Source organism: Tsukamurella paurometabola DSM 20162, from assembly GCF_000092225.1.
GTDB classification, from domain to species: domain Bacteria; phylum Actinomycetota; class Actinomycetes; order Mycobacteriales; family Mycobacteriaceae; genus Tsukamurella; species Tsukamurella paurometabola.
This window is the reverse complement of sequence record NC_014158.1, coordinates 1-56,564: the sequence shown is the minus strand read 5'-3', so window position 1 is coordinate 56,564 and position 56,564 is coordinate 1. Positions and strand designations below refer to the sequence as shown.

Below are 56,564 nucleotides of genomic sequence, written 5' to 3'. Positions count from 1 at the left end.
TGCACCGCGTAGCTGATCGCGATACCGAACTGGCTGCCGTCGCCCAGCAACCGGGAGAAGGCCTCCCGGTCGTGCGGGGTCGTGATGACCAGTACGTCCGAGATCCCGGCAAGGATCAGCGTGGACAGCGGGTAGTAGATCATCGGCTTGTCGTAGACCGGGACCAGCTGCTTGCTCACCCCCAGCGTGATCGGGTGCAACCGGCTGCCGGTACCGCCCGCAAGAATGATTCCGCGCACTCAGCTGATCCTCTCCACGCCGTCGGTGACCGGCTCCGGGCCGGCTCCGCGGTGGGCCAGCTCGTCGATCCGGGTCAGATACTCGTCCATGGTGCCCCCGCGGGCCCGCGCAGCGCTGCGCAACCCCTCCCGGCGCGCCGGATCGTCGAGCAGCGCGTCCACGGCGGCGCGCAGCGCGGCGGGATCCCCGGGCGGCACCAGAACCGCCACCTCCTGGTCGAGGTAGCCCGCGAATCCCGAGACATCGGAGGCCACCACGGGCACACCCGCCTGACCGGCGTTCATCACGCGGATCTGCCCGATACTCGCGCCCGTCTCCGGTACCGGAATCACGTACACGGTGGCCTGGTTCACGACGGCCTGGTTCTCATCCGCCGAAATATCGTGCAGCACAGTGGCTGACGGTGGCGCAAGGCTCTGCACTGCGGCGAGGTCGGCTCCGGTGCACACCACCCGGACGTCCCAGTCGGCGCCGTCGGCCGCCCGCAGGAAGGTGTCCCAGTCGGTTCTGCGGCCCGAGGCCACGACCACCCGGCCCGCACGCAGCGCAGGCGCCGGCGTCTCGTCGAACCGGGCGGGCCACCGGACCACCTCGAAGCGGTCCGGGCCGACACCGTGCAGAGCGGCGTAGGCCGGAACCTCGGCATCGGTGAGGACCTGGGCCCGCAGCAGCGCACGCCGCAGCAGCAGCTTGCGCAACACGGTGAATCGCAGACGGCCGAACCGTCCCGAAGGCGGATGCACGATGTATTCGAGCAGCACCACACGCCGCCGCCCGAGCAGTCCGTACAGGGCCAGGCAGATCGCTGCGCCGGGGCTCGGATTCGTCGTCACGACCGCGTCGGCACGTAGTCCGGCCGCCGCCAGCAGCAGCCCGCGCAGCAGCCCACTGCGGGCTGCGGCGCTCCGCACCGGCCGCGGGAGCAGATCGTCGAGCGCGACCGCGCCGCGCAGGTGCGGTGCGTACCAGGAATCGGCGACGATCCGGTACACGGTGTCGCCCGGCGAGGAAGCGGTCATGCCACCATGTTTGCATGCGCATCGAGGCGACCGATCTTTCCGACGTGGTGTTGCTCGTCCCCGAGCCCCACCGCGACCAGCGCGGCCTGTTCACCCGGACCTTCGATGCCGAGGAGTTCGACGCGCACCTCGGCGTGCCGGGGGCGTCGGCGTCGTTCGTCCAGGATTCGCAATCGCGCTCGCACGGCGGTGTGGTGCGCGGTCTGCACGGCCGGTCCGGCCGGGGCGAAGCCAAGCTGGTGCGATGTGCGCACGGTGCCGTCCTCGACGTGCTCGTCGACATCCGGCCCGATTCACCGACGTTCGGGCGGCACGCCAGCTTCCGCTTGGACGACGAGAACTTCCACCACCTGTACGTGCCGCCCGGGTTCCTGCACGGGTTCCAGGCACTGACGCCCGTCGCCGACGTCTGCTACCGGATCGACCGCCCGCACGATCCGAATGAGGACCTCGGGGTTGTTTACAACGACCCCGATTTGGCTATTTCATGGCCGCTGCCTGTGACGGTCGTCTCATCTCGGGAAGCAGCGGCCGGGTCCTGGTCCGAGCTCCAGCACGGTCTGCGCTGATCAGAGATTCCCGTCCGGGAACGGACCCCTCCGGGCGCCTCACAATCCACTCTTATGCACAACGTAAGAGTATTCTCCTACGCGATTGCACACGGTATCGTGACGCGGGTATTCGAGCGGCCCACCCTGAGAGTCGGATAGGAGGTGCGCGCACGTATGACCGAACTGTCGTCCGAGACGTCCGGACCCCACGCTCATCGGGGTGTCACCACACACCCGACCCTGCCGCCTCATCCGCCCCGCACGAGCCCCACGGCACCGGCTTCCGATGTGCCCGCCGCACCCCCCGTGTCACCCGATACCGCGAGCCTGGCGGACACCGGCGCGGCGCCGGAACCGCCCGCCACGACCGGCTCCAGGAGCGTGCCGCGCGGCGCCGTCCTCACCGATGACATCGTCGTCGCCACCGTCGCCGCTGCCTCGGGTTCCGTCGCCGCGATCGCCGCCGGTGTACCCGCGGCCACGGCCGTCGCCGTGATCATCGCGATCCACGCCGTCTGGGTGGGGGCGCTGAGCTCGTCGCGCACCCTCGCCGTGCCACTACTGCGGCTCGGCTCGGCCGAGTTCCGGCACGTCCTCCGCGCGACCGCCGTGGTCTTCGGTATCACCGGCATCGTCGAGGCGTACCTGCACGTGCCGCTGCTACAGGCGGTCATCCGCGCATCGCTTCCCGTCGCGCTCGGCGGAGTACTGCTGTGCCGGATGCTGTGGGGCCGCCGCGTGCGCACCCAGACCGACCAGGAGTTCCGGACACCGACGCTCGTGGTGGGCAGCTTCTTCGCGACGCGGGCCACCGCGGCCGCCCTGCTGCGCGAGGGGCGGTCGGGCGCCGAGGTGGTGGGCGCGTGCCTGCCGGAGGGCGAATCCGAACTCTACGAGTCGATTCCGCTCGACGACGGGACCGCGATACCCGTGGTCGGGTCCGACCAGACCCTGCTCGCCGCGATCGACCGGACGGGGGCTCGCGCCGTCGCGCTCACCCCGACCGACACCCTGGGCCCCGGCGATCTGCGCAAGCTCATCTGGGAACTCGATGAGAAGCAGGTCGAGCTGGTCCTCGTGCCCGGCGTCGTCGACGTGGCCGGACATCGCGTGGTGTACCAATCCGTGAGCGGTATGCCGATGCTGTCGATCGCGCGGCCCCAGCACCGCCGGGCCGACAGCATGGCCAAGCGCACCTTCGACATCGTCTTCGCCACGATCGCCCTCCTGTTCACCTTTCCGGTCACCCTGGCCGTGGCGATCGCCGTCAAGATCGATTCCCGGGGCCCGCTGTTCTACAGCGCCGAGCGGGTGGGCGCCGGCGGGAAGACCTTCCACATGGTGAAGTTCCGCAGCATGGTCGACGGTGCCGACAGCTACCGGGACGCACTCGCCGACAAGGACATCGGTGCCGGCGTGCTGTTCAAGATCCCGGACGATCCCCGGGTCACGCGGATCGGTCGCATCGTGCGCCGCTACAGCATCGACGAGCTTCCACAGTTCATCAACGTCCTCAAGGGCGAGATGTCCGTGGTCGGACCGCGACCGGCACTCCCCGCCGAGGTCGCCCAGTATCCGCCCGTGATGCGGCGGCGGCACCTGGTCAAACCCGGAATCACCGGAGCCTGGCAGGTCAGCGGTCGCTCGGACCTGTCCTGGGACGAATCGGTCCGGCTCGACGTGGGTTACGTCGAGAACTGGTCGCTGTTCACCGACCTGTCGATCGTGGCTCGCACCGTGGGCACCGTGGTCGGATCGAGTGGCGCATACTGAACGGAATGTCGGCAACGCACTCCACCGGTCCCACTCGCCCTGAGCTCACCGCCGTCGCCGTCGGCGGCGCCGTGGGAGCGGCCGTCACCTATTCCGTTCAGCTGCATGGCGATGACACCGGTGCGGGCGCCGCGGCCGTGCCCCTGTTGACCATCGTTCTGGCCGGCGTGGGGTGCCTGCTGATGGGTGCACTCCTGGGCGGCGTGGGCGATCTCCTCCCCCGCACCGTCCGAGCCCTGCTCATCGGCACCGCGGGGGGAATCACTCCGCTGGCCACGTATGCGGCGGTGGGCCTCACGGTGCGTTCGGGTACCGCCAGCGCGGTGTTTCTCATCGGCACTCCGCTCGTCGCACTGGTCGCCGGGACGGGTGGATACTTCGCGGCTTCCCTGGTGACCCGTCGCGGCGCGGCCCAGCACTCGGAGCCCGGGGAGACGCCCGCATGATCAATCCCCTCCTCGCCGCGCTCGGCGGCGCCTTCGGTGCTGCGATCGGCTACCGGACCGCGCGGCTCGCGCCGGAGAATCGCGCCACCGCATTGCTGCTGGTGACCGCCGCGGCGTCCCTGGTACTCGGGGCGATCGCCCGCGCCGGGGCGATCGCGCACGGGTCGCCGGCGGGCGCCTTCCTCATCGGACTGTGCGGAACAGCGGTGTCCTTCGCCGCGCTGGCGTGGTGCCTGGTGCGGGCCGAGCGCCCCGTGCGGGCCGTCCTGGCGGTCGCGATCATCGTCGGCATGTCGGTGGCCGCGGCCATGCTCGGCTATCTGGCATCCGATCTGCTCGGACTCGCCTCCGTGAAGCTGCCCAAGGTCGGTTAGCAGCCGCCCTGGACCATCGCCTTCGCCATGGCGAAGCTCTGGTAGAGGTAAATCAGCTCCCAGTCGGCGGGGCCGAAGGCGTACTCGCGGGGGACGGCGCGCATCACCGTCTCGCCCGCGAAGCAGTTGCCGAAGATGTACCGCGACCGCGGCAGGTGGTAGCGCCAGCTGACCACGATCACCTTCTTCCACCCGCGCTCTCGCGCCAGCCGTTCGGTGAACAGGGCCTCGCCGCGGGTGGTGGACGGGTCGGGCACCTCGCAGAGCACCTCGATGCCGTCGACCCGCCGGTCGCACAGCGGGGCCATCACGTGGTCGTCCGGCTCGTAGGGGTTGGAGAGTACGAGGGTCGGGGCGTAGCCCTCCTTGGCCAGCTGCAGCCCGTACTGCTCGCGGCCGTCGTGCTCACCGCCGAGCACGACCACGGCATCGACCCGCTCCAGCGGATCCTGCTTCGCCTGGCCGAAGACGGGGTAGCCGACCGCGGCGACGGCACCCAGGAACACGACCACGAGCACGGCCGTGCTCCAGATCGCTATCTTGACCTTCGACACGGCCGCAAGACTACCGGCCGATCATTGCGAAGCTGCAAATCAGAAGCGGCCGCCGGCGGCGACCCGCGCCGCGGTGCCCACCAGCCGCAGGGTGCGGCCGATCTGCCTCGGCGAGGCCATGATCGAGCGGCTGTGCCGATGCCCGGCGGCGCCGACCGGCTTACCGTCGAGCCGGTCCGTCAGCCAGCCGAGCAGCATCGGCGCCGACATGAAGTGCATCGAGAAGTGGTCGCTCCATTGGTCGGTGCGGTATTCGACGTGAGTGCCGCCGGCCGCGTACCGCTGCACGTGCGCGGTGGCATCGTCGGCGGGCGATATCTGATCCTTGGTGGACTGCACCACCAGCATCGGTACCGCGGGCGCCGACTGGCCGGGGCGGATGTCGTCGAAGATCTCGAGCAGCTTGGGCAGCCGGGCGATCTCCTCGAACGGGAGGTCGCAGTAGTAGCCGAAGTCCTTGTGCGCCATCTTCCGGATGGCCCGCTCGGGCGACCATTCGAGGGCGTCCTCGTAGAACAGCTTGCGGCCCTTGTCGTCCACGTGCTCGGCCAGCACCTCGCGCAGCGTCGGATACTCCCGGGCCAGCGCGGCGATCACGAGCGTGGGGAGGCCGGTGAACAGGGTGTTGTTGAGGTAGACGAAGACATTGCCGGGATCGGAGACGGGAGCGCCCACGGCGCCGGCGATCAGGTTCAGTTCGGGCGCGTACGACGGTGCCGTCTCCGCGGCCCAGACGGTGGCGAGGCCTCCGCCGGAGTAGCCCCAGACACCGATCCGGGTGTCGGGTGCCAGATCGAAGGGCGCATGCGCGAGGCAGGCACGCAGACCGTCGAGCACCATGTGGCCGGGTTCGCGAGGAATGCCCCAGCGGCCGGTCTGGCCACCGTGGTCGGGGACCGAGACCGTCCAGCCCTTGGCGACGGCGGCCGCGATGAAGAGGTACTCGATCTGCGGGAACGAGGCGTCCTCGGTGCGCACGCCGTGCTGGAGCACGTACGACGGGAAGGTCTTGGGGTGCAGCGAATCGATCGCGCACTGGTAGGACACCAGCGGGGCGCCGGGCTTCGCGCCGCGGCGCGGGCGCAGCACGGTGGTGGTGGTGACCTCGGGGTCACCGTGCATGTTCACGGTGCGGTACAGCAGCTGGGTGGCACGCACCCGCTGCTTGATCCGGCCGAGGAAGCCGACGGTGACGTCGCGGTACCGCAGCACGGTGCCCGCGGGGACGTCCGCGAATCCTTCGGGGGCGTCGAAGAACGGGTCGATGCCCACCTGCTGCGGCTCCGCGGGTGCGGGCCACTGCTCGGCGGTCTCGAGGCGCGTGGTCACGGCCGTCATGGACAGTCCTCCTGATTCGGCGGTCCGTGCGACCATACACGGCTTTGGGACAAATCTGAATAATCTGTCCCATTCAACGATGGTGAACATCCGATGAACCGGCCTCAAGAACTGCTTCGGCGGGCTACCTTTGCTGCTTCCAGAAGCAGATAGAGGTGAACGCCGTGACCCCTGGCGATCGAGTGCAACTCCGCGACGAGGCCCTGTCCTACGGGACGGTGCTCCGCACGGACGAGGAAGCGGTGTCGGTGAAGCTCGATGACGGCCGCGCCGTCGCGGTCGCGCGGGAAGACCTCCTGCTGCTGTAGCCGCGGTCAGCGGGCGCCGACGGCGAGCAGCGTGAGCGTGCTGCGCATGGTGTCGATCACCGGCTCCGCCGAGATCGTGGGGTCGACAGCACGCTGGATGCCGAGGCCGATACCGGCGCTGAGCAGCAAGTCGGCGGTGGATTCGAGTTCGTACAGCTCCGCCTCGGCGGCGGCCACGTCGGCATCGTCACCGTCGACACCGAGGAGCCCGCGCAGCATGTCGACGACGGTGCAGTGCGCCGCGGTCCGCAGTTCCACCACCATCTCGCGCAGCTTCGGATCGGTGCGGGAGACGATGACGAACTCGAGCTCGAGCATGGTCCAGCCGACGTCGCCCACGGTGCGCTCGACCCACTCGGCCAGGCCGTCGATCCGGTCTTGCAGTTCGCCGGGTCCGGTGATGAGCGCGGCCATCTCCGCCATCTTGTCGGCATGCAGCGCATGCAGGACCTCGCGGCACAGATTCGGCTTGTCGACGAAGTTCGAATACACCGCGCCCTTGGAGTAGCCGGCCCGGTCGGCGATGTCGTCGAGGCTCGCGGCCGCGTACCCCACGGCCAGGAAACGCTCGCGCGCCGCGATCAACAGGTCGGCACGCGTCTGGGCGCGTTGTTCCGCCCGCGTCAGCCTCGCCATGGAGAGAAGGATAGCGGTACCGGGTATTCAAAAACTATCGGTATTCAGATACCGTGAGTTTCACTTGGTCCTCGCGGACCCGACGGAAGGACATTCGATGACGCTTCTCGACCGGCTACTCCCGATCGGCGGCAGGCGCCGCCCCGACCTGAACGGGGCGGTGGTCGTCGTCACAGGTGGTGCGCGCGGCATCGGAGCGGCGACGGCCCGGCTGTTCGCGCAGCAGGGCGCACGGGTCTGGATCGGCGATATCGACCCGGACGTGGCGCACACGACCGCTCAGACGATCCCCGGCGCCCGCGCCGGGTACCTCGACGTGACCGACCGGGCCTCGTGGGACACCCTCCTCACCGAGGTCACCGCCGCAGCGGGACCGGTGGACGTGCTCGTCAACAACGCCGGTGTGATGCCTCTCGGCCACTTCGAATCCGAGGCCGAGGCCACCACCGATCTGATCCTGGACGTGAACGTGCGCGGCATGCTCAACGGCATGCGCGCGACGATCCCGGCGATGGTGCACCGCGGACACGGACACGTGGTGAACGTCGCGTCGATGGCGGGCATGATCCCGCTCCCCGGAATGGTCACCTACAACGCGAGCAAGTTCGCCGCACTCGGCGCCTCCCTCGGCGCACGCCGCGAGTACGACGGCACCGGCGTCGCAGTGTGCGCGATCCTGCCCGCCGCCGTCCGCACCGAGCTCTCATCGGGCGCCGAGCTCGGCGGCGCACTCCCCACCGTCGATCCGGAGGACGTCGCCGCCGCCGTGGTCGACACGATGCGCACCCGGGCCGCCCGGACATCGGTGCCGAAATGGGTCGCCCCCGGCTGGAGCCTGGTGGATGCCTTCGTGCCCGAGCCGGTGGAACGACTCGCGCGGCGCCTCGCCGGCGATCGGCGCGGCCTCGACCTCGACGCGGACGCCCGCCGGGCGTACACCGACCGGCTCGACCGGCACGCCAGCGCGCACGCCGAGGGCGTCGCCCAGTGAGCCGCGCACTCGTCATCGGCTGCGGCGGCACCATCGGCGGCGCCTGGACCATGGCCGCGCTCGCGGCGCTCGCCGATCAGCTGGACTGGGACCCTCGCGAGGCCGCTGTGCTCCAGGGCACCTCGGCCGGCGCCGAGATCGTAACCCTGCTCTCCGGCGGGTATTCGCCGCACGAGCTGGTCTCGATGCAAGAGGAGCGCAGTGCCGATCCCGTGCTCACCCGGCATCTGGCGGCGACACCCGGTTCGTTGCCCCGGATCCCGATCTCACTGCCGTCGCAGCCCTCCACCCTGTGGAGCCGCACCGGCGGGCACGCTCCGCTGACCGGTGTGGCACCACGCGGACGCGGTGACGCACGCTGGCTGCAGGAACTCGCGGATTCCGTTCTGGGCGTAAGTGCCCCGGTACCCGAGCGCGCGCGGCTCGTGGCCTACGAACCCGCCACCGGTGAGCGGGTGGCCTTCGGCGCGGCGGGCGCACCGTCGGCCACGGCGGGCGAGGCACTGCGCGCCTCGTGGGCCATTCCGGCCTGGATGCCACCCGTCACGATCAGCGGGCGCACCTTCGTCGACGGCGGCGCGGCCTCGACGGCCTCGCTCGATCTGATCGCTCCCGACGATGCGGACGAGATCTACGCGATCGTCTCCATGGCCTCGGCTCCGGGCGTCCGCGGTCCGGGTATCGGCGGCCTGATGGAGCAGGCACTGCTGCGCCGGCCGATGTCTTCGGTGTTCTGGCGTGAGGTGGCCGTGGCACGGGCCCGGGGACAGAAGGTTACTGTGATCGCGCCCGACGCTGCCGATCTCGCCGGGCTCGGCGCGAACTTCATGGCCCGTGGCAAGCGGGCCGCGGCCTTCGCCGCGGCGCAGCGGACCGCACCGCAGACGGTACGCCGGGCCCTATCCGGGGAGGCGGTGCCGCGATGACCGAACCCCGCGTGGTGATCATCGGGGCCGGCGTCGCCGGCATATCGACCGCGTACGTACTGCAACAGCAGGGATTCACCGACTGGGTGGTGCTGGAGAAAGGCGCCGATGTGGGCGGCGTCTGGTACTGGAACCACTACCCGGGTCTCACCTGCGACGTCCCCTCGCAGATCTACCAATTCGCGTTTGCACCGAAACCGGATTGGGAGCGGATCTGGGCCACCGGCCCCGACATCCAGCGATACCACCGCGACGTGGTGGACGAGCTCGGTCTGGCGGACCGGATCCGCTGCGACACAGAAGTCCTCGCAGCCGAATTCGACGACGCCTCGCACACCTGGACGCTCACACTGAACACTGGCGAGACACTGGTGGCGGACTTCGTGGTGTGCGCGACCGGAGTGCTGCAGAACCCCGCGATACCCGACCTCCCCGGTCTGGCAAAGTTCGACGGCCCCGTGGTGCACACCGCTCGCTGGGACGACGCCCTGGTGACCGACGGTAAGCGGATCGCCGTGATCGGCACGGGCTCCACCGGGGTGCAGGTGGTTTCCGCCCTGCACTCCGGCGCGCGGTCGGTGACACACTTCGTCCGCTCGCCGCAGTGGGTGCTGTGGGCACCCATGCGCATACCCCAGTTCAGCGCCGTCACGACCCTGTTCGAGCGGGTCCCCGGGCTGCTGGACTCGGTGCATCGAGGGTTGCTGTGGGGCTCGGGCATCCTCGCCGACATCGTGACCACACCCTCGTGGCGGCGACGGGCGGTCCAGGCCTACGCTCGCGCATCGCTGCGTCTGCAGGTGCGCGATAAGCAATTGCGCACCCGACTGACCCCGGACTACGAACCGCTGTGCAAGCGGCAGGTGGTCTCCGGCAGTTACTACCGCGCACTGCAGAGCGACACCGTGGAGCTGGTCACCGACGACATCGCGGAGATCACCGCCGAAGGCCTGCGCACCGCGGATGGCACGCTGCACGAGGCCGATGTACTCGTGCTGGCCACGGGTTTCCGCGCGCACGACTACATGCGCCCGATGCAGGTGACCGGCCGGGAGGGCATCAAGCTCGACGATGCCTGGGCCGACGGGCCCCGTGCCTACCGGATGACCGCGATCCCGGGCTTCCCCAATCTGTTCACGGTGCTGGGCCCGAACTCCCCCACCGGCTCAATCTCGCTGCAATTCTCCGCCGAACTCACCGCGCGGTACATCGCGCAGTGGCTCGAGCGGTTCCGGCGCGGCGAACTGACGGCCGTCGAGGTCACCGAGGAAGCGACCGCGGCGTTCACCGAGAAGGTGGCCGCAGCGATGGGCCCGACGGTGTGGAACACCGGCTGTAACTCGTGGTACTTCACCGATGGCGGCACCATCGATCTGTGGCCGTTCGACCGGAAGACCATGGTGGACATGTTGTCCGCACCGGACGATCGGGACTTCGTGGTGACCGCGCCGAGGCGCTGATCGGTCCCCGTACACGCCGCGCGCAGTGCTACTTCTCGCGGGCGAACTGCACCGGCAACCACGGATCGGTGTTGTGGGTGTCCGGCCGCGGGAATCCGTGTGAGGGCGTGGGGATCTCGCTGATGGCGCGGGCCAGGTCGGCCAACGGCGCCGGGGACTGGGCGGCCGGAACCCGGCGCACCCGCTGATGGACGACCAGCGCGAGGAGATAGGCGAGAACACCCGCGATACCGGCGGCGAACAGCGCCCAGCCGATACGCGCGGAACCGTCCATCGCCGGTGCCGCTGCGGCCACCGGCTCCACCTGATCGCGCGTCTCGTCGCGAAGCCGGGTCTGGATGAGCGCGAGCTGATCGTCGATGGATTTGAGCGCGATGCCGAGCTGCTTCATACCGGTGGACAGGTTGCCCACCGCCGATTCGGCGTTCGGCCGGGCTCGCGAGATGGTGGTGAGGCCGTCGCGGAGCTGCCGCGCCGAGCTGCGCGCCGATTCCAGTGCCGTCGCGGACCGGTCCGAGAGCGACGTCAGCGAGCGTAGCGATCCCTTGAGCTGGTCGACGGATTCCAAGGTCTTCAAGCCATCGGTGGCCGCGAGCACCTGATCGAGCTGCGCCACCGTGTCTTCGGACCCGGGAGTCGGATTGTCGATCAGTTGTTTGCGCAGTTGGACTGAGCTGGAGCGCACCGCGACCGACAGTCCCGAGATGCCCTCGACTTGGTCGAGGGTGTTCGCCCAGGCGCCGGCCGATTGCGAGACCTCATTGAGTGCATTCTGGGTGGTGGCCGTTTCCTCCAGCCCCGCGGCCACCTGCTCGGCGCCCGCCCGGGCCGTGTCGACGCTGTCGAAGATCTGTGGAACCCCGGACATCGCGGCCGACAGACCGGACGACGACGAGGTGACCGCGTTGGACAGCAGCCCGAAGATGGTGCGCGAATCATCGGCCGCCTTGAGCGCCACCCGGACGTTCTCGTCGTTGCTCGTCCCCGTGGTGGTAGCCGGCGCGGCAGCGGGCGCCGGTGACGGTGCGGTGAGTGCGTAGGTGGCACCGCCGGCTGCGATCGCAATGAGCACGGCGATGAGTGCGGTCCCGGATACCGCCCACGCCGCACCGACGGTCGCAGCGACCGCGGTACGCACTCGGGAGGTTCCTTCGCCTGGCACGGAGGCGATCATACGGAAGAACGATATCGCTTGCTGCACTGCATTTTTGCGCAGTTTGCTTACGTGTACGTAGTGAATCTGAGGTGCACTTTCGAACGCGATCACGAAGGTGAGCGAACTAGTCGGAGCGGTCGACCCGCACGACGGCCTTCCCCCCGATGACACCGGCCTCCATATCGCGATGCGCTTGCACGATGTCCTCCAGGCGATACACCTTTCCGACGGGGATCCGGACCGCGCCCGTCTCCGCTGCCGCGAGGAAGTCCTGCAGGATCGACGGTGGCAGATCCGACGACTCGCCCGAATAGGAGGTCAGTCGTACGCCATTGGGAAGCCAGTCCATCGGATAGAAATCCGGTATCGTCCAGCGGCCCGACACCATGCCGGTGAAGCACACCGTTCCACCGCTTTTGACAGCACGCAACGTGTCTTTCAGAACGTTCACACCGACGAGTTCGACCGCTCCGTCGACCCCGTCGACCGCGACGTGACGAACCGCGGGCGCCACCTCGCCGTCGTCGACGAAGACCTCGTCGGCACCGATGTCCAGGAGGAGCTCGCGCGCCCCGGCTCGTCTCGTCGTGGCGTACACCGTCATCCCCTCCGTCTTGGCCAGGACGATCAGTGCCATTCCCACGGACGAGGTCCCCCCTCGCACCAAGAGCGACTGCCCGGGTCGAGCCCGTACCCCTGTGTGCAGGGAACCGTAGGCCGTCTGCACCATCTCGGGCACGGCACCGATCTGCTCCCACGGAAGATCGCTGACGAACGCAATGACCTGGCCCGCAGGCACGCACACGTACTCGGCGTAGCCCCCGTCGAACTCCCGGCCCATTCCGCCCATCATGGTGACCACCTGGGTGCCCACGGCGAATTCCCCGCCCGGCGCGAGGACGACGATTCCCGCCGCCTCGATGCCCGGGATCCGCGGAAACGATCCACTCGTGGCCACACCGCTTCGGAAGTGCACCTCCGACCGATTGAGGCCGAACGCCTCCACCTGGATCAGCACCTCGCCCGCGGCCGGGACCGGCACCGCACGACGACGAAGTCGCAGCACTTCGGGCGGACCGGGCTCGTCCACCACGATCGCCCGCATCTCGTCACCCATCGGATCCACCCTCCCTTTCGCCCGCCCCGATGCTACGTCCAGCTCACGCCCGGAGCACGCCACCGACGTACGACGGTCTGCCGGCGGCTTCGTCGCGAGCGCGACCGAACACATCTCCTCCCATCCATCGCCGCTTCGGCACCGAATACAGGGTGATAGCGGATCCGCGACCAGGAGGCGATGCGGGCGATGGAGACGACGACGGGCCGACCAGGCCGGCCGCCTCGGCTGAACCGGGACAAGATCGTCGCGACGGCGATCGAGATCGTGACGCGCGAGGGATACACCAAGCTCTCCATGCGGCGCCTCGCCGACCGACTGGGCACCAGCCCCATGGGGATCTACTACTACTTCGAATCGAAGAACGAGCTGCTCGGCTTCATCGCCAGCGAGCACGACAGCGTGGCGGCCTACCTGCAGGGGGCACCGTCGAACGATCCCTACGAGCGCACCGTGCAGACCTCCGAGGCGATGGTCCGGTTCCTCTGCGCCCACGCCTGGGCGCTGTCGGGCATCCTCGACGGCCACATCCGGGTCGAAGAGTTCATGGCGAACCACCTGGACGGTCTGGCCCGCAGTATCGGCGAGCTCGGTTTCGACGAGGAAGGGACGGCGGAGACCGTGCGCTGGATCTGGCGGATCGTCGTCGGCGAGGCCATGACCCGGTCTCGGGCTGCCCCGACCGGCGGGCTCACGGACACGATCGAGAGCTATCTCGCCGGCAGGCTCGTCCGTGTGCGGCCGCGGCGCGTGGGTCGGGAGATCGGGTCGGAGTAGATCCGCCGCCGTGAACCGTTCGCCCCATTCCGGCGAACGGGTCACAGCACGCGTCTCCGATCCGCGGTCACGACGCCACAGGACCCCAGCACCGTGGCCGCCGTCAGTGACCAGCCTAAAGGCCCGCCCGCGGGCCCGGACACACGTTCTGTGTGCTCTCCGGATCCTGCTCGTTCTGCGTGCCCCGTCCGCTCCGGGGAAGATGGCCTCGACGGCACGACACGCGCGCGGGGGACGATGAGCGAGAGGGGGCGGCGATGACGGTCGACACTCTCGGTGAACGCATCAAAGCCTGGCGTTTACGACGGGGCATGTCGCAGCAGGATCTGGCGGACCGGATGTCCCGGTCGAAGTCGTGGATCCAGAAACTGGAGGGAAGCGAACGCCACAGCGACCCACGGTTGAGCGTCCTCCGCGAGGTCTCCGAGGCCTTGGGCGTTCCCCTCTCGATCCTGATACGCAACGATCAGGAACCGGACCGGTCCGCCGGTCGGAACCTCGAACAGATCGAGGAAAGCATTGCGTGCGCGCCGCTGTCGACACCGGAGGATTCCGATGTGACACCGATTCGCAAACAACTGCGGTGGTCGCACCACGCCTACGCGAACGCGCAGTACGTACAGCTGGCCGATGCGCTGCCCGGACTGATCCGCGACGTGCACCGAACCAGCGGTGCATCGGCGTTGAAGTCCGAGGTGTATCGCCTCGTCACGTACACGGCCTTCAAGCACGGTGCGATCCATCTCGCCGGAAGGGCGGCGGACAGATCATTGGAATCGGCCACCGATCGGCACTCCCAGCTTCTCGCGGTCGAGGCCTACGCCCTTGCGTTCTCCCGGATCCCCGAATCGGCGGCCGCGGCCGCCACCCTGGTCACCACGGTCAGCGAGCAGTGGCGCGACCTGGATTCCAGCTCCGTATACGGCGCGGCTCTTTTGCAGGGTGCGGTGGCGGCGGCGGCCGCCGCCGACGGCGACCGCGCCCTCTCGCTTCTGGCCCGGGCCGATGCGACGGCGCAACGGCTTCCCCGCGACGACACCGCCGGCACCGGATTCTGCACCGCCAATGTGGGACTGCACTACATGGATGTCTACTCCCGGCTGGGGAGGTACGGAAAGAGCCGGGACCTGGCCCAGCGGCTGCTCGACTCACCCGCCCTCGGTGAGCTGTCGCGGGAACGGCAGGCCCACTTCCGTCTCGACCTGGCACTCCTCGTCGCGAACGAGCAGCCGGCGGCTGCGTGCTCGCACCTGATCGAGGTATCGCGTATCGCTCCGGCGCAGCTGCTGCATCCGGATGCGCAGGCCCTGATGCGCACACTCATGAACGGGGGCTCCGTACCCGCCGACTTCGAACGCCTCTGCCGCAACCTTTTAGGATCCCTCACATGAGTCGCCCCACGCTGTATCTGATCGGCTGTGCCTCACCTCCGGTACTGCAGATGCACGAGTGGGTCGATCGCGCACAGGAGGCCGGGTGGGCGGCCTGTGTCATCCTCAGCGAAGCGGCGGCGACGTGGCTGACCTCCGACCAACTGCGGCATCTGGAGGAGAGCACCGGACACCCGGTCCGGTCCGGTCCACGCTCACCGTTCGAGCCCGATCCCCTGCCGCCTGCGCACGCGGCGGTCGGCGTTCCAGTGACGTTCGCGACGCTGAACAAGATCGCGACCGGAGTCACCGACACGATCCCCGTCGGCAAGGTTTGTGAATTGGCCGGATCCGGACTCCCCGTCGCACTCGTGCCCCGATTCCACGAGGCGAACATGACACACCCCCAACTACCGCTCAGCATGACGGCGCTCTCCACCATGGGGATACGGGTAGCACCGACGGGCGACGCCGACGATGAGACCTTCGACCGCGAATTCGACAAGGCACTGGCATGGTTGCGCGAATCGCTCTGATCGTCGCTCTGGGCTCGTTCACCTTCGGATACGACCTGGGCTCGACCGCTACTGCGCTGGGGCACCTGGCTAGGCAATGGAACCTCACCGCCACGGAATTCGGCTTCACCACGGCCGCACTACCGGCCGCGGCCACTGTCTCCGCACTGGTGGCGGGCGAGTTGTCGGACCGGGTCACCCCGATCACGGCGCTCACGGTGTCGAACCTGGCACTGATCACCGGCTCCGTCGCCTCCGCCTGCGCACCGAACTATCAGGTCATGATCGGGGCGCGCCTGCTTCTGGGCGCCGGTATCGGGGCGATGGCCGCCCTCACACCGCTGTTCCTCCGACTCCTGGCTCCGCCCGGGGCCACCGGGCGCTACACCGCACTGCACCAAGCGATGATCGCCGCCGGTTACGCGGGCGCGACCGCTGCGACGATCGCCTTCGGCGCCGACGCCACCGTGATCGTTCTGCTACTGGGGTCCATCGCCCCGGCGATCGTGCTGTTCAACGCCAAGGCGATCGCCGCCCGGATCCCGACCAGGCCGGTGGGCGTGCCCACGGGGCGTGGGGGCACGATCAGGTGGCCCGCGGTCGCCATCGCGGTCCTGCAGCAGCTCACCGGTATCAGCGTGCTGGTCTACTACGCTCCGACCGTCCTCCAGCAGGTGGGTGCCTCGGAGACGACGGCAACCGCCCTGCTGCTGGGCATCAGCATGGTGAGCATCGCGTCGTGTGTCGCGGCCGGCCACCTCGCGGATCGATACGGACGGGTGCCGCTGCTCCAGGCCGGCGCGATCTCTCTCGCGGTCTCGATGACCGCGATCGGATTAGCCTTCCAGTTCCAATCGCTGGCGAGCCTCGCGGCGGCTACCGCGGTGGTCCTGATCGTCTTTCCGGCCACGTGGGGCGCGCTCGCCTGGACCGCGATCACCGACCTGGCTCCGCCGGAACGGCCCGGGCGGACGATCGGCGCCGCGACCACGGCGAACTGGGTGGCAACGGCGGTATTGTCCTGGGCCGCACCGTTGCTCATCTCCGGACGCTCCCCGGTGCCCACCGTGGCGTTCGTATCCTTCGGGAGCATGTCCGTCTGCGCGGGGCTCTGGGTCAGGCGGGCGCTCGCGTCCGTGCCGGGACCGGGCGCGGCGGCTCCTAGCGCGAGGGGATGAACCGCGCCGCGGTGGTACCCGCGGCCGCGTCGACCTCCGGATGCATGGCCAGCACCTCGTCGAGGGTCCTGTGCCGGGCATCGTGCTCCGGCTTGACCAAGGTGTGCTGACGCACGTCGATGAGGCCGCGCCGGAACGCATCGGCGCATCCGGTCAGGTACTTGATGTACGTGTCGTACACGGACTGCGGGTGGATGTGCAGTGCCTGCTCGCGTGCCGCCTCGAGGTTCGCCGCCCAGATGTCCAAGGTCTTCGCGTAGTGCGGCTGCAGGCTCTGAATCCGGGTCACGTCGAACCCACCCATCTCCGCGAGGAGCGGGAAGTACTTGGTGATCGGCAGTTCCCCGCCGGGGAAGATCTCGGTCCGGATGAACCGGAAGAAGTCGAAATCCGCACGGGTCACCCGACTCTCGCCCCGGAAGGTGTCCATACCGAAGGTCATGATCGTGTGGATCATGGCCCGGCCTCCGGCCGGGAGGATGTCGAAGGCGCGGTCGAAGAATGCGAGGTGCCGCTCGTGGGTGAAATGCTCGAACGCGCCGATGCTGACGATCGCGTCCACGGCACCGTCGAACTCCTCCCAGCCCTGCAAGCGGACTTCCGCCGAACGCTCGGACTGCACCTCGCCGAGCCTGCGGCTGACCGCCTCGTACTGGTTCTTCGACAGCGTCAGGCCGATCACGTTGACGTCGTACTTCTCGAGGGCGCGGATCAGTGTGGTTCCCCAGCCGCACCCCACGTCCAGCAGCGTCATGCCGGGCTTGAGATCCAGTTTGCCGAGGGAGAGATCCACCTTGGCGAGCTGCGCCTCCTCCAGCGTCATATCGTCGCGCTCGAAGTACGCGCACGAGTACGTCTGCGTCGGGTCCAGGAATAGGCGGAAGAAGTCGTCGGACAAATCGTAGTGCGCTTGGACGTCGTCGAAGTGCGGATCGAGGTTCGGCATGGCCACGTCCTTAGGGCGTCGAAACGATACGGGTTTGTCGCTCATCGGCGTCTCGCCGATACGATCGTGGCCCACGGTAAACGACGCGAACACCGTTCGCGCCGTGAGTTATTAGATTTCTGTGTACGACAATTCTTCGGGGTGCCATCGTCGCTCGAATCGGCTAGAAACATGGTGTGACCGCGCCGCAGATACGATCGGAAACCGTCGATTGGGACATCTGGTATCCCGATGCCTACGAGATCAGCGCGGAGGGCGTGCGCGGGTTCGCCCGGGCCGTTCGCGATCCCCACGTCCCGTTCGGAGCCCGCGGAATCCTGGCCACCGACACCCCGGTCCCCATCACACTGCTCGCGGGCCCCATGTTCGACGCGGCCGCCATCCTCGTGAGCCGGGCGATCCCGAACTGCAATCTGTCCCGCATCGTCCACGCCGCGCAGCAGTTCACCACGGTCCGGCCCCTGCGGATCGGCCAGCGGATCAGCTTCGGCGCACGACTGACATCGCACATCGTCAAGGCGAACACCGATGTGATCGCCATCGAGGTGACCGCCTATGCCGACGATGCTGCCCACCTGGCCGCCCTGATCACGATCGCCCATTCCGCCACCGCGGGACCAGGAGTGGATCTCGACGCGGTGGCGGACCAGATCATGCTGACCGGGACGGGACCGTCCGACAGCGACGCCTACACGGCCACCGCCGGTTGACCGGGCTGATCATGCAACCGTGTGGCAACCGGCATCAATAGGGCGGCAACCACGTCGGCTCGGATGCTCCGAGTGGGACGACCACGGGGTGGTCCGGAATACGCCAACCTCCCGGTGTCGTGGCGTAGGTGATTCCCGGCGCCAGACGATGTTGCCGCCCGTACGCGCCGGTGAAGTCGTAGGTCTGCGGCGGTACGGGCTGGTGATCGGGATGCTGCGTCATCTCGTCAACGTAGGACTGGTCGAAGACCCCGAGTTGCGAGTACCACATGGAGAAGCGGGACAGTGACGTACGAACGTGGTAGCTGCCTCCGCGCTCGGCTCGGAGCTTGAGCGCGGCCAACACACCGAGCGCCGTGAGGTACCCGGCGAGGTAGTCGTTGAGGATCACCGTCGGCGGAAGCTTCGGCGGCCCATCGCCGCCTTCGAGAGTTGCATATCCGGTGCAGCAATTGGCATCCATATCGAATCCACCGCGATCCGACCATGGTCCGTCCCAACCGAATCCGCGCACCGACGCGTAAACGATTCCGGGCCGGGATTGGGCGATCGCTTCGGCCGAGAGACCGAAGTCTGCGATCTTGCGGCCGCGGTAGTTCTCGATGACGACATCGGCGTCATCGATCAGCCTGCGCGTCTGATCGAGATACCTCTGCTGGCGGAGATCGCTGTAGGTGGAGCGGAATCCGAGGTGGGTATCGAGGAGGATCAGGTCGATCTCGGGGTCCGGACGGGCGAGATCGAGTACCTGGGCGCCCTGTTCGGCGAGCGTGCGTGCGGCGACGGGACCGGCGATCACGTGGGTCATGGTGGCGACCTTGATGCCGGAGAGAGGGCGAGCCGGATCGGCGAGGAGCGGTAGCTCGGGCGCGCTGTCACCGATCTTGATGATCTCGATGAGCGGGACATCGCTGAGGTAGGCGCCGTGCGGATGGGCGAGCCATTCCTCGGGAGTACGGATCATGGTGCCGACCATGCCGCGCTCGGCGGCAGCGTCCTCCAGGTCTTGGGCGTTCCATCCGGAGATGGCCCGGGCGACGGACTCGGCGTCGACACCGGTCTGCAGGAGCGCGACCCAGTCGCGGAACATGTGGGGATAGACCGCGGTGGGGAGGTACCAGCGATCGTCCTTGGTGGGATAGATGCCGAAGCCCAGAGCCTTGCCGATGGTGGCGACCGGTGAGTAGTAGGGGTATCCACCGGCGGTGGGAGTGAAGTTGTACATCGGGTTGATGTGAGCGACGGCCTGTCTGAGGTCGACGGAAAGATCTTGCGCCGATCCGCCGCGCATGCGGTAGAGGATTTGCGTCGCGACCGCGGGGGCCATCATTCCCATGGCCATGATGGCGCCCAATCGGTGCCGGCTGGGGACGATGGGGTCGGCGCCGGTGAAGGAGACCCTGCCGCCGGTATCGGCGGCGTTCAGGCCGACTCCGGCCAGAAGTGCCGCGAAATCGGTGTGGATATCGGGGGGTGCGGTCAATCGGTTCGGAGTCATGGACTGAGCACACGCCGGATACATGGGTTGTCAATGGGAGTACCCGCACATCGCGTTCGAACTGCGACGATCAGTGACAGTAGTCTGGTGTGTCCGGCCGGATTCCGAGAACCGAGGAGACACGGAGACCGCGGGCGACCGGAAACGAAAGAACCCGGGGCCGCGAACTCTTCTGCGTTCGTGACCCCGGGTCCGGCAGTTCGTGGAACTGCTCGTGGTGGGCGAAGGGGGACTTGAACCCCCACGTCCCGAAGGACACTGGCACCTGAAGCCAGCGCGTCTGCCATTCCGCCACTCGCCCGAGCGACCGAAGAAGACTAACACGAGGATTCTCACGGCGCGAAATCGGTTCGCTACCAGCGGGGACATCCCTTGCCCCCACCCTCGCGGCCGTGCTACCAAAGGGACGGTTGGGACGAATGGGGTTACGCTGACTCCGTCGTGCCGTCTGCGCCGCTATCATCGATTGGTCAGAACCGGCACACGACACGCTGAGGAAGGGAGGAAGTCGTATGGGAATCCTGCAACGGTTCGAGCGCAAGCTCGAAGGCGCCGTCGGAGACGGCTTCGCTCGCGTCTTCGGCGGGAAGGTCGTCCCCCAAGAAGTTGAGGCGGCCCTCCAGCGGGAGGCGGAAGACGCGCTGCAGCCACTCGGCGACGGTGCCTACTTGGTCCCGAACAAGTACGTCATCGCGGTCTCACCCACCGACCAACAGACCTTCGAAGCGGACCGCGATCTCGCCATCCGGGCGTTCTCGAAGCACCTGGACGAATACATCCATGACAACGGCTGGCAGACTTATGGTGACGTGGTCGTTCACTTCGAGCAGTCACCACAACTGCATACCGGACAATTTCGGGCGCGCGGCACCGTCGATCCCGATGCGGTCCCACAGAACCTTGTACCCCAGCGACCACCTGCAGAATCAGGAGCCGATTCGATGACCAACAACCCCGGATACGACCAGGGTCGGCACGGCGGACAGCAGTACGACGACCAGGGCGGCTACCAACAGCAGGGCTACGACCAGCAGGGATACGGTCAGCAGCCTCCGCAGGGCGGCTACGACCAGAACTACGCCCAGCAGGGCTACGACCAGAACTACGGTCAGGGCGGCTACCAGCAGCCCGCGTACGACCAGGGCGGCTACCAGCAGCAGCCCGCGTACGACCAGGGCGGCTACCAGCAGCAGCCCGGGTACGACCAGGGTTACCAGCAGCCCGGCTACGACCAGGGCTACCAGCAGCCCGCGTACGACCAGGGCGGCTACCAGCAGCAGCCCGGCTACGACCAGGGCTACCAGCAGCCCGCGTACGACCAGAACTACGGTCAGAACTACGCCCAGCCCGGCTACGACCAGGGTTACCAGCAGCAGCCCGGGTACGACCAGGGCTACCAGCAGCCCGCGTACGACCAGGGCGGCTACCAGCAGCAGCCCGGCTACGACCAGAACTACGCCCAGCCCGGCTACGACCAGGGTGGCTACGGCCAGCAGGGCGGCTACCAGCAGCCGCAGAGCGTGACCCTGTACCTGGAGGACGGCTCCAACCGCACCTTCGCGCTGCGCGAGGGGGCGAATGTGATCGGCCGCGGCCAGGACGCACAGTTCCGGCTCCCCGACACCGGCGTCTCCCGCCGGCACGTGGAGATCCGCTGGGACGGCTACGCGGCCGTGCTCAACGACCTCGGCTCCACCAACGGCACCTCCGTCAACGACGTTCCGGTGTCCAACTGGGAGCTCGCCGACGGTGACCGCATCCGAGTCGGGCACTCCGACATCGTGGTGCGATTCCAGTAGATTTCACCTCGGGTTCGCCTCAGCCGACCCGTCCACGCGCCGCTCGACCGGGCGGCGCCAGCCGAATATGCGCATCATTGCCCGGAGGGAGGCACCGTGCAAGGACTCGTCCTACAGCTCACTCGCGCGGGCTTCCTACTACTGCTGTGGCTGTGCGTCTGGCTGGTGATCAACGCCTTGCGGTCGGACGCCCGGCTCGCCTCCGGCCTGCGGCCGAAGCAGAAGGAAGCGAAGCCGCCGCGGGGCAGCCTCTTCCAGCGCGGAAGCAAGACCGCCAAATACCTGGTGGTCACGCACGGACCTCTGGCCAACACCCGGATCACACTCGGCCAGCAGCCGGTGCTGATCGGCCGGGCCGACGACTCCACGCTGGTGCTCAACGACGACTACGCGTCCACCAGGCATGCGCGGCTCGCCCGCGACGGTGACGACTGGTACGTCGAGGATCTGGGCTCCACGAACGGCACCTATCTGGCCCGCAACAAGGTCACCACGCCCACCCGGGTGCCACTGGGCACCCCGGTGCGCGTCGGCAAGACCGTGATCGAGCTGCGCCCGTGAGTCTGATCCTGCGCTATGCGGCGCGCTCGGACCGCGGCCTCGTGCGGAGCAACAACGAGGACTCGGTGTACGCCGGTCCCCGTCTGCTCGCGCTCGCGGACGGCATGGGCGGCCACGCCGCCGGCGAGGTCGCCTCGCAGCTGATGATCACCGCGCTCGCCCCGCTCGACGACGACGAGCCCGGCGGCGACCTGCTCGGCACCCTCGAGGAGGCGATGGTCGCCGGCAACGAGACCATCGCCGATCAGGTGGCCGAGGATCCCGAGCTCGACGGTATGGGCACCACGCTCACCGCGATCCTGTTCGCCGGTTCCAAGCTGGGCCTGATCCATGTGGGCGACTCCCGCGGCTACCTGCTGCGCGACGGCCAGCTCACCCGGATCACCAAGGACGACACCTTCGTCCAGACCCTCGTCGACGAGGGCCGCATCACCGCCGAACAAGCGCACACGCACCCGCAGCGCTCCCTGATCATGAAGGCCCTCACCGGCCACGAGGTCGAACCCACCCTCACTCTCCGTGAGGCCAAGGCCGGCGACGTCTACCTGCTGTGCTCGGACGGTCTGTCCGACGTGGTGAGCGACGAGACCATCGGCGACACCCTCGAGCTCGCCGTCGAAGACTGCTCCGCCGCCGCCGACAAGCTGATCGAACTGGCGCTGCGCTCCGGCGGCCCCGACAACGTGACCGTGGTGGTGGCTCGCGTCGAGGACACCAGCTTCGGCCAGAGCCGTCCCATCGTGGGCGGCGCCGCCAACGAGGACGACGAGGACTACGTACCGCCGTCGAACACCGCCGCCGGACGGGCCGCCGCGCTGCGCCCCCCGCGGAAGGCGCCCCGTCGGGTGGTGGCACAGGAGGTCGACGACGAACCCGAGCGCGGCCCACGCCGCAAGTGGATCGCCCTCGGCGTACTGCTGGTGCTGCTCATCGGCGGCGCCGTCGGCGTGATCGCCACCCGCTCCGTGGTGAACTCGAACTACTACGTGGGCGCCACCGACAACGGCACCATCGCCATCTATCGCGGTGTGAAGGTCAGCCTCCTCGGCAAATCGCTGCACGACCAGCAGGAGGTCGTCTGCCTCGCCGATTCCCCCGGCGGCGACGGGACCGCGGGCGCGGCATCGATGGGTTGCACCCCCCTCACCACCAAGGACCTCACCCCGCGCGGCCGCGCCAACCTCGACGGGCTGCCCTACGCCAGCTCGATCGACGATGCCCGCAACCAGGCGCGTGCACTCACCGAGAAGGACAACCTGATCCCCCGGTGCCGCGTGAGCACCGAGATCATCCCCGTTCCGGCGCCGCCTCCGGCCGCTACCCCGCCCCCGCCGGGCGGTGAGACCCTCACGCCCCCGCCGCCGCCGGAGACCAAGGTGGTCACGCAGACCTCCACGCCCGACGAGCCCTGCCGTGGGGGCCCGTCGTGACGTCCGCAACCGCTACCAACACCCCCGGAAGCGGCCTCGCGCTCGACCCGAACCGCGGATCCCGCTCACGGGAACTCGTGCTGCTCGGTGCCGCGACGGTGATCACCGGCGCGTCGCTCGCGATCGTCGAGTGGGCCCAGAAGCAGACCATCAGCTGGGATCTCGCCAAGTACGTCGTCGCGTTCGTCGTGCTGTACGCCGCGGCGCACGTGGCGGTGCGCCGGTTCGCGCCCTACGCCGACCCGCTGATCCTGCCCGTGGTGGCCCTGCTCAACGGGCTCGGACTGGTACTGATCCACCGGCTCGACCTGGGTCGCGCGCACGGCGAGAACGGCCGGATCCAGGAGATCAACGAAGCCAATCAGCAGATCCTGTGGACGCTGATGGGTGTGGCCGTGCTGGTCGCGATCCTCGCGCTGCTGCGCGATCACCGCACACTGGCCAAATACGCGTACACGATCGGCCTCGTCGGCCTGATCCTCCTGGCGTTGCCCGCGCTGCTGCCCGCCAGCCTGTCGGAGATCAACGGCTCCAAGAACTGGATCAAGACGCCGCTGTTCAGCATCCAGCCGAGCGAGATCAGCAAGATCCTGCTGATCATCTTCACCGCGGCCTTCCTGGTGTCCAAGCGCGACCTGTTCACCACCGCCGGACGGCGCGTGCTCGGCATCGATCTACCCCGCCCCCGCGACCTGGCACCGCTCCTGCTGGTGTGGATCGTGGCCCTCGCGGTGCTGGGTTACGCCAACGACCTCGGCACCCCGCTGCTGATCTTCTTCACCGTGCTCGCGATGGTGTACATCGCCACCGAGCGCGTCGGCTGGGTGGTCGTGGGCCTGGCACTGGCCGTGGTCGGCGCCGTAGCCGCGTATTTCCTGTTCAGCCACCTGCGGGTGCGCGTGGAAGTGTGGCTGCACCCCTTCGACCACTACGAGGACATCGGTTTCCAGCCCGCGCAGTCACTGTTCTCCTTGGCCACGGGCGGTCTCGCCGGCACCGGCCTCGGCTCCGGCCGGCCCACCATGGTGCCCTTCGCGTCGACCGACTTCATCATCTCGGCGATCGGTGAGGAGCTGGGCCTCATCGGTCTCGCTGCGGTATTGATGCTGTTCCTGATCCTCATCTTCCGCGCCTTCCGGATCAGCCTGACGGTGCGCGACAGCTTCGGCAAGCTGCTGGCCGCCGGACTCGCGTCCACTGTCGCGATCCAGCTGTTCGTGGTGGTCGGCGGCGTCACCAAGCTGATCCCACTGACCGGTCTGACCACGCCCTTCGTCAGCTACGGCGGTTCGTCGCTGCTGACCAACTACGCACTCATCGCCCTGTTGCTGCGGATCTCGAACGCGGCTCGTGAACCCAAGGTCACGCGCAAGCCCGGTGCACCGGTCCCCGACCGGCCCACCGAGATCGTGAAGCGCGTATGAATACACCGATCCGCCGCGTCTCCGTCGTCGTGGTCCTGCTCGTGGTCGCGCTCCTCGCGAACGCCACCTATGTGCAGGTCTTCAAGGCCGACGAGCTCCGTTCCGACCCGCGCAACGAGCGGGTCCTGCTCGACGAGTACTCGCGCCAGCGGGGCTCGATCCTCGCGGGCGGCCAGGTGATGGCCCAGTCGGTGCCCACCGACGACCGGTACAAGTACCTGCGCACCTACCCGAAGGACCTCGCGCCGGCGTACGCCCCCGTCACCGGCTATTACTCCATGGTCTACAGCGCCGGTGCGCTAGAGCACGCCGAGGGATCGATCCTCAACGGCAGCGACGACCGCCTGTTCGGCCGGCGCATCGTCGACACCCTGTCCGGTCGCGATCCGCGCGGCGGCAACGTGGTCACCACGATCAACCCGGTGATGCAGCGCATCGCCTACGAGCGCTTGATCTCGGCGTGCGGCGCCAAGGGGCCCTGCCACGGCTCCGTGGTGGCGATGGAACCGCAGACCGGGAAGATCCTCGCGATGGTCTCGACCCCGAGCTACGACCCCAACCCGCTGTCCTCCCACGATCCGAGCGTGGTCAGCGCGGCCTGGCAGAACCTCACCAAGGATCCCGATCAGCCCATGTTGAACCGGGCCACATCGCAGCTGTACCCGCCCGGCTCGACCTTCAAGGTGATCACCACCGCGGCGGCGTTGAGCCAGGGCCGCGGGATCGATCTGAACACCCGCCTGACCGCCGACAAGCAGATCACCCTCCCGGGCGGCGGTGGCACCACTCTGCAGAACTACGCAGGGATGACGTGCCCGGATTCGTCGGGCGGTACCGTCAGCCTGTTGCAGGCGTTCCAGTACTCGTGCAACACCGCGTTCGTGGACCTGTCCACCCAGAAGATGCAGGACGGAGGAGAGGCGATCAAGCAGATGGCGAACAACTTCGGCGTGAACAGCTCGCCCGAACCCATCCCGCTGCCCGTGTCGCAGTCGGTGACCGGCCCGCTGTCCTACCCCGCGCAGGTGGGGCAGTCGGCGATCGGTCAGCTCGACGTGGCGCTGACCCCGCTGCAGAACGCGGTGATCGCGGCGACCCTGGCCAACGGCGGTATCCGGATGCAGCCGTACCTGGTGGACAGCCTGCAGTCGCCCGACCTCTCCACGATCGCGACCACCTCCCCGAAGCGGCAGGGACAGGCGCTGAGCCCGGAGGTCGCGGCGCAGATGCGGGAGCTGATGGTCGCCTCGGAGCGCAACACCAAGGGCTCGGGAGGCAGCGTCTCGATCGCGTCGAAGACGGGCACCGCGGAGCACTCCGAGGGCCAGAAGGGCGGCGAGGCGCCGCACGCCTGGTACATCGGGTACGGCCCGGTCAACGACCCGAAGGTCGCGGTGTCGGTCATCATTGAGAACGGTGGAAATCAGGGCGAGCAGGCGACCGGTGGGTCGCTCGCGGCGCCCATTGGACGTGCGGTGATAGGCGCCGCGGTGAACGGGCAGGGGAACTGATGAGTCTGCAGACGGGCTCCATAATCGCCGACCGGTATGAACTGCTCCGGCTCATCGCCACCGGCGGTATGGGTCAGGTGTGGGAGGCGATGGACACGCGGCTGGACCGCCGCGTGGCGATCAAGGTGCTCAAGGCCGAGTTCTCCGAGGACCAGGAGTTCCTGGCCCGGTTCCGCAACGAGGCGCGCACCACGGCCGCATTGAACCACCCCGGTATCGCCGGGGTCTACGACTACGGCGAGACGCAGGACCAGGCCGGTGGCGCCCCGCTGGCGTACCTGGTGATGGAGCTGGTCAACGGCGAGCCGCTCAACGCCGTGCTCTCGCGCCTGGGTCACCTCAGCGAGGCGCAGGCCCTGGACCTGTTGGAGCAGACCGGTCGCGCGTTGCAGGTCGCGCACAGCGCCGGTCTGGTGCACCGCGACGTCAAGCCGGGCAACATCATGATCACGCCGACCGGCCAGGTGAAGATCACCGACTTCGGTATCGCCAAGGCGGTCGACGCGGCACCGGTCACCAAGACCGGCATGGTGATGGGCACCGCCCAGTACATTTCGCCGGAGCAGGCCTCGGGCGAGGACGCCACCGCTGCGTCGGACGTGTACTCGCTGGGTGTGGTGGGCTACGAATGCCTCGCCGGAAAGCGCCCCTTCTCGGGCGACGGTGCCATCACGGTCGCGATGAAGCACATCCGGGACCAGCCCGACCCGCTGCCGCCGGACCTGCCCGCACCGGTGCGGGAGCTGATCACGCTGACGCTGGTCAAGGATCCTCGGCAGCGCTACGCGAACGGCGGCGAGTTCGCCGACGCCGTCGCCACGGTGAAGGCGGGCCAGCGTCCGCCCATGCCGCGCGGCTGGACCGGCGGCGCGACCGCGGCCTCGCGGGAGGCGGCGACCGCCGCCACCACGGTGGTTCCCCCGCAGCCGCGCCCGGGTCCGCAGCCGGTCACCGGTAACCGGAACTCGTCGCCGACTCCGCGGGCCGCAGCCGCCGCGACGCCCACGCAGTACGACAGCGACGGCTGGACCAGGAGCCAGAAGACGATCCTCGGTGTCTCGGTGCTGCTGCTGCTCGCCGCGGCCGCGATCATCGGTGGCTACCTGCTGATCAGCGGCGGGGGCGACGATCCGGCCCCGACCACGCCGACGGAGCCCACCCTGACGGCGCCGCCGCCCACGGGTGCGGCCACCTCGGCGCGGCAGACCACACAGGCTCCCCCGCCGCCGACCCGAACGGTGACGGAGACGTCGACGGCATCCCCGCCGCCCCCGCCGCCCACCACCACTCCGCCGCCGACGACGACCTCGGATCCGCCGATCACCGGCGGTGAGCCGACGACCACGCCGACGTGCACCGGCATCCTCGGAATCCCCCTCCCCTGCAGGAACTAACGGATAACGGACGACAACCGATGACAACCCCGCCGCGTCGCATCAACGACCGCTATGACCTGGGCGAAACGCTCGGGTTCGGTGGCATGTCCGAGGTGCACCTGGCGCGGGACACCCGGCTGTCGCGGGACGTGGCGATCAAGATCCTGCGCGCGGATCTGGCGCGGGATCCGAGCTTCTACGAGCGGTTCCGGCGCGAAGCGCAGAACGCGGCCTCGCTGAATCATCCGACGATCGTGCAGGTGTACGACACGGGCGAGGCGGACACTCCCGGCGGGCCCCTGCCGTACATCGTGATGGAGTACGTCGACGGCGAGACGCTGCGCGATGTGCTGCGTCGCGACGGCACCATCGCCCCGCAGGCGGCGATGACCTGGATGGCCGATGTGTGTGCGGCGCTGGACTTCAGCCACCGCAACGGGATCGTGCACCGCGATATGAAGCCGGCCAACGTGATGCTCACCCGCACCGGCGAGATCAAGGTGATGGACTTCGGCATCGCCCGCGCGATGAGCGATCCGTCGGCGGGGATGACGCAGACGGCCGCTGTGATCGGCACCGCGCAGTACCTCTCGCCCGAGCAGGCGCGGGGGGAGTCCGTCGATGCCCGCTCGGATGTGTACGCGGCCGGCTGCGTGTTGTTCGAGCTGCTCACCGGACAGCCGCCGTTCCAGGGTGATTCACCGGTGTCGGTGGCCTACCAGCACGTGCGGGAGGACCCGCCCACTCCGTCGTCGATCCTGGACACGGTGCCGCCCGAGCTGGACTCGATCACGCTCAAGGCGCTGTCGAAGAACCCGGCGAATCGGTACCAGACCGCCGGTGAGATGCGGCAGGACCTGATCCGGGTGCTCGCGGGGCGTAAGCCCGAGGCGCCGATGGTGCTCAGCGACGAGGAGCGCGATGCGCTGCTCACCGAGCCCACGAAGCCCCGTCGGGCCGCGAAGGCCGCTCCCGCAGCCGCCGCGGCCGCGGCAGCCGTTCCCGCGGCCGCCGCCGGGACGCCGGGTGAACCGACCGGCGACGACGACCGGCCCACGGAGGCCGTGGCCACCGTGCCGGCGGCGAGCGGCCGGGCGAAGCACTCCACCGCTTCGGGCGGCCGCTCGAGGCTGGTGCTGTGGATCTCGGCCGCGATCATCGCGATCATCCTGGTGGGCGGCACCACGGCGTACCTGCTGGCCGGGCCCGATGAGGCGAAGCAGGTGACCGTCCCCTCGCAGATCGGACAGAACGCCAGCGACGCGCAGGTCGCGCTGCAGAAGCTCGGCTTCAACGTGCAGATCAAGCGCGTCCCCGATAACACGGTGCCCGCCGAGCAGGTGATCTCCACGATCCCCGGCCCGGATTCGCAGGCCACCGAGGGGTCGACGGTGATCGTCGAGGTTTCGTCGGGTCCGAAGATCGCGGCCGTGCCCGATGTGGTGAACCGCTCGGAGAAGGATGCCCGCGACATCCTCACCAAGGCCGGATTCACCGTCGCGAAGGACCCGAAGAAGGAGGCCTCGCCCACGGTGAAGGCGGGCGATGTGGTCTCCACGAACCCCGCAGTCGGCGCCAACACCCCGCAGAACACGCCGATCGTGCTCACCGTCAGCACCGGCAAGGAGCAGGTCCGGGTCCCGGATGTGTCCAACACGGCGCTCTCGCAGGCGGAGGCGAATCTCAAGGGCCTGGGCTTCACCACCAAGGTTCAGGAGGTCGACGATCCCGCACCCGCGGGCACGGTGCTCCGCACCACCCCCGCGGGCGGAACCACCGCCGATAAGGGCAGCGACATCACCATCGTCGTGTCCAAGGCGAAGGCCGTCGTGATGCCGAACCTGGTCGGCCAGGATCCGAGCGCGGCGAAGGCGGCGCTCATCGCGATGGGCTTCTCCGAGAGCAATATCCAGGTGATGGCCACGGCACCGTCGAACCTGCCGTGGGACAAGAACAAGGTCTGGAAGACCACGCCGGATGCGGGGGCGCGCGTGGACACCTCCGCCTCGATCACCATCGAGGTCCGCCGCTAGCAGCGACGGTGCCGCCGGGCTCAGGCGAGCGCGGCGGCCACCTCCTGCTCCAGCTCCGCGACGCGGGCCTCGGGAACCTCGAAACCGCATACGGCCAGCCAGTTGGCCAGCATCCGGTGTCCGCCCTCGGTGAGCACGCTCTCCGGGTGGAACTGCACGCCGTGGATCGGCAGCTCGCGGTGCGCGAAGGCCATCACCACACCGGATTCGGTGCGGCCGGTGATCTCCAGTTCGTCGGGGATGGTGGGCTCGAGCACCGTCAGCGAGTGGTACCGGGTGGCGGTGAACGGGTCGGGGAGGCCGGCGAGCACGCCGTGGCCGTTGTGATACACGAGCGAGGTCTTGCCGTGCAGCAGTTCGGGCGCCCGGTCGACGGTGGCGCCGAAGACGGCGCCGATCGCCTGGTGGCCGAGGCATACGCCGAGCAGCGGCGAACCGGCTGCGCGGGCGGCGGTCACCATCGGCATGGTCTGGCCGGCGCGGTGCGGGGTACCGGGCCCGGGACTGAGCAGTACACCGTCGTACTGCGCGGCGGCCGCGGCCGGATCGTCCAGTCGCGGATCGTCGTTGCGCCAGACATCGGCCTCCACACCCAGCTGGCCCAGGTACTGGACCAGGTTGAAGACGAAGCTGTCATAGTTGTCGACGACGAGGATTCGCACGTCGCTCAGCGTACTGGGGTGGGGTCACCCGGGCACATCCGATAACCTGGCTGGTGAAAAGCACCCAGGTAGAAGGAAGCCATGCCGAAGTCGAAGGTCCGTAAGAAGACCGATTACACGATCAACGCGTCGACCGATTCGCGGACGCCGGTCAAGGTCAGCGCACCGTCCGGCCGGTGGTTCGTGGCCCTGTTCCTCGGGTTCATGCTGGCCGGCCTGGCCTGGCTGCTCGTGTACTACTTGGGCGCCGACGAGTCGGGGATGGGCGCACCGGGTAAGGCGCTCAACTGGATGGTCGAGCTGGGCCCGTGGAATTTCGCGATCGGCTTCGGCCTGATGATCGTCGGCCTGTTGATGACGATGTGGTGGAAGTAGCCCCACCAGGCGAAACACATTGATGTCATTCATCCCCAGCTGTGGACGAACCTGTGGATAACTGGAGCGCTCCGCGCAGCGTCGGCGTGGTTCTGCTGATCGCGGGCATCGCGCTCGGCGCCGCCACCGCCCTCGGCGTGATCGACGATCCGGTCGGCATCGTGCTGGTGGGTGTCGGCGCCGTGCTCCTGTGCTACCTGGGGGCTTCGGTGCTGGTGCTGCGACCCCGGCTCGCCGCGGACGCCGCGGGCGTCACCTATCGCGGCGCGTTCGGCCGCAAGCACTTCCCGTGGGACGGGTTGGAGATCAAGCGGACCAGTACGAAGCACTGGGGACGCGAGTCCGTGCTGCTGGAACTCACCCGCGGCGACGATCTCCTCTTCCTCGGTCGATGGGAACTGGGCGAGGCACCCACGCTGGTGGCTCAGCAGCTCGAGGAACTGCGCCCCCGCTAGGGCGGCTCAGAATCGGCGCGCGGTCACGAAGCCGCGGATGTCCGAGACGCGCACCGGGGTGCCGTAGGTGACGGCTTCGACGACCTGTCCATTACCCACGTACAGCGCGGCATGACCGCCGCCGTTGGTGATCACCACATCGCCGGGGCGTAGCTCGCCCCGCGACACGGGGACGCCGGCGCTCATCAGCGAGTAGCTGCTGCGCGGCACGCTGAGACCGGCCTGATTCATGGCCCAGCTGACGAGGCCCGAGCAGTCGAAGGACGACGGGCCCGACGCGCCGTACTGATAGGGCATCCCCACGCGGGTCAGTGCGGCCTGAACCACGGCACCGCGGTCGGGAGCGGCGGCCGCCTGCGGCGCGGGGGCCTGCGGGGCGGGCAGTTGAGGTGCGGGGGCGGCGAGGGCGACCGCGGGTGAAGCGACGAGTCCGATCACTGCGACGGAGGCGCCGAAGGCGGCGCGGGTGCGGCTGGTGGTCTTCGTACTGTCGCTGGTCACTTTCGTTCACACTCCCGGTTCCTCCGGAGCGGCGTGATGGTCACGCCAACATCTCCTGAAGATCACGGCAAGGTTACGAAGGACGGACACCGGGTGTCCATCTCAGAGCGGCTCGATACCGGTGAATCTGCGCACCCGCGGCCACCAGCGGTGGCCTGGACCACAGGTTTTCTTGACTAGTCGGCAATTCCGGCGCTGCGTCGATCCGCCACCGTGGACGTCTTAGGCTAAGGAAGTATCTTCACCAACGGCGATTCCGCCCGAAGACACACGAAGGCCCGGCCGGAATCCGGCCGGGCCTCTCGCGGGACGTGCTGTTAGGGCTCGATGGTGATCGAGTTGATGGTGACCTCCTTGATCGGCCGGTCGGCACGATCGGTGGGGGCCTGGCCGATGGCATCGATGACGCGCTTGCTGTCCTCGTCCTCGACCTCACCGAAGATGGTGTGCCGGTTGTTGAGGTGCGGCGTCTTGCCGACGGTCACGAAGAACTGCGACCCGTTGGTCGCGGGGCGGCCGATGTTGGCCATGGCCAACAGGTACGGGCGATCGAACTTCAGCTCGGGATGGAATTCGTCGACGAAGTCGTAGCCGGGGCCGCCGGTTCCGGTGCCGGTCGGGTCGCCGCCCTGGATCATGAAACCGTCGATGACGCGGTGGAAGATCGAGCCGTCGTAGAACGGTCCGCTGGTGCCGCCCGACGCGTTGGTCGTGGTGTACTCCTTCGTCCCCTGAGCGAGTCCGACGAAGTTGGCCACGGTCACGGGGGCGTGATTTCCGAACAGGGCGATGCGGATGTCGCCTTCGGAGGTGTGCAGGGTCGCGTGAGCGGTAGCGTTGGAGTTGGTCACACCGCCATTCTGCCATTGCGGCGGAGCCGTCCGGTCGGGGTTCACGAATCGGGCGAACCGGCGGTGCACACTGTCACACGTCCGCCGAAAGGATTCCGCCACCATGGCCACCCCACTGCTCGACGACGTCCAGCCCGCCGACGAGACGTCGCAGGCTCCCTCCAACGCCCAGCGCGTCGCCACCGGTTTCGGCCAGAGCTTCACCGGCCCGCTGAACATCGCCCGCGGCCTCACCGGCATCGGCCTCTCGATCGCCAGCCACGTGCTGCACACCTTCTTCAACCTCACCCGCAAGACCATCGCTCTGGCTCTGGCGAAGAAGGTCGTGCACACGGTCCGTTCGTCCGACCCGGCCGCGCCGGCCGACGATGCGGCACCGTCGCTCCCGGTGAAGGGCGGGGGCGTGCGCAAGCCGCTCCTGATCACCCTGGTCGTAGCGCTGGTGCTGGCCGTAGGCGGCACCGCTTTCAAGCTGCTGCGCACTCCGAAGGCCCCGCCCGTCGCGCCGGAACCGCCGCGGGTGCGTCCGGCGAGCGGCGCCACCGGCGACAGCGCTCCGGCGGCCTCCGACGAGGAGACCGCGGCCGTGGTGGCCGACGAAGACCCGCGCAAGATCGGCGAATAGCCGCACACCCGGTCGGCGGCGCGGCGAACGATCAGCCGCGCCAGCCGACGGGGTGGTGCGCCTGGATGGCGAGCAGCACCCAGGCGAGGGCGATCACGAGGAACAGGCCGTCGATGCCACCGGGTCCGCCCCGGTACAAGGCGACCCCGGCCACGATCAGGAAGAACACCGCGACCACCCAGCAGAGAACGCAACGGCGGGTCATACCCACGAGGGTAGACCCGCCGGCGCGTTTCGTCTCTAGACCGACACGGACTCCGCAGCCCGCCCACGCGAGAGGGTGAGCCGGTGGATCGACTCTCCGCCGATCAGCCCTATCCCGCCCCACAGGATCACCTGCGCGAGGAAGGAGTAGGTGCGGAACCAGTACAGGTCGTCTGCCGGGAAGTCCTTGGCGGACAACGGCGCCGGGAGTACCAGGTAGGCGAGCACCGAACCCGCCACCACGATCGCACCGCCGATCAGGGCCGCCCCCCAGCCCCCGTACCTCGGTGTGAGAGCGAGCGCCACCACCCACGCCACGGCGACCAACGCCAGGCCGATCGCCACCATCAGTAGGTAGGTCCCCGTGCGTTCGCCGATCGAATCGGGATCACCGACCCCCGGCGGATTGGGCGGGTACTTCAAATACGGGATCACGTAGAAGCCGGCGAACAGGGAGCCGGCCACGGCCAGCGCGAGCGCACGCGGACTCCACCGCGGGAACTTCGGAGCGGCCACGCAGTAGGCCACCGCGAACAGTGTGCCGAGCACGAGCCCGAACACGATGATCCCGGCGCCGAGACCGAAGTTCTGCTGCACCGCCCGGCTGTAGACCTCGGCGGAGTCCATGTCCATGCCCGGCATCGATGCATGCTGCGCCGCATCCGCGGCATCCTGCCGCGCGATCGCGCGCTCGATGATGGGCTCCACCAGGAAGCGGGCGAAGAGGAACGCCAGTAGCCCGGACAGGGCGCCCGCGGCCGCGCCGCGGGCGATGACGAGTTTCTCCACGTCGACCCCTAGTGGCAGGGGAAGCCCAGGAAATGCCGGGCGTCGTGGAAGAACTCGTGGATGTGGGTGTCGTTGCCGAACACCGAGACGGCGCCCTGGTCGATCCCGATGAAGTAGTAGGCCAGAACGGCCAGCAGGGTGGCGACGGTGAGCCACACGGCTCGTCGCGAAATGCCCAGCGAGAGATCACCCGCGTGCGCGGTGCTCAGGTTCGCCATGATTGTCGACTCCTTCGTCCGGGGTTTCGCGCCCGGATAGTGAACGGGTGCCGGGGCGGGTCTGGCTTCACAGTGGCGCGACCGCTCCCCGCAGGGATTCCGCTTCCGGCCGCCGAAGCATATCCCCGGACGAACATCCATCGCGACCGATGGCCAGGACATCACCGAACCCGTCTGGATCGTCGCAGGTGAGAAGGTTTCGTGAAGGTTCGGCCGGAGCGCATGGCACGACTGCGGCGGCGGGGTACCTTCCGACCGTCGTTCGTGATCGCAAAGCTGAAAGGTGCTCTCGTGCGGAACCTGCCTCGTCACCGGTCCTCGATGATCGGCCTCGCCGCCGCCGCTGCGGCGCTGCTGTCCCTCGGCAGCGTCGCTCCCGCCACCGCTGCAACCGGGCCCGACCCGACCATCGACCTGCTCGTCCTGTACACACCGGAGGTGCTCAAGGCGCGCGGTAGCGAAGCCAAGGTGCGGGCCGCGGTCGAAGAGGGGATCGCTTCGATGAACGACACCCTCCGACGCAGCAACATCGCGGGCCGGATCCGGGTGGTGGGAGTCGAGCAGACCTCGGCCCCGGGGTCGACGGTCGGCCGGGGCAAGCCTGCGATCGACTGGCTCGCCGGAAACACCCAGAGTCTGCGGAACACCTACGACGCCGACCTGGTCTCCGTCGTGGTCGCGGGCGGCGCCGGGATCGCCAGCAACCCGACCATGCCGTTCACCACGGTGTCCGGCAACGAGGCCTGGAGTGTGGTGGGCAACGATTGGCTCGCCCCGGATCTCAAGCGTGGCGAGGCCGGAGTGTTCGCGCACGAGCTGGGTCACAACCTCGGAGCCCTGCACGACTGGGGAACGACACCCGCGACCCGCGGAGCGAACCCCGAGCGCCATGGCTACGTCAACCCGGCCGGCCTCGTCGACGTCATGGCGTACAACAACTCATCGCTCTGCGCACCGAACTCGTGCAGCCGTCGGCCGTACTACTCCAACCCGGACGTGACCGTCGGCGGCCTCCCCTTCGGGCAGCGGGGCGGCACCAGGCCCTCGGACATCGCCTCGGTCTTCGCCAAGACGATGCCGGTGGTCGCGGGATACCGGACGGCGACCATGGTGCAGTTCCAATACAACGAGGACGGTGCCGCCCGCCCGAGTCTCGTGGAGCCCCTCGCAGCGCTGAACCGCCTCATCGCGCAGCGCACTCTCCCCGGCGCGTACCGCTCGGCGCGGATCGAGAACGCGCCGTCGGCCGCCCGTGCGGGCTACAGCCCGGCCGAGGTCGCCGCTGCGGTGAAAGCCGCGAAGGACTCGTGCTCTCCCACGACGAATTGTGAGCTTCGCGACGGCACCCGGTACGTGACGCTCCCCGCGAAGATTCTTCCGATCATGCTGCCGCTACTGGACTTCGGCGCGGCGACGGGCACGATCGCCTTCGTCCGCCCGTTGATCGATCTCACATCGCCGTTCGTGCGCGTGCTCCTGGATCCCGCACGTACTGCCACCGGCAATCCGCTCGGCCCCATCGACGTGTTCGCGCGCCTGTCGAACGCGGTCGGCGAGGGTGTGCGCGCGGCCGTCACCGGCACCGGCGACGCGTCCCGCTATCTCGCCCCGAGCACGCCCGGCGCCGACACTCAGCGGAGCACTTCGACCGGCTCGCCTGCACCGGTGGTGTCCGCCGCGGCAGCGCGTGGGCCGGCCCTCACCGGTGCGGTGGCCCGGGCTGATTCGGGACGCGCGGGCGCGGAGGCGCTCACGACGGACGGTGCCGCGACCGCAGCTGCGGTGCCCACGCCGTCCGTCTCCGCGCCCGACGATGCCGCCGCGTCGACGCCGGAGCGGGCGACCCCGGGTAGGACGACTCCGGAACGGAGCACCCCGGCGGACACGATCGCGCGCCCGTCGGACTCCTCCGCAACGACCGGGAGCAACGCGGACTCTCCGCAATCACCCTCGGGCGGAACCGGAGTCACGAGTAGCGCCGCGTCGTCGCCGTCCGGCACGGGAGAGTCCGCCGGGTCGGGTGCGTCGCCTGCCTCCACCGGCTCGGCCGCGTCGAGCGCTTCAAGTGACCGGGCGTCGACTGCGGGCTCCTAGGATGCCGCCGGCATCAACCGCCCGAGGAGATCGGAGAGCGTGACCACCGCGGTGTCGCCGTCCTGCCGCCGCACCACGACCAGGTGGGTTCGCGATTCCCGCATGAATCCGAGTGCCGCGTAGGCGGGCTCATCGGCGGCCAGGAACAGCACTGGGCGCATCAGTTCTGCGGCGGTGGCGTCGTCGGGTGCATGCAGGCTGTCGCGGACGTGCACCATGCCGAGCGCCACGGCACCGTCGCCGACGAGCAATCGCAGGTGACCGGTGGAATCGGCCACGGCGCGAATCCGCTCCGGCGTGGCCGACGGCGCAACCGCCGACGGCGGCACATCCCACCGGGCGATGTCGCCGAGGGTCAGTGCCTCCAGCTCCAATGCACTGGTGAGGTGTCCGGAGTACTGCTCGTTCAGGGCGCCGACGGTGGCGGAATGTTGCACCAGTTGACGCAGTGCGGCCGGGTCCTGACCCGATTCCACCTCGTTGACCGGGGTCACGCCCACCTTCCGCAGGCACGCGTTCGCCGTGTTGTTGAGCACCACGAGCAGCGGCCGGGTCACCGTCATGAAGCCCCGCATGGGCAGCGCCAGCATTACCGCCGACCGTTCCGGGTGCGCGATCGCCCACGATTTCGGCGCCATCTCGCCCACCACCAGATGCAGGAAGGTCACGATGAACAGCGCCAGCAGGAAGGCACCGACATCGGCCGTCCACGGAGGCATTCCGGTGCTCTCCAACACCGGTGTGAGCCATGTGTCGACCGCGGGTTTGGTGATGGCGCCGAGCGCCAGGGTGCACACCGTGATACCCAATTGGGATCCGGCGAGCAGCAGCGACAGTTCCTGAGAGCTGCGCAGCGCGGCCCGCGCCGACCGGCTCGATCCGGCGTTGTCCTCGAGTCGATTGCGGCGCACCGCGATCAGCGAGAACTCCACCGCCACGAAGAACGCGCTGGCACCGATGAGTGCCACCGTGATCGCGACGATCACCCACGGGTTATCCATCGCCGGCCTCCTCGGTTCGCACGGTCAGGTGCACGCGGTCCGGTACGCGCCGCTCGACGGTGCGTACCTCTGCTCGCAGGAATCGTTGCGGCGGTGCGTCGTCGAGTAGGTTGGGCGGTTCGGGTACGACCGGCAGGTCGACGGTGTCGCCCGGTCGCGGGAGGGCGGCGAGGCGGGTGATCACCGCGCCGCCGATCGTCTCGTAATCTCCGGGTTCGAGGTCGAGGTCGAGAAGGCGTTCGAGCTCATCAATGTGCAGGTCTCCGCGCACCAGCCAGCCTTCGCCCTCCGGAACCGCCGGATCAGCGGCTCCGGGATCGTGTTCGTCGTCGATCTCACCGACCAGCTCCTCGGCGATGTCCTCGACGGTCACCACACCGTCGAAACCGCCGTACTCGTCGATCACCAGCGCCATCTCCTGCCGCGCGTCGGCGAGCTGGGCCACCACGGCGGGTAACGGCAGGGAGGCGGGGACCACCACCGCCGGCCGGCAGCGAGTGGCCGCGGTGCCTGAAGTGTCGGTGAGCAGGTCGTGCAGGGTGATCACACCGATCAGGTCGTCGGACGTCGCACCGACCACCGGGTACCGGGTGTGTCCGTCCGCCATGCGATCGAGGACGGCTCCCGCGGGTTCACCGGCAGGGACCACGTCGACCCGCGAGCGCGGGATCATGGCATGTTCGGCTGTGTGCGTGGGGAAATCGAGAATCCTGTCGAGCAGTGTGGACAGTTCGGCTGGGAGTTCACCGGCATCACGGGAGGCGGCCACGATGTGTTCGAGGTCGCGCGGGGTGGCCGAGTGCTCCACATCGTGCACGGGTTCGATCCGCACCGCGCGCAGCAGTACGTTGGAGGCGGCGTCGAAGAAGCGGATGAGCCAGCCGAACACCTTCAGGTAGATCGTGGTCGACAGGGATAGCTGGAGCGCAACGGGTTCCGGCCGAGAGATGGCGAGATTCTTCGGGAACAGTTCTCCGAACACCATTTGCGCGACGGTCGACAGGCCCACCGCGGCAATCGCGCCGATCGCGATGCCCACGGCGGACGGCACGCCCACACCGCCGAGCAGTGTGCCCAGGCCTTGACCGATGAGGGGTTCGGCCACGTAGCCGACCAGGAGGCCGGTGACGGTGATGCCGAGCTGGGCCCCGGAGAGCATGAACGAGGTCCGCTTGGTGACGGACAGAGCGCGGTTCGCTGCGGGATCGCCGGTTTCGGCCCGCGCCTTCAGGCGCGACCGGTCGACGGCCATGTATGCGAATTCCTGGGCTACGAAGTAGCCGGTGAAGGCGGTGATGAGCAGCACCACCACGATGCCCGCGAGGATGCTCAGGACGGCTAGCACGGAGTGTGACACCCCCGCAGCGAACGGTCAGGGCCCTGGGCGGGCGAGTCGGGTCTTCGGCGTTTGCGCGAGGCGCGTCTCATCATTCCTTCGGGGTCGTCAATGCCGTACCCCCACCAGAATAGGGCAAATCGCACCGCCGCGTCGGCGGTGTTTCAGTCGTCCTTGGGTCGCTTCGCCTCGTGAATCTCGACTGGCTGCAGGAAGTCCGTCATCTGGAAGGCGTTCGCCACCAGGAGTGGCCCCATCATGAGGGCGAAGCCTGCCCCGATGGCGGGATTGAAGCCCACGAGTCCGGCGGCACCGGCCCACAGGACCAGGTAGCCGCCGCTGCGCCAGTAGGTCCGGCGCAGGGCGCGGTATTCGTCTCCGAACACCTCATCGCACTCGCAGGCGGCACGGAAACCGATGCCGAACTGCCGGAATGCGAGCAGAGCGCAGCCGGCGGCGACGACGGCCCGCGCGATGTCCCACGTCGACATGTCAGGTCCGCAACCTCTCGACGATCCACATCGCCGTCACGACGCCGCGCCGGGCACCGACGGGTTGGTCGGTACCCGGCGCGGCGGTCACGCTCAGCGTGCGGCGACGAGGCTGCGCTCGGCGGCGTCGGCCTGCCCCAGGCGGTCGGGCGCCTCGACGGGGACGGCCGAGAGGAAGTAGGTCTGCGGCGTGGTGTCGACCACGACGACCCGCAGGCGGTCGGCCCGAACCGGGGCACCGTCGAACTGCACCTCGGCGGTAGCCCGAGTGGCCGGGACACCGGACACGGAGGTGGGCGTCACCTGCACGCCCACGACGCGGCCCTTGAGGCCCTTGTAGCCGTCGGACTCGAGGCTCCGGGTGACGATCGTGCGAGCCACGGCGTCCGTCGATGCCCCCTTCACCAGGGAGGGGCCGAATTCGATCTGCGAACCCCAGTTCTTGCCCGCAAGCTTCACTCCGGCCACGACGGTGCCCTCCGCATCCGGGGCCGTGATCTCCCAACCCGCGAGGGTGCCGCGATCGATCGACAACGGACCCGCGACCACGCGGGCCGGATCAGCGACGGCGGGAGCGGCGGTCATGGTGGCGACGGAAGCTCCGGCGACGACGGCAGCGAGGGCGGTACGAGTCTTGAGTGCGATCATGAATACCATGATTCCATATCAGTAAACTTTGTGCATTCTGCTGTGACGCCGCGCTCCATCGTGCACCCGGATCCAGGTACGTCGATCTAAGGTTGCGGGGATGGGCAAGCATTCGTCGACGCGTGAGTCGCCGGACGTCTCCGCATGGCTCCTCGTCGCTAACCCGCTGTGTCTCCTCTTCGGGCTCTATGCCGTGTGGACCGGCGCCGTGATAATCACCGGGCCCGCGACGTGCGACATGAAGACGATGACAGCTGCCGACGTGTGCGCAACGGGCCGAAAGCTACTCGACGAGCAGCTCCTCGTCGACGCCGCGCCAACCCCTCCCACGGACGGCAAGTACCGAACCTACGCTCAGCAGCAGTCGTTCAACCGTGTGGCAGGCCCGGGGCGCGTGATCGTCGGGCTGGTGGTCGTGGCCGGTTCGCTGTGGCTCGGCCTGGCACAAGCCCGCGGATTGCAAACGCGCAGAGAATTGCGCCGAAGGCAGGTGCGCGGCGCCGCCGCCGGGCAGGACAACAAAGGCGGCCTCGCTGATACGAGACCGCCTTGATCGCGAAACTTTGTGGAGCCTAGGAGATTCGAACTCCTGACATCCGCCTTGCAAAGGCGGCGCTCTACCAACTGAGCTAAGGCCCCGGGTCGGGGTGTGGTGGGCCTAGGAGGACTTGAACCTCCGACCTCTTCGTTATCAGCGAAGCGCTCTAACCGCCTGAGCTATAGGCCCGTGAACCGAGGTGAAAGATTACCAGTGCACCTCGGGTTCTACAAAATTGCTGGTCAATCCCTATCGGCGAGGGTCACCTCGACGCCGCCCACGAGGTCGGCGCACAGGTTGTAGATGAACGCCCCGACGGTGGCGAGGGCGGTCAGCAGAACCACGTTCGCCAAACCCACCAGCCCGGAGTACAGGAACACGTCGCCGGCCGTGAGGATCGACGATCCGGCCTGCTCGTTGACCAGGGTCTGGAAACTGTCGTTGATCTTCGACCACACGCCCATGCCGTTGAGGATCACGTACAGCGCGCCCACGGCGATCATCCACACGAAGAAGAGCACCACCGAGACCACACCCGCGAGCTTGAACGTGGTCCACGGATCGATGGACCGCAGTTGCATCGCGGCCCGCACGGGTCCCGTTGCGGCCTGCGTCTTCACACCCGCGGCGCGGGCCGGCGTGCTGCCCACGGTGTGCAGGTTCGACGGTGCGGCCTCGGGCTCGGGCTCCGCCGGCGCGGTGGCCGCCGGAGGCGGCGTCGTGGCCACCGGAGTGGTGGGCGCGTCCGCCGGGGTCACATGGTGGATCTTGTCGAGATCGGGCAGATCCTTCGGCAGCTCGTCCCGCTCCACGCCCTCGGTGGGTGCGTCGATGACGCGGCCGAGGTCGGTGTCCCGTCGCGGGATCCGGACGGGCTGTCGACCCGCCTGCTCCGGCCCGGGCTCGCTGGGCTGCCCGGGGCCGGTTCCAGGGGTACTCACATGCGCTCCTTTTGAGTCGCGGCGACCTTATTCCTCGGTGGTCGCCTGCTCGGTCTCGTCGCTCGTCTCGTCGGTCTCGTCGGCGTTCCGCGCGATGGCCAGAAGCGTAGTGCCTTCGCCGAGGTTCATCAGCCGGACACCCTTGGTCTGGCGACCCGCCTTGCGGACCTGCCGCGCGGCGGTGCGGATGACTCCGCCACCCGAGGTGATCGCGTAGAGCTCGGTCTCATCGTTGACGATGAGCGCGCCCACCAGGTCACCGCGCTTCGGGTCGAACTGGATCGTCAGCACGCCCTTGCCGCCACGCCCCTGCACAGGGTAGTCGTCCATCGCGGTGCGCTTGGCATAACCGCCCGAAGTGGCCACCAAGAGGTAGGTGTCCTCCTGGACCACGTTGAGCGCCAACAGCTGATCGTCGCCGTTGAACCGCATCCCCTGCACACCGGAGGTTGCGCGGCCCATCGGGCGCAGGGCCTCGTCGGTCGCGGAGAACCGGATCGACTGGGCATTCTTGCTCACCAGCAGCAGATCATCCTCGGAGGAGACCAGCGCGGCACCCACCAGCTCGTCCTCGTCGCGCAGGTTGATGGCGACGATGCCGCCGCTGCGGTTCGAGTCGAAGTCCTCCAGGCGGGACTTCTTCACAAGACCGTTCTTGGTGGCCAGCACCAGGTACGGCGCATCGTCGTAGCCCTTGATCTGGATCACCTGAGCGATCCGCTCCTCGGGCTGGAAGGCCAGCAGGTTCGCGACGTGCTGACCGCGTGCGGTGCGGCTCTGCTCGGGCAGCTCGTAGGCCTTGGCCCGGTAGACGCGACCCTTGGTGGTGAAGAACAGGATCCAGTCGTGGGTCGAGCACACGAAGAAGTGCCGCACGATGTCGTCCTGCTTGAGATCGGCTCCCTTGACGCCCTTTCCGCCGCGCTTCTGGCTGCGGTACAGGTCGGTCTTGGTGCGCTTGGCGTAGCCGGTCTCGGTGATCGTGACGACCACGTCCTCGCGGGCGATGAGATCCTCGTCGGTCACGTCGCCGTCGGCCGCGATGATCTTGGTGCGGCGGTCGTCGCCGAACTTCTCGACGATCTCGCCCAGCTCGTCGCGCACGATGGCGCGCTGCCGCTCGGGCTTGTCGAGAATGTCCTTGAGGTCGGCGATCTCGCGCTCGATCTCGGCGAGTTCGTCGATGATCTTCTGCCGCTCCAGGGCCGCCAGCTTGCGCAGCTGCATGTCGAGGATGGCGTTGGCCTGGAGCTCATCGACATCGAGCAGCTCCATCAGGCCCGTGCGTGCGATCTCCGTCGTCTGCGAGGCGCGGATCAACGCGATCACCTCGTCGAGGGCGTCGAGCGCCTTGACCAGGCCGCGCAGAATGTGGGCGCGCTCCTCCGCCTTGCGGAGCAGGAACTTGGTGCGCCGCACGATGACGTCCAACTGGTGCGCCACGTAGTAGCGGATCATCTGGTCCAGCCGCAGGGTGCGCGGCACACCGTCCACGATGGACAGCATGTTGGCGCCGAAGCTGGTCTGCAGCTGGCTGTGCTTGTAGAGGTTGTTCAGCACCACCTTGGCGACGGCATCGCGCTTGAGCCGCACCACGATCCGCATGCCGACGCGGTCGGAGGATTGGTCCTCGATCTTGCTGATGCCGGCGATCTTGCCGTCCCGGACCTGCTCGGCGATCGACAGCACGAGGTTGTCGGGGTTCACCTGGTAGGGCAGCTCGGTGATGACGAGTTCCGTTGCGCCCTTGGAGTCCTCCTCCACCTCCACCACGCCGCGCATGCGGATGGAGCCGCGGCCGGTGGAGTAGGCGTCCTTGATGCCCTGGCCACCCACGATGAGCCCGTGGGTCGGGAAGTCGGGGCCCTTGACTCGCTCCATGCACGCCTCGAGCGTGGCCTCGGAGTCGGCGTCGTAGTTCTCCAGGCACCAGAACACCGCTTCGGCGATCTCGCGCAGATTGTGCGGCGGGATGTTGGTGGCCATGCCGACGGCGATACCGCCGGAGCCGTTCATCAGCAGGTTGGGCACACGCGCGGGGAGCACGGTGGGCTCCTGCGTCTTGCCGTCGTAGTTGGGCGCGAAATCGACGGTCTCCTGGTCGATTCCGCGCAGCATCTCCATGGCGAGCGGGGTGAGGCGAGCCTCGGTGTAGCGCATGGCGGCCGCGGGATCATTACCGGGCGAGCCGAAATTGCCCTGTCCGTCGATCAGCGGGTACCGCATCGACCAGGGCTGCGCGAGCCGGACCAGCGCGTCGTAGATCGCGGAGTCGCCGTGCGGGTGGTAGTTGCCCATGGTCTCGGCGACGGGCTTGGCCGACTTCACATAGCTGCGGTCGGGGCGGTAGCCGGCGTCGTACGACGCGTACAGGATACGGCGCTGCACCGGCTTCATACCGTCGCGCACCTCGGGCAGCGCGCGGCCCACGATCACGCTCATGGCGTAATCGATGTAGCTGCGCTGCATCTCCTGCTGGATGTCGACCGGTTCGATCCGGTCGTGACCACCGGTCTCGGTGGGCGGGGTGGTGTCAGTCATGGAATTCCTTCGACTTCAGGCGGTTCGACGGTGCACGGCCCGGTGGTCCGGGCCGGCGCATCAGACGTCGAGGAACCGCACGTCCTTGGCGTTGCGGGCGATGAACGAACGGCGGGCCACCACGTCCTCGCCCATGAGGATCGAGAACAGCTCGTCGGCCGCGGCGGCGTCGTCGAGGGTCACCTGCTTGAGCACGCGCACCGTCGGATCCATCGTGGTCTCCCAGAGCTCCTTGGCGTTCATCTCGCCGAGGCCCTTGTACCGCTGGATACCGTCGTCCTTGTTGATCTTCTTGCCGGACTTCAGGCCCTCGGCCAGCAGCGCGTCGCGCTCGGCATCGCTGTAGGCGAACTCGGGCTCGGCACCCTTCTGCCACTTGAGCTTGTACAGCGGCGGCTGTGCGAGGTACACGTGGCCGTGCTCGACCAGCGGCCGCATGAATCGGAACAGCAGCGTCAGCAGCAGCGTCGAGATGTGCTGGCCATCCACGTCGGCGTCGGCCATGAGCACGATCTTCTTGTAGCGCAGTTTAGCGATGTCGAATTCATCGTGGATACCGGTGCCGAAAGCCGTGATGATCGACTGGACCTCGGTGTTCTTGAGCACCTTGTCGATTCGCGCCTTCTCGACGTTGATGATCTTGCCGCGGATAGGCAGGATCGCCTGGTACATCGAGTCGCGGCCGCTCTTGGCGGAACCACCGGCCGAGTCACCCTCCACGATGTAGACCTCGCACTTGTCGGGGTCGTTGCTGCGGCAATCCGCGAGCTTGCCGGGCAGGCCGCCGATATCGGTGGCGCTCTTGCGGCGCACCAGCTCTCGTGCCTTCCGCGCGGCGAGACGGGCCTGGGCCGAGGCGGCGGCCTTCTGCACAATGGTCTTGGCGTCGGCCGGGTTCGAATCGAACCAGAACTGCAGCTGCTCCCGACATACCTTCTGTACGAAGCTCTTGACCTCGGTGTTGCCGAGCTTCGTCTTGGTCTGGCCCTCGAACTGCGGCTCGGCGACCTTCACGGAGATCACCGCGGCGAGGCCCTCGCGGATGTCGTCGCCCGACAGCTCGCCGTCCTTCTCCTTCACCAGCTTCTTGTCTTTGGCGTAGGCCTTGACGACGCCGGTCAGCGCGGTGCGGAATCCCTCCTCGTGGGTTCCGCCCTCGTGCGTATTGATGGTGTTGGCGAAGGTGTGCACGGACTCCGAGTAGCCGGAGTTCCACTGCATCGCGATCTCGATCTCGTGACCCTTCTCCTTCCCCTCGAAGGAGATGATCGAGGCGTGGATCGGGGACTTCGACGTGCGTGCGTTGATGTGCTTGACGTAGTCGACGAGCCCGTCCGGGTAGTGGAAGATCCGCTCGCGCTTCTTGGGCGCGACCTCGGCCAGCGCGGCGGCGACGTCCTCCTCGTGCGCCGAGGGTGCCTCCTCGGTGATGTCCTCGTCGGGCACCTCGATGGCGACAGGGCGCTCGTCGGTGAGCGTGATCGTCAGGCCCTTGTTGAGGAAGGCCATCTCCTGCAGGCGCCGCGAGACGGTCTCGAAGTCGTAGTGGGTGGTCTCGGTGAACACCTTCGGGTCGGCCCAGAACCGCACCGTCGTACCGGTGCGGGTGGTGGGCTCGCCCTTGATCAGATCCTCGGCAACGGAGTCGCGCTTCGCGTCGTCCCAGTGGAAGTTCTGCTGCCAGTGGAAGCCGTCGACGTCGATTTCGACCTCGACGCGGCTCGACAGCGCGTTGACCACCGAGATGCCGACGCCGTGCAGGCCGCCGGAGACGGCGTACGCATCGGAGTCGAACTTGCCGCCGGCGTGGAGCGAGGTGAGCACCAGCTGCACGGTGGGTATGCCCTTGGCGTGCATCGCGACGGGGATGCCGCGACCGTCGTCGATGACCTCGACGCCGCCGTCGGCTCGGAGCTTCACGTCGACCCGGGTCGCGTGGCCGGCCATGGCCTCGTCGACGGAGTTGTCGACGACTTCCCAGATCATGTGGTGCAGGCCGCGCGGTCCGGTGGTACCGATGTACATACCGGGGCGCTTGCGCACCGCCTCCAGGCCCTCGAGCTGCTTGATGGAATCGGCGCCGTAGTTGCCCGAACCGGACTTTCCAGCGTTGTTGTCAGCCGCCACGATGTGTTGGCGCTCCTTCGTCGATACCACCGCCCGGCGCGTCCGGGCGCTACCCGACGAGCCAGGTCGATGGTGAACGGACAGCGGCCACCGGGGCGAACCGCTCTTGCCGTTCCAGTCTACTCTTCTTCAGGACGTTAAATGCGGTTGCCACGCCCTGAACGCGTCGCAGACGAATCCGACGCCTTTTCGGCGCGATCACTCCGGATCGATCCTTGTCCGCCGCACGGCCCTGCTGGGCCGCGGATCGGTTACCCGTACGTGTCGCGCGGACCGCGCCCCGGCACATGCAAAGGGCCTTTACGCCAGCTGGGTGCGGAGGGGCCGGTGATGGTGAGCGAGGTGACCACGCCCTGGCCCACGGCAGCGTTGATCTTGGCGAGCAGTTGCGGTTGCATGAGGCGCAATTGCGTGGCCCATGCGGTGGACTCGGCACTCACGTAGAGCACCTTCTCACGCAGGCTCACAGCCTGGGCGTGGGCCGCCACATCAGCGCCGACCACGGTGTCCCAACAACCGAGAACCGTTCCCTCACTGACCTTCTTATCCCAGCCACGTGCCTTCGCGATGCCTCCGATGAGGGCGCCGAAACGTTGCGGATCGCGGCCATCGGGTGCCGGTCCGGACCATCGCTTCGAACCTTGGCGCAATCGCCGGACGCCGCCGGTCATCGGGGCGGAATTACCGCGGCCGACGGACTTGCCCGCCGCCTTCGCCGCAGCGCGCGCCTCTTCGAGGGCGCGGCGCGCGATATCGGAGCCGTGCAGCTGACCGTCGTTGTTCGGCCCCGTCATGACACCTCCCTGTGCCGGGCTCGATCCGGTGTCCCCAGGCTACCCGCGGCCACCGACAGTGTCGGCGCGTCCCGAACCGGGAGATCACTCGCCGGCGCGCCTGCCCACCAGGTCGTGAACGCTGACCTGCGTCTGCGACGTCGAACGACGGTGCCGCGCCTCGGGCCGGGTCCGCAGGAAGACCGCGACCACGACGCATGCGACCGCGCCGACACCGGCCGCGACCAGGTTCGCCGACTGCATCGCGGAGACGAAGGCCTGCTGCACCGTGTGTCCGAGCGCGGCCTGCAGCTCGGGCGGTGCCGCACCGATGGCGCGCACGCCCCCGATGACGGACGATTCGGCCTCGGCTCGGATTCCCGGTGCCACCGGCAGCCGGGCGACGTCCTCGGCCACCCGAGCGGAATAGAGATGCGCGACAACCGAACCCAGGATCGCGACGCCCAGCGCACCGCCGACCTCCCGGGTGGTGTCGTTCACGGCCGATCCCGCCCCGGCCTCACCCGATGGCACCGAGGTCATCACCGATGTGGTGGCGGGCCCCTGTAGCAACCCGAGACCCACGGCGATCACCGACATCGACGGCAGGATCTGTGTCAGGTAGTCGGCGGATTCGGTCAGTCGCGACGTGAAGACGAAACCCGCCGCCATGATGGCCAGGCCGGTCGAAATGGCGAACCGCATCCGGCGCTCGGTGTTGGCCAGCGCCGCCAGCGGCGTCACCGCGACCGCCACCAGCGCGAACGGGATCACCCGGACCGCGGTCTCCAACGGTCCGTATCCCAGCACCGCCTGGAAGTACATGATCGTGATGAACACGAACCCCAGGAGGCAGAAGAAGCCGGCGCAGATCGCGAAGGAGCCCATCGCGAACCCGCGCGAACGGAACAGGGTCACATCGAGGACCGGATTCGCCTGTCGCCGCTCGTAGACCACGAAAGTGACGAGGAAGACCGCCGCCGCCACGAGCGCGCCGACCACGGGAGCGCTTCCCCATCCGAAGTTCGGCGCCTCGATGAGGGCCCACACGAGCAGGGTGATACCCGAGATCGACAGCAGCACCCCGAACAGATCGAAGGACGGGCGTTCGGAACCGAACGACTCGGGCACCAACGTCAGACATCCGATGATCGCGATCACCGAGATCGGCACATTGATCCAGAACACCGAGGACCAGGCGAAGTGCTCGACCAGATAGCCGCCGACCACGGGACCGATCGCGATCGACGCGCCGGCCGCGGCCGACCACACGGCGATCGCCTTCGTCCGCTCCTGCTTCTCCGGGAACAGCACGGAGATGATCGCCAGGGTCGCGGGGAAGATCAGCGCCGCGGCGGCGCCCAATGCCGCACGCGCGGTGATCAACTGCGCCAGCGATGTGGACCGGGTCGCCAGGACCGAGATCACGATGAAGCACACCAGTCCGGCGACCAGCACCTTGCGCCGGCCGATCCGGTCCCCGAAGTAGCCCGTGGCCAGCAGCAGGCCCGCGAACACCAGCGTGTACGAATCCACGATCCACTGCAGGGCGCTCATGCCGCCGCCGAACTCATTGCTGAGGGTGGGCAGCGCGATGGTGACGATGCTGTTGTCCATACCGGTCATCAGGACCGCGATACACACGGTGGCCAGTGAGATCCACCGCTTCGGCGCGCTCAGCGCACCGGACGATGCGCTCACCTCAACGACCGGTCTCGGCCACGAACGCGTCGAAGGCCTCGATGAACTGGTCACGCCCGCGCAGGTCTTCCGCCGCTACCTCGCCGAGCCGGCGTGCACCCGCCACCACCGCATCGTCGCGCACCAGCGAGAGCACTGCCTCGGCGATCGTGCGCGCCGACATCCGACGGCGCGAGAGCAGCGCACCGGCACCGGCTGCCTCGATCCGCCGACCCCAGAAGTGCTGATCGAAGGCCTGACTGCAGACCAGTGAGGGCCGACCGGAGGCCGCTGCGATGGCGGTGGTCCCGGCGCCGCCGTGATGGACGATCGCCGCGCAGCGCGGGAAAACCGCGTCGTGGTCGATATCCGGCAGCACCAGCAGGTCCGGCGTCTCGACGACCTCGTCGCCCGTGCGCGCAGACCATCCGGGGACGGCGATCAAGCGTAGTCCCTCACCGGCCAGGGTGGCGGCGAGTTCCGTCACCACGCCGTCGAAGTCGACGATCGGCATGCTGCCGAAACCCAGGTAGACGAACGGACGGTCGTCGCTGTCGATCCACGCCTCGACCGCCCGGTCACGGGCGGCGCGATCCGCGGGACGGCCCTCGATCCGGATGAATCCGATCCGAGGCTGCCGCGCGTCGCTCCGCGTGCGCGGCGGTACCAGCGCGGTGCCGAAGGCCTCGACGCGAAGGATGTCACGGCCGTTGAGAACAGACCGCGGGTTGATGATCCGCCGGGGATAGCCGACGCGCTTGGCCAGGTGCAGAGTCTTCTTGGCGATGCTGAGGGCCCAGCCGATATCGAAGATCCGGTAGGTGAGCGGCAGCAGTACCGGGATCGTGGCGGTGATGTCCTGGAGCCGCGGTCCGAGCAAGGGATTCGGCACGGTGCTGTGCGCATCGCCCGGGAAGTACTCGAGCATCACCAGCGGTGTGCCGTTCCGGTGGGTGACCAGGGCCGCGCGCTCTTCGATGATCCTGGTGCTGATCACGCAGTCGACGTCCGCGCACAACTGCGCGAGGTGCTCGTCGAACTCGTCGGCGTGCGAGTCTGCCAGTTTGCCCACGGCCCGTAGCTGCGTGGCGGTGCCGGTACCGAAGAACTTCTCCTGCCCGAGAGGCGATTGGAGGAATTCCTTGAGATTGAGGGTGGTCAGAATGCGCGGCTCGAATCCGTGCGAGCGCACGAAGTCCCGGGATTCGACCGTGCAGCCGATCGTCACGGTGTCGCCGCGGTCGGCGAACACGCGGCCCACTGCCAGAAGGGGGCTGATATCGCCGCGCGAACCCATACAAGCGATCGCAATGCGCACCGTGGTCGCCTCTCCATCGTTTCTATCTCGACATGTTCTGATTCCTCGCCCCCGATTGCGATGACAGAGGCACTCTACGGCCTGCTGTCGTGATCCGCCGAACCGCTAGGACGCGGTCTCATCGGGGCGGTCGTCGTCCGGTGCGCTCCGCAACCGTGAGATCCGGGCATCGGCCGGCCCCTCGACGGTGACCTCGAAGGTGCGGGCCCGCAGCGTCGGCGGCAGATCCTCGGGCACGGCCGCGGTCACGATCACCTGCTCGGTCTCGGCCGCGACGTCGGCGAGCGCGGTGCGCCGTTTGGTGTCGAGTTCGGCGAAGACGTCGTCGAGGAGCAACACCGGGTCGCTGCCACCGGCGCGCAACAGCTCGAGGGATGCCAGGCGCAGAGCCAAAGCGTACGACCAGGATTCACCGTGCGAGGCGAATCCCTTCGCGGGCTCGTTACCCAGTCGCAGGTCGAGGTCGTCGCGGTGCGGCCCCACCAGGCATACTCCCCGATCGATCTCCCGCGACCGGGCACGCTGCAGGCCGGCGAGCATCGCCTCCTCCAGTTCGGCGACGGTGGCGGTGGCCGGATCGCCTCCGAACTCGTCATCGAACAGGCCGCTCGTGTACTCCATGGTGGCGGCCCGCGAATGCGGTGCCAGCGCGCCGTAGGCCACGGTGAGGTGCGGCTGCAGCGCGGCGACCACCTCCAATCGCGCCGCCAGCATCTCGGCGCCGAAGCGCGCCAGTTGCACATCCCAGACATCGAGGGTCGCGAGCATCGACTCGGCGTCCGGTCCCCCGCGACGGGCGGCGGCGTACGCGGTCTTGAGCAGCGCCGTCCGCTGTTTGAGCACCCGGTCGTAGTCGGCCTTCTCGGCCGCGATCCGCGGTGTTCGGAGGATCGCGAGTTCGTCGAGGAACCGTCGCCTGCCGCCCGGGTCTCCGCGCACCAACGACAGATCCTCGGGAGCGAACAGCACCGATTGCAGGATGCCCAGGAGATCCCGCGGGCGTCGGCTGGGAGCGGTGTTGATTCTGGCCTTGTTCGCGCGACCGGCCACGATGTCGACTTCCGCGGTCAGCTCGCGGCCCGCATTGTGCACCGTCGCCAGTACCGTCGCGGACTCCGTGCCCACCCGGATCAGCGGTTGATCGGTCGACACCCGGTGCGAGCCGAGAGTCGCCAGGTAATTCAACGCCTCGATGAGGTTGGTCTTACCGAAACCGTTACGCCCGACGAAGACGGTGACACCCGGCCCCAGTTCGATGTCCACATCGTCCCAGGACCGGAAGTCGTGCAGGCGTAATCGGCGAACGTACAAGGAAGCGCGGGGAAACTAGTCGGCGCGCCGGACGGCGTGCCCGCCGAACTGATTGCGCAGGGCGGAGACCGCCTTCATGGTGTCGGAATCGTCCTGCCGGGACTGGAACCGGGCGAACAGCGCCGCCGCGATCACGGGCGCCGGCACGGAGTGCCGGATCGCCTCCTCGACGGTCCACCGGCCCTCGCCGGAATCCTCGGTGTACCCGGTGATCTCCTGTAAGCCAGGATCCTCTTCGAGGGCCTTGACCAGGAGGTCGAGGAGCCATGAGCGTACGACGGTACCCTTGCTCCAGGCTCGGAGGGTACCGGCCACGTTCTCGATGAGCGGTTCCGCCTCGAGTAGGTCGTAGCCCTCGCCGTACGCCTGCATCAGTCCGTACTCGATGCCGTTGTGGATCATCTTGGCGTAGTGGCCGGCGCCCACCGGACCGCTGTGCGCGAAACCGTCGGCGCGATCGCCCTCGGGGCGCAGCGCATCGAAGATCGGCATGGCCCGTTCGACATCGGCGTCGGAACCGCCGACCATCAGGCCGTAACCGTTCTCCAGACCCCAGACACCGCCGGAGACACCACAATCGAGGTACCCGACGCCCTTCTCCGCCAAGAGGTCGGCATTGGGCTGATCGTCGGTGTACTTGGAATTACCGCCGTCGATCACCAGATCGCCTTCGCCGAGCAGGTCGGCCAGCTTGCGCACCGTCTCCCGGGTGGGCTCACCGGCGGGCACCATCACCCAGACGACCCGGGGTGCTTCAAGCGCCTCGACGAGTGCTTCGAGGGTCGGCACGTCGGTCACTTCGGGCCGAGGGTCGTAACCGACTACCTCGTGCCCGCCGGCGCGCACGCGCTGGCGCATGTTCGCGCCCATCTTGCCCAGACCGATGAGACCCAACTGCATGCTGGTCACGCCTTCCGTGTGGTGGATGTCGACGGTTCGCTCAGCCGGGCAGACGCACGGGCATCAGCAGGTACGTGTACGCGCTCTGCGGCGCGGGGAAGGCCCCCGAGTCGTCCGGCTGGAAAGCATTCTCCACCGTGGGCCGCAGCACCGCAGGCCGAGACGGTGTGGTGAAACCGAACGTCACCGAATCCGTGTGGATGGCAGCGAGGCCGTCCTGCAGGTAGCCCGGGTTGAAGGCGATGGTGAGCGGCTCGCCCTGGAAATCGGCGGGGAGCTCCTCCTCAGCCTTCCCCGCGTCGTCTCCGCCGGCCGAGAGCCGCAACGTGCCGTCACCGAACTCCATGCGCACCTGGGCGCCGCGGTCGGCCACCAGGGCCACGCGCTTGATCGCCTCGAGCAGCGGCGCGATCTCCATCGTGGCGATCGCGGTGTGCGAAGCGGGCAACAGCTGGCGGAATTTCGGGAAGTCGGCGTCGAGGAGGCGGGTGGTGGTGCGGCGATCCGGCCCGACCACACCGAGCAGGCCATCGGCACCCACCGCGGAACCCGCGCCCAGGGCGATTCCTACCTCGGAATCACCGGCGAAGGTCTTCGCGGCCTCGGACAGCGTCTTCGCGGGCACCAGGACGGCGGCCTTGACGTCGCCGGACTGCGGCTGCCAGTCGAATTCGCGCACGGCCAGGCGGAACCGGTCGGTGGCCGCGAGAACGACACGCTGACCTTCGATCTCGACCCGGATACCGGTGAGCATCGGCAGGGTGTCGTCCTTACCGGCCGCGATGGCCACCTGGGAGATCGCCTCGGCGAACATGCTGCGCTCGATCGCACCGGTCTGCTGCGGCAGCTCGGGCAGCTGCGGGTAATCCTCGACCGGCATCGTGGGCAGCGAGAACTTCGCACTGCCACAACTGATCGCGACCCGGGTCACGTCCAGCTCCACATCGACCGGCTTGTTGGGCAACGCCTTGGTGATGTCGGCGAGCAGGCGCCCGGACACCAGGACCTGGCCCTCGTCGGCGACCTCGGCGCCGACCCGAACCTGTGCCGAAACCTCGTAGTCGAATCCGGAGACGGTGAGCCCGTCGTCACCCGCGGTCAGCAGGACACCGCCGAGGACCGGTACCGGAGGACGCGACGGCAGACTGCGGGCTACCCACGCGACGGATTCGGCGAACTCCTCGTGCGGGACGCGAAACTTCATGCCGACGGAGCCTTTCGGTAGGGACATGCGGGCAGGGCGTGGCGGCTTCTGCCGTCAGGGCTTCGATGCTATAGGAGGTGGGTCCGGTCGGTGTACGCCCGTCTGAACTCGGTGTCCGCTCCGACCCGCGGGGCCTGCTTCCCCACATCCTCTTTTCAAAAGAAGTATCTAGAGAAGAAATAACCTGTAGTGATAGGCCCTGTGGATGCTGTGGATGGACGGTGTCCGCGCAGCGCCGCTGGCGTGTCGGGATGTTGACGACGCGCCGCACCGAATGTGGAACTACATTCGTGTGATTGGTGATGAAGCCTTCCTGTGGACGGTTGTGGAGGAACTCTCCCCAGGTTGTTCCTGCATTTTCAGTGATTCATCCACAGGCCCGGGGATCTGTTCGCACGTGGCGGACGACACGCCCTGGCGTACCTTGTGACCATGGGATACCCCGATCCGCAGCAGAATCCCGGACAGCACCCGGGCGGACAGAACTACCCGCCGCAGCCGGCCGGCCCGAATCCGCCGGCCGGCCCGTACCCACCCGTGCAGCCGGGTGGCCCATACCCGCCGCAGCCCGGCGGCTATCAACCGACGCGTGAGATGGGGCGCGATGAGGCCGCGAGTGGTACCGGCGGCTACGAGCTCGGCTACACCCAGGGCGCGTACGGGCCCTATGACGGCCAGCAGCCGCCGCAGGGACCACCGCCGGTCCCCGGCGACCCGTACGGGCCCGGTGGAGGTTCGGGTGACGACGGTGGAGGCAATGGCAATAAGAAGGCCATCTGGATCGCGGTGGCCGCCGTGGTCTTCGTGCTCGTACTCGCCGGCGTGGTGGTGGGCATCGCGACGAGCGGCGGCGGGTCGAAGGACACCGCGGCCACCCCGACGCCGACGACGGCGCCGACCACGACCCGGACCACCACCGGTGGGATGACGATGCCCAGCGGTATCCCGTCGATCTCCGTGCCACCCATCTTCGGCGGCGGGTCGACCACTGGTCCCAATGCGCGGCAGTGGACGGTCGAGGTCACCGGTAGCGGATCCGCTCAATTGGTGACGATCGGCATCCCGGACACCAGTCTCTTCGGCTCCCAACCACTTCCGTGGTCCAAGTCGTTCACGTCGGATGCACCGTTGGTGACCATCACGGTGATCGGTTACACAGGCGACGCATCCTGCACCATCAAGCGGAACGGCACCGTCGTCTCAGAACAGAAGTCGAGCGCCGAGACCAGCGGAGGCGGACCGCTGATCTGCACCTCGGGTCGCTGACCGGGCGGAGACCGCGGCGCCGGTTGTCGCGGTGCCCTATTGGCTGCGTCGTTTGATCCGGGTGGTCAGTTCCTGCACCTGGTCGTAGACGCGGCGCCGCTCGGGCATCTCCTTGCGGATCTTGCGCTCCGCGTACATGACCGTGGTGTGGTCGCGGTCGAAGATCTGGCCGATCTTCGGCAGGGAGAGCTCGGTGAGCTCGCGGCACAGGTACATGGCGATCTGGCGGGCATGGGTCACAGCACGGGCGCGCTCGGTGCCCTTGAGATCGGCGACCGTGATCTCGAAGTACTCCGCCACCACGGAAAGAATGGTGCTGGAAGAGATCTCGATGGTGGTGGTGTCCGGAACGAGATCGCGGAGCACCATTTCGGCGAGTTCGTAGGTCACGTCGGTCTGGGTGAGCGAGGCGAAGGCGGTCACGCGGATCAGGGCGCCCTCCAGCTCGCGGATGTTCCGGTCGATCCGGGTGGCGATCAGCTCCAGCACATCGTGCGGAACGTGAATCCGCTCCATCTGCGCCTTCTTGAGCAGGATCGCCATCCGGATCTCCAACTCGGGCGGCTGGACATCGGTGATCAGGCCCCACTCGAACCTGGTGCGCAGCCGATCTTCCAGCGTCGCAAGCTGCTTCGGCGGACGATCGGACGAGACCACGATCTGCTTGTTGGCATTGTGCAGCGTGTTGAAGGTGTGGAAGAACTCCTCCTGGATACCCAGTTTGCCTTCGAGGAACTGGATGTCGTCCACCAGCAGGATGTCCACATCGCGGTAGCGCTGTTTGAACTGCACCTGACGGTCGTCCTTGAGCGAGTTGATGAAGTCGTTCGTGAACTCCTCGGTGGAGACGTACTTCACCCGCATGCCGGGGAACAGTCGCTGTGCGTAGTGGCCGGCGGCGTGCAGCAGATGCGTCTTACCGAGCCCGGACTCGCCCCAGATGAAGAGCGGGTTGTACGCCCGGGCGGGCGCCTCGGCCACGGCGAAGGCGGCGGCGTGGGCGAACCGGTTCGAGGCGCCGATCACGAAGGTCTCGAAGGTGTACTTCTGGTTCAGGCTCGAGCCGCTCGACCCGGAGCTGCCGTTCGATTTCGACGATGGTCCGGTCATCGGCGGGGGCAGCGTGACCGACGGTGCCTCCAACGGCGCCGCAGCCGGGGGGAGGTTCGGTACGGGAAGGTCCGCGGTGCTCGGGCCGGCCGGTGGATCCGGCTCGGCGGCGACCGTCACCGGCGGCGTGGCATCCGGGGAGATCCGGACACCGAGCTCCACGTCCTGGCCCAGGCGCATGGACAGGGCGTCGATGATCGGGTCGCGAAGGCTTCGATCGATGACGTCTTTCATCAACTGCGAGGGCACTGCGACCAGGGCGAAACCCTCGGTGAGTGTCAGCGGTTGGACCAGGCGCAGCCAGGCCTTCTCCTGCATCGTGAGGGTGCGATCGGTGCTCTCCCCACAGAGATCGTCGACGACGGCTGTCCACGTCTCGATGAGTGGATCAACGGTCATCAGGTCCTCCGCGCCGGCCCCGGGAGCTGCTGCTTCCGGCTTTCGCCCGGCTTATCGTCCACATGTTCGTCGTCGGGTTGTGCACAAATACACCCCACCCGACCTGCGAAAGCACTCTACTCCACAGGTCTATCCACAGGTGTGGAAGAACCGAGTGTAGGGTGTTTCGGCCGATTGCTTCGGCCGTTT

Annotated in this window: 55 protein-coding genes and 3 tRNA genes (1 of these 58 running past the window's edge); 26 read left to right on the top strand and 32 right to left on the bottom strand. The window is 68.1% G+C overall.

Annotated elements, in window-relative coordinates; genetic code table 11:
• A protein-coding gene (rfbA, locus tag TPAU_RS00285) for a glucose-1-phosphate thymidylyltransferase RfbA (protein ID WP_013124764.1) crosses the window boundary here: on the bottom strand, positions 1-239 show its 5' end (the start). 634 nt of this gene lie to the left of the window's left edge; the window shows 239 of its 873 coding nt (coding positions 1-239); the start codon lies at positions 237-239; its stop codon lies beyond the left edge, outside the window.
• Positions 240-1,259, bottom strand: coding sequence for a glycosyltransferase (locus TPAU_RS00280; RefSeq protein ID WP_013124763.1), 1,020 nt, complete (start codon positions 1,257-1,259; stop codon positions 240-242).
• A 14-nt stretch (positions 1,260-1,273) separates the two neighbouring features.
• Between TPAU_RS00280 and rfbC the strand changes: the two genes are divergently transcribed.
• From rfbC to TPAU_RS00260, 4 genes are all read left to right on the top strand, one after another.
• The gene (gene rfbC / locus TPAU_RS00275; RefSeq protein WP_013124762.1) at positions 1,274-1,828 is read left to right on the top strand and encodes a dTDP-4-dehydrorhamnose 3,5-epimerase; all 555 of its coding nucleotides are present in this window, start codon (positions 1,274-1,276) and stop codon (positions 1,826-1,828) included.
• A gap of 270 nt (positions 1,829-2,098) precedes the next feature.
• Positions 2,099-3,583: a sugar transferase gene (locus tag TPAU_RS00270; RefSeq protein ID WP_160160285.1), complete on the top strand. Its 1,485-nt coding sequence runs from the start codon at positions 2,099-2,101 to the stop codon at positions 3,581-3,583.
• Positions 3,584-3,588: 5 nt separating this feature from the next.
• Positions 3,589-4,029 carry a hypothetical protein gene (locus tag TPAU_RS21640; RefSeq protein WP_013124760.1) on the top strand — a complete coding sequence of 147 codons (441 nt, stop codon included), beginning with the start codon at positions 3,589-3,591 and terminating at the stop codon, positions 4,027-4,029.
• Positions 4,026-4,403 carry a hypothetical protein gene (locus TPAU_RS00260; RefSeq protein WP_013124759.1) on the top strand — a complete coding sequence of 126 codons (378 nt, stop codon included), beginning with the start codon at positions 4,026-4,028 and terminating at the stop codon, positions 4,401-4,403. The genes TPAU_RS21640 and TPAU_RS00260 overlap by 4 nt, the downstream gene beginning before the upstream one ends.
• Here TPAU_RS00260 and TPAU_RS00255 read toward each other — a convergent pair.
• Both TPAU_RS00255 and TPAU_RS00250 read right to left on the bottom strand, forming a co-directional pair.
• Positions 4,400-4,957, bottom strand: a complete 558-nt coding sequence (locus tag TPAU_RS00255) for a YdcF family protein (RefSeq protein WP_013124758.1) — start codon at positions 4,955-4,957, stop codon at positions 4,400-4,402. The two genes, TPAU_RS00260 and TPAU_RS00255, sit on opposite strands and share 4 nt — an antisense overlap.
• A 39-nt stretch (positions 4,958-4,996) precedes the next feature.
• Positions 4,997-6,295, bottom strand: a complete 1,299-nt coding sequence (locus tag TPAU_RS00250; RefSeq protein ID WP_013124757.1) for a lipase family protein — start codon at positions 6,293-6,295, stop codon at positions 4,997-4,999.
• 164 nt (positions 6,296-6,459) lie between these two features.
• Between TPAU_RS00250 and TPAU_RS23040 the strand changes: the two genes are divergently transcribed.
• Positions 6,460-6,603 carry a hypothetical protein gene (locus TPAU_RS23040; protein ID WP_013124756.1) on the top strand — a complete coding sequence of 48 codons (144 nt, stop codon included), beginning with the start codon at positions 6,460-6,462 and terminating at the stop codon, positions 6,601-6,603.
• Positions 6,604-6,609: 6 nt separating this feature from the next.
• Here the strand turns inward: TPAU_RS23040 and TPAU_RS00245 are convergent, their stop codons facing one another.
• Positions 6,610-7,239, bottom strand: a complete 630-nt coding sequence (locus TPAU_RS00245) for a TetR/AcrR family transcriptional regulator (protein ID WP_013124755.1) — start codon at positions 7,237-7,239, stop codon at positions 6,610-6,612.
• A 97-nt stretch (positions 7,240-7,336) separates the two neighbouring features.
• Here TPAU_RS00245 and TPAU_RS00240 point away from each other — a divergent pair, with 97 nt between their 5' ends.
• From TPAU_RS00240 to TPAU_RS00230, 3 genes are read left to right on the top strand one after another with little or no spacing between them, the layout of a single operon-like run.
• Complete coding sequence (locus TPAU_RS00240; protein WP_013124754.1) at positions 7,337-8,230, top strand: SDR family oxidoreductase; 894 nt, start codon at positions 7,337-7,339, stop codon at positions 8,228-8,230.
• Positions 8,227-9,156 carry a patatin-like phospholipase family protein gene (locus tag TPAU_RS00235; protein WP_013124753.1) on the top strand — a complete coding sequence of 310 codons (930 nt, stop codon included), beginning with the start codon at positions 8,227-8,229 and terminating at the stop codon, positions 9,154-9,156. Before TPAU_RS00240 ends, TPAU_RS00235 begins: the two co-directional genes overlap by 4 nt.
• Complete coding sequence (locus TPAU_RS00230; RefSeq protein ID WP_013124752.1) at positions 9,153-10,616, top strand: flavin-containing monooxygenase; 1,464 nt, start codon at positions 9,153-9,155, stop codon at positions 10,614-10,616. Before TPAU_RS00235 ends, TPAU_RS00230 begins: the two co-directional genes overlap by 4 nt.
• 28 nt (positions 10,617-10,644) lie before the next feature.
• Here TPAU_RS00230 and TPAU_RS00225 read toward each other — a convergent pair whose 3' ends face one another.
• Both TPAU_RS00225 and TPAU_RS00220 read right to left on the bottom strand, forming a co-directional pair.
• Positions 10,645-11,778, bottom strand: coding sequence for a hypothetical protein (locus TPAU_RS00225; protein ID WP_147291127.1), 1,134 nt, complete (start codon positions 11,776-11,778; stop codon positions 10,645-10,647).
• 118 nt (positions 11,779-11,896) lie between these two features.
• Complete coding sequence (locus TPAU_RS00220; RefSeq protein WP_013124750.1) at positions 11,897-12,889, bottom strand: zinc-binding dehydrogenase; 993 nt, start codon at positions 12,887-12,889, stop codon at positions 11,897-11,899.
• A gap of 189 nt (positions 12,890-13,078) precedes the next feature.
• Here TPAU_RS00220 and TPAU_RS21635 point away from each other — a divergent pair, with 189 nt between their 5' ends.
• From TPAU_RS21635 to TPAU_RS00200, 4 genes are all read left to right on the top strand, one after another.
• A complete protein-coding gene (locus tag TPAU_RS21635; RefSeq protein ID WP_013124749.1) occupies positions 13,079-13,666 on the top strand; it encodes a TetR/AcrR family transcriptional regulator in 588 nt (195 codons plus the stop codon).
• Positions 13,667-13,923: 257 nt separating this feature from the next.
• Positions 13,924-15,057: a helix-turn-helix domain-containing protein gene (locus tag TPAU_RS00210; protein ID WP_013124748.1), complete on the top strand. Its 1,134-nt coding sequence runs from the start codon at positions 13,924-13,926 to the stop codon at positions 15,055-15,057.
• Positions 15,054-15,572, top strand: a complete 519-nt coding sequence (locus TPAU_RS00205) for a flavoprotein (protein WP_013124747.1) — start codon at positions 15,054-15,056, stop codon at positions 15,570-15,572. The genes TPAU_RS00210 and TPAU_RS00205 overlap by 4 nt, the downstream gene beginning before the upstream one ends.
• A complete protein-coding gene (locus TPAU_RS00200) occupies positions 15,551-16,729 on the top strand; it encodes an MFS transporter (RefSeq protein ID WP_013124746.1) in 1,179 nt (392 codons plus the stop codon). Before TPAU_RS00205 ends, TPAU_RS00200 begins: the two co-directional genes overlap by 22 nt.
• Here TPAU_RS00200 and TPAU_RS00195 read toward each other — a convergent pair.
• Positions 16,713-17,675, bottom strand: coding sequence for a cyclopropane mycolic acid synthase family methyltransferase (locus TPAU_RS00195; protein WP_013124745.1), 963 nt, complete (start codon positions 17,673-17,675; stop codon positions 16,713-16,715). The two genes, TPAU_RS00200 and TPAU_RS00195, sit on opposite strands and share 17 nt — an antisense overlap.
• Before the next feature lie 176 nt (positions 17,676-17,851).
• Here TPAU_RS00195 and TPAU_RS00190 point away from each other — a divergent pair, with 176 nt between their 5' ends.
• A complete protein-coding gene (locus tag TPAU_RS00190) occupies positions 17,852-18,385 on the top strand; it encodes an FAS1-like dehydratase domain-containing protein (protein ID WP_013124744.1) in 534 nt (177 codons plus the stop codon).
• Between the two features lie 34 nt (positions 18,386-18,419).
• Here TPAU_RS00190 and TPAU_RS00185 read toward each other — a convergent pair whose 3' ends face one another.
• Both TPAU_RS00185 and TPAU_RS00180 read right to left on the bottom strand, forming a co-directional pair.
• Positions 18,420-19,883 carry a CoA transferase gene (locus TPAU_RS00185; RefSeq protein ID WP_013124743.1) on the bottom strand — a complete coding sequence of 488 codons (1,464 nt, stop codon included), beginning with the start codon at positions 19,881-19,883 and terminating at the stop codon, positions 18,420-18,422.
• A gap of 215 nt (positions 19,884-20,098) precedes the next feature.
• A tRNA-Leu gene (locus TPAU_RS00180) sits at positions 20,099-20,184 on the bottom strand.
• Positions 20,185-20,395: 211 nt separating this feature from the next.
• On the opposite strand from TPAU_RS00180, the gene TPAU_RS00175 reads away from it, so the two are divergent.
• From TPAU_RS00175 to pknB, 7 genes are all read left to right on the top strand, one after another.
• A complete protein-coding gene (locus TPAU_RS00175; protein WP_013124742.1) occupies positions 20,396-21,682 on the top strand; it encodes an FhaA domain-containing protein in 1,287 nt (428 codons plus the stop codon).
• A 96-nt stretch (positions 21,683-21,778) separates the two neighbouring features.
• Positions 21,779-22,243, top strand: coding sequence for an FHA domain-containing protein FhaB/FipA (locus TPAU_RS00170; RefSeq protein WP_013124741.1), 465 nt, complete (start codon positions 21,779-21,781; stop codon positions 22,241-22,243).
• On the top strand, positions 22,240-23,673 hold the full coding sequence (locus TPAU_RS00165; RefSeq protein WP_013124740.1) for a PP2C family protein-serine/threonine phosphatase: 1,434 nt from the start codon (positions 22,240-22,242) through the stop codon (positions 23,671-23,673). The genes TPAU_RS00170 and TPAU_RS00165 overlap by 4 nt, the downstream gene beginning before the upstream one ends.
• Complete coding sequence (locus TPAU_RS00160) at positions 23,670-25,097, top strand: FtsW/RodA/SpoVE family cell cycle protein (RefSeq protein ID WP_013124739.1); 1,428 nt, start codon at positions 23,670-23,672, stop codon at positions 25,095-25,097. Before TPAU_RS00165 ends, TPAU_RS00160 begins: the two co-directional genes overlap by 4 nt.
• A complete protein-coding gene (locus TPAU_RS00155) occupies positions 25,094-26,608 on the top strand; it encodes a peptidoglycan D,D-transpeptidase FtsI family protein (protein WP_013124738.1) in 1,515 nt (504 codons plus the stop codon). The genes TPAU_RS00160 and TPAU_RS00155 overlap by 4 nt, the downstream gene beginning before the upstream one ends.
• The gene (locus tag TPAU_RS00150) at positions 26,608-28,002 is read left to right on the top strand and encodes a serine/threonine-protein kinase (RefSeq protein WP_013124737.1); all 1,395 of its coding nucleotides are present in this window, start codon (positions 26,608-26,610) and stop codon (positions 28,000-28,002) included. The genes TPAU_RS00155 and TPAU_RS00150 overlap by 1 nt, the downstream gene beginning before the upstream one ends.
• 20 nt (positions 28,003-28,022) lie before the next feature.
• The gene (gene pknB / locus TPAU_RS00145; RefSeq protein WP_013124736.1) at positions 28,023-30,017 is read left to right on the top strand and encodes a Stk1 family PASTA domain-containing Ser/Thr kinase; all 1,995 of its coding nucleotides are present in this window, start codon (positions 28,023-28,025) and stop codon (positions 30,015-30,017) included.
• A gap of 20 nt (positions 30,018-30,037) precedes the next feature.
• On the opposite strand, the gene TPAU_RS00140 is transcribed toward pknB, so the two are convergent.
• Positions 30,038-30,679 (bottom strand): aminodeoxychorismate/anthranilate synthase component II, encoded by a 642-nt coding sequence (locus TPAU_RS00140; RefSeq protein ID WP_013124735.1) that lies wholly within the window; start codon positions 30,677-30,679, stop codon positions 30,038-30,040.
• Positions 30,680-30,760: 81 nt separating this feature from the next.
• Between TPAU_RS00140 and crgA the strand changes: the two genes are divergently transcribed.
• Positions 30,761-31,054: a cell division protein CrgA gene (crgA, locus tag TPAU_RS00135; protein WP_013124734.1), complete on the top strand. Its 294-nt coding sequence runs from the start codon at positions 30,761-30,763 to the stop codon at positions 31,052-31,054.
• 53 nt (positions 31,055-31,107) lie between these two features.
• Entirely contained in the window at positions 31,108-31,509 is a 402-nt protein-coding gene (locus TPAU_RS00130; protein ID WP_013124733.1) for a PH domain-containing protein, read from the top strand.
• A 6-nt stretch (positions 31,510-31,515) separates the two neighbouring features.
• On the opposite strand, the gene TPAU_RS00125 is transcribed toward TPAU_RS00130, so the two are convergent.
• Positions 31,516-32,010 (bottom strand): C40 family peptidase, encoded by a 495-nt coding sequence (locus TPAU_RS00125; RefSeq protein ID WP_013124732.1) that lies wholly within the window; start codon positions 32,008-32,010, stop codon positions 31,516-31,518.
• Between the two features lie 317 nt (positions 32,011-32,327).
• The gene (locus TPAU_RS00120) at positions 32,328-32,861 is read right to left on the bottom strand and encodes a peptidylprolyl isomerase (RefSeq protein WP_013124731.1); all 534 of its coding nucleotides are present in this window, start codon (positions 32,859-32,861) and stop codon (positions 32,328-32,330) included.
• 103 nt (positions 32,862-32,964) lie between these two features.
• Here TPAU_RS00120 and TPAU_RS00115 point away from each other — a divergent pair, with 103 nt between their 5' ends.
• Positions 32,965-33,486 (top strand): cell wall synthesis protein CwsA, encoded by a 522-nt coding sequence (locus TPAU_RS00115; RefSeq protein WP_013124730.1) that lies wholly within the window; start codon positions 32,965-32,967, stop codon positions 33,484-33,486.
• Positions 33,487-33,517: 31 nt separating this feature from the next.
• Here TPAU_RS00115 and TPAU_RS23035 read toward each other — a convergent pair whose 3' ends face one another.
• The 3 genes from TPAU_RS23035 to TPAU_RS00105 are packed head-to-tail and all read right to left on the bottom strand — an operon-like array spanning position 33,518 to position 34,697.
• Entirely contained in the window at positions 33,518-33,691 is a 174-nt protein-coding gene (locus TPAU_RS23035) for a hypothetical protein (protein WP_013124729.1), read from the bottom strand.
• Between the two features lie 35 nt (positions 33,692-33,726).
• Positions 33,727-34,479 (bottom strand): CbtA family protein, encoded by a 753-nt coding sequence (locus TPAU_RS00110; protein WP_013124728.1) that lies wholly within the window; start codon positions 34,477-34,479, stop codon positions 33,727-33,729.
• Positions 34,480-34,487: 8 nt separating this feature from the next.
• Positions 34,488-34,697, bottom strand: a complete 210-nt coding sequence (locus TPAU_RS00105) for a CbtB domain-containing protein (RefSeq protein ID WP_013124727.1) — start codon at positions 34,695-34,697, stop codon at positions 34,488-34,490.
• A 291-nt stretch (positions 34,698-34,988) separates the two neighbouring features.
• Between TPAU_RS00105 and TPAU_RS00100 the strand changes: the two genes are divergently transcribed.
• On the top strand, positions 34,989-36,791 hold the full coding sequence (locus tag TPAU_RS00100; RefSeq protein WP_160160283.1) for a M12 family metallo-peptidase: 1,803 nt from the start codon (positions 34,989-34,991) through the stop codon (positions 36,789-36,791).
• Here TPAU_RS00100 and TPAU_RS00095 read toward each other — a convergent pair.
• The 4 genes from TPAU_RS00095 to TPAU_RS00080 form a co-directional block, all read right to left on the bottom strand.
• Positions 36,788-37,792 carry a hemolysin family protein gene (locus tag TPAU_RS00095; protein WP_013124725.1) on the bottom strand — a complete coding sequence of 335 codons (1,005 nt, stop codon included), beginning with the start codon at positions 37,790-37,792 and terminating at the stop codon, positions 36,788-36,790. The genes TPAU_RS00100 and TPAU_RS00095 overlap by 4 nt on opposite strands.
• Positions 37,785-39,137, bottom strand: a complete 1,353-nt coding sequence (locus tag TPAU_RS00090; protein ID WP_013124724.1) for a hemolysin family protein — start codon at positions 39,135-39,137, stop codon at positions 37,785-37,787. The genes TPAU_RS00095 and TPAU_RS00090 overlap by 8 nt, the downstream gene beginning before the upstream one ends.
• A 155-nt stretch (positions 39,138-39,292) precedes the next feature.
• A complete protein-coding gene (locus tag TPAU_RS00085) occupies positions 39,293-39,619 on the bottom strand; it encodes a hypothetical protein (RefSeq protein ID WP_013124723.1) in 327 nt (108 codons plus the stop codon).
• A 93-nt stretch (positions 39,620-39,712) separates the two neighbouring features.
• Positions 39,713-40,267, bottom strand: a complete 555-nt coding sequence (locus TPAU_RS00080; RefSeq protein WP_013124722.1) for a hypothetical protein — start codon at positions 40,265-40,267, stop codon at positions 39,713-39,715.
• A 100-nt stretch (positions 40,268-40,367) separates the two neighbouring features.
• Between TPAU_RS00080 and TPAU_RS00075 the strand changes: the two genes are divergently transcribed.
• The gene (locus tag TPAU_RS00075) at positions 40,368-40,820 is read left to right on the top strand and encodes a hypothetical protein (protein WP_013124721.1); all 453 of its coding nucleotides are present in this window, start codon (positions 40,368-40,370) and stop codon (positions 40,818-40,820) included.
• 13 nt (positions 40,821-40,833) lie between these two features.
• On the opposite strand, the gene TPAU_RS00070 is transcribed toward TPAU_RS00075, so the two are convergent.
• The 11 genes from TPAU_RS00070 to dnaN form a co-directional block, all read right to left on the bottom strand.
• Positions 40,834-40,906: transfer RNA gene (locus tag TPAU_RS00070), tRNA-Ala, on the bottom strand.
• A gap of 11 nt (positions 40,907-40,917) precedes the next feature.
• Positions 40,918-40,994, bottom strand: a tRNA-Ile gene (locus TPAU_RS00065).
• Positions 40,995-41,047: 53 nt separating this feature from the next.
• Positions 41,048-41,746: a DUF3566 domain-containing protein gene (locus tag TPAU_RS00060; protein ID WP_013124720.1), complete on the bottom strand. Its 699-nt coding sequence runs from the start codon at positions 41,744-41,746 to the stop codon at positions 41,048-41,050.
• Positions 41,747-41,773: 27 nt separating this feature from the next.
• On the bottom strand, positions 41,774-44,287 hold the full coding sequence (gyrA, locus tag TPAU_RS00055) for a DNA gyrase subunit A (RefSeq protein ID WP_013124719.1): 2,514 nt from the start codon (positions 44,285-44,287) through the stop codon (positions 41,774-41,776).
• Positions 44,288-44,347: 60 nt separating this feature from the next.
• Entirely contained in the window at positions 44,348-46,417 is a 2,070-nt protein-coding gene (gyrB, locus tag TPAU_RS00050) for a DNA topoisomerase (ATP-hydrolyzing) subunit B (protein ID WP_187291001.1), read from the bottom strand.
• A 248-nt stretch (positions 46,418-46,665) separates the two neighbouring features.
• Positions 46,666-47,208, bottom strand: coding sequence for a DUF721 family protein (locus tag TPAU_RS00045; protein ID WP_013124717.1), 543 nt, complete (start codon positions 47,206-47,208; stop codon positions 46,666-46,668).
• 84 nt (positions 47,209-47,292) lie between these two features.
• Positions 47,293-48,888 (bottom strand): MFS transporter, encoded by a 1,596-nt coding sequence (locus TPAU_RS00040; RefSeq protein ID WP_013124716.1) that lies wholly within the window; start codon positions 48,886-48,888, stop codon positions 47,293-47,295.
• Between the two features lies 1 nt (position 48,889).
• Positions 48,890-50,164, bottom strand: a complete 1,275-nt coding sequence (locus TPAU_RS00035; RefSeq protein ID WP_041944190.1) for a nucleotide disphospho-sugar-binding domain-containing protein — start codon at positions 50,162-50,164, stop codon at positions 48,890-48,892.
• 126 nt (positions 50,165-50,290) lie between these two features.
• Complete coding sequence (gene recF, locus TPAU_RS00030; protein WP_013124714.1) at positions 50,291-51,496, bottom strand: DNA replication/repair protein RecF; 1,206 nt, start codon at positions 51,494-51,496, stop codon at positions 50,291-50,293.
• A 15-nt stretch (positions 51,497-51,511) separates the two neighbouring features.
• Entirely contained in the window at positions 51,512-52,396 is an 885-nt protein-coding gene (gnd, locus tag TPAU_RS00025) for a phosphogluconate dehydrogenase (NAD(+)-dependent, decarboxylating) (RefSeq protein WP_013124713.1), read from the bottom strand.
• Between the two features lie 40 nt (positions 52,397-52,436).
• On the bottom strand, positions 52,437-53,600 hold the full coding sequence (gene dnaN / locus TPAU_RS00020) for a DNA polymerase III subunit beta (protein WP_041944189.1): 1,164 nt from the start codon (positions 53,598-53,600) through the stop codon (positions 52,437-52,439).
• A gap of 432 nt (positions 53,601-54,032) precedes the next feature.
• Between dnaN and TPAU_RS23030 the strand changes: the two genes are divergently transcribed.
• On the top strand, positions 54,033-54,866 hold the full coding sequence (locus TPAU_RS23030) for a hypothetical protein (RefSeq protein ID WP_013124711.1): 834 nt from the start codon (positions 54,033-54,035) through the stop codon (positions 54,864-54,866).
• A 36-nt stretch (positions 54,867-54,902) separates the two neighbouring features.
• On the opposite strand, the gene dnaA is transcribed toward TPAU_RS23030, so the two are convergent.
• Entirely contained in the window at positions 54,903-56,375 is a 1,473-nt protein-coding gene (dnaA, locus tag TPAU_RS00010) for a chromosomal replication initiator protein DnaA (RefSeq protein ID WP_013124710.1), read from the bottom strand.
• Positions 56,376-56,564 lie beyond the last annotated feature (189 nt).

Bases quoted from the DNA above. Each gene is read 5' to 3' on its own strand.
- TPAU_RS00205 (WP_013124747.1), top strand. From the start codon at position 15,054: ATGAGTCGCCCCACGCTGTATCTGATCGGCTGTGCCTCACCTCCGGTA.
- TPAU_RS00175 (WP_013124742.1), top strand. From the start codon at position 20,396: ATGGGAATCCTGCAACGGTTCGAGCGCAAGCTCGAAGGCGCCGTCGGA.
- TPAU_RS00115 (WP_013124730.1), top strand. From the start codon at position 32,965: ATGGCCACCCCACTGCTCGACGACGTCCAGCCCGCCGACGAGACGTCG.
- TPAU_RS00260 (WP_013124759.1), top strand. From the start codon at position 4,026: ATGATCAATCCCCTCCTCGCCGCGCTCGGCGGCGCCTTCGGTGCTGCG.
- TPAU_RS00155 (WP_013124738.1), top strand. From the start codon at position 25,094: ATGAATACACCGATCCGCCGCGTCTCCGTCGTCGTGGTCCTGCTCGTG.
- gnd (WP_013124713.1), bottom strand. From the start codon at position 52,396: ATGCAGTTGGGTCTCATCGGTCTGGGCAAGATGGGCGCGAACATGCGC.
- TPAU_RS00085 (WP_013124723.1), bottom strand. From the start codon at position 39,619: ATGTCGACGTGGGACATCGCGCGGGCCGTCGTCGCCGCCGGCTGCGCT.
- TPAU_RS21640 (WP_013124760.1), top strand. From the start codon at position 3,589: ATGTCGGCAACGCACTCCACCGGTCCCACTCGCCCTGAGCTCACCGCC.
- crgA (WP_013124734.1), top strand. From the start codon at position 30,761: ATGCCGAAGTCGAAGGTCCGTAAGAAGACCGATTACACGATCAACGCG.
- TPAU_RS00250 (WP_013124757.1), bottom strand. From the start codon at position 6,295: ATGACGGCCGTGACCACGCGCCTCGAGACCGCCGAGCAGTGGCCCGCA.
- dnaN (WP_041944189.1), bottom strand. From the start codon at position 53,600: ATGAAGTTTCGCGTCCCGCACGAGGAGTTCGCCGAATCCGTCGCGTGG.
- TPAU_RS00240 (WP_013124754.1), top strand. From the start codon at position 7,337: ATGACGCTTCTCGACCGGCTACTCCCGATCGGCGGCAGGCGCCGCCCC.
- TPAU_RS00185 (WP_013124743.1), bottom strand. From the start codon at position 19,883: ATGACTCCGAACCGATTGACCGCACCCCCCGATATCCACACCGATTTC.
- TPAU_RS21635 (WP_013124749.1), top strand. From the start codon at position 13,079: ATGGAGACGACGACGGGCCGACCAGGCCGGCCGCCTCGGCTGAACCGG.
- TPAU_RS00105 (WP_013124727.1), bottom strand. From the start codon at position 34,697: ATGGCGAACCTGAGCACCGCGCACGCGGGTGATCTCTCGCTGGGCATT.
- TPAU_RS00045 (WP_013124717.1), bottom strand. From the start codon at position 47,208: ATGACGGGGCCGAACAACGACGGTCAGCTGCACGGCTCCGATATCGCG.
- TPAU_RS23035 (WP_013124729.1), bottom strand. From the start codon at position 33,691: ATGACCCGCCGTTGCGTTCTCTGCTGGGTGGTCGCGGTGTTCTTCCTG.
- TPAU_RS00210 (WP_013124748.1), top strand. From the start codon at position 13,924: ATGACGGTCGACACTCTCGGTGAACGCATCAAAGCCTGGCGTTTACGA.
- pknB (WP_013124736.1), top strand. From the start codon at position 28,023: ATGACAACCCCGCCGCGTCGCATCAACGACCGCTATGACCTGGGCGAA.
- TPAU_RS00200 (WP_013124746.1), top strand. From the start codon at position 15,551: ATGGTTGCGCGAATCGCTCTGATCGTCGCTCTGGGCTCGTTCACCTTC.
- TPAU_RS00220 (WP_013124750.1), bottom strand. From the start codon at position 12,889: ATGGGTGACGAGATGCGGGCGATCGTGGTGGACGAGCCCGGTCCGCCC.
- TPAU_RS00150 (WP_013124737.1), top strand. From the start codon at position 26,608: ATGAGTCTGCAGACGGGCTCCATAATCGCCGACCGGTATGAACTGCTC.
- TPAU_RS00280 (WP_013124763.1), bottom strand. From the start codon at position 1,259: ATGACCGCTTCCTCGCCGGGCGACACCGTGTACCGGATCGTCGCCGAT.
- TPAU_RS00075 (WP_013124721.1), top strand. From the start codon at position 40,368: ATGGGCAAGCATTCGTCGACGCGTGAGTCGCCGGACGTCTCCGCATGG.
- TPAU_RS00095 (WP_013124725.1), bottom strand. From the start codon at position 37,792: ATGGATAACCCGTGGGTGATCGTCGCGATCACGGTGGCACTCATCGGT.
- rfbC (WP_013124762.1), top strand. From the start codon at position 1,274: ATGCGCATCGAGGCGACCGATCTTTCCGACGTGGTGTTGCTCGTCCCC.
- TPAU_RS00230 (WP_013124752.1), top strand. From the start codon at position 9,153: ATGACCGAACCCCGCGTGGTGATCATCGGGGCCGGCGTCGCCGGCATA.
- TPAU_RS00080 (WP_013124722.1), bottom strand. From the start codon at position 40,267: ATGATCGCACTCAAGACTCGTACCGCCCTCGCTGCCGTCGTCGCCGGA.
- TPAU_RS00035 (WP_041944190.1), bottom strand. From the start codon at position 50,164: ATGGGTTCGCGCGGCGATATCAGCCCCCTTCTGGCAGTGGGCCGCGTG.
- TPAU_RS00195 (WP_013124745.1), bottom strand. From the start codon at position 17,675: ATGCCGAACCTCGATCCGCACTTCGACGACGTCCAAGCGCACTACGAT.
- gyrA (WP_013124719.1), bottom strand. From the start codon at position 44,287: ATGACTGACACCACCCCGCCCACCGAGACCGGTGGTCACGACCGGATC.
- dnaA (WP_013124710.1), bottom strand. From the start codon at position 56,375: ATGACCGTTGATCCACTCATCGAGACGTGGACAGCCGTCGTCGACGAT.
- TPAU_RS23030 (WP_013124711.1), top strand. From the start codon at position 54,033: ATGGGATACCCCGATCCGCAGCAGAATCCCGGACAGCACCCGGGCGGA.
- TPAU_RS00245 (WP_013124755.1), bottom strand. From the start codon at position 7,239: ATGGCGAGGCTGACGCGGGCGGAACAACGCGCCCAGACGCGTGCCGAC.